The 57,671-nt window shown below is 65.3% G+C and carries 49 protein-coding genes (1 of these 49 running past the window's edge); 26 read left to right on the top strand and 23 right to left on the bottom strand.

Annotated features, from left to right (window positions below):
- Together I6F16_RS06865 and I6F16_RS06860 are read left to right on the top strand one after the other, a co-directional pair.
- Positions 1-604: the 3' portion of a phosphotransferase family protein gene (locus I6F16_RS06865; RefSeq protein ID WP_036023006.1), read on the top strand. Its footprint begins 383 nt before the window's first position; only the last 604 of its 987 coding nucleotides appear in the window; its start codon lies off the left edge, out of view; its stop codon occupies positions 602-604.
- Between the two features lie 3 nt (positions 605-607).
- Positions 608-985 (top strand): DUF6285 domain-containing protein, encoded by a 378-nt coding sequence (locus I6F16_RS06860; RefSeq protein WP_225113546.1) that lies wholly within the window; start codon positions 608-610, stop codon positions 983-985.
- 250 nt (positions 986-1,235) lie between these two features.
- On the opposite strand, the gene I6F16_RS06855 is transcribed toward I6F16_RS06860, so the two are convergent.
- Positions 1,236-2,015 carry an enoyl-CoA hydratase-related protein gene (locus I6F16_RS06855; RefSeq protein ID WP_225113545.1) on the bottom strand — a complete coding sequence of 260 codons (780 nt, stop codon included), beginning with the start codon at positions 2,013-2,015 and terminating at the stop codon, positions 1,236-1,238.
- 211 nt (positions 2,016-2,226) lie between these two features.
- On the opposite strand from I6F16_RS06855, the gene I6F16_RS06850 reads away from it, so the two are divergent.
- Positions 2,227-3,501, top strand: coding sequence for an acyl-CoA dehydrogenase family protein (locus I6F16_RS06850; RefSeq protein WP_225113544.1), 1,275 nt, complete (start codon positions 2,227-2,229; stop codon positions 3,499-3,501).
- Positions 3,502-3,643: 142 nt separating this feature from the next.
- Here I6F16_RS06850 and I6F16_RS06845 read toward each other — a convergent pair whose 3' ends face one another.
- Positions 3,644-5,221 carry a fatty acid--CoA ligase gene (locus tag I6F16_RS06845; protein ID WP_225113543.1) on the bottom strand — a complete coding sequence of 526 codons (1,578 nt, stop codon included), beginning with the start codon at positions 5,219-5,221 and terminating at the stop codon, positions 3,644-3,646.
- A 297-nt stretch (positions 5,222-5,518) separates the two neighbouring features.
- On the bottom strand, positions 5,519-6,391 hold the full coding sequence (locus tag I6F16_RS06840; protein WP_109144463.1) for an SDR family oxidoreductase: 873 nt from the start codon (positions 6,389-6,391) through the stop codon (positions 5,519-5,521).
- A 116-nt stretch (positions 6,392-6,507) separates the two neighbouring features.
- Here I6F16_RS06840 and I6F16_RS06835 point away from each other — a divergent pair, with 116 nt between their 5' ends.
- From I6F16_RS06835 to I6F16_RS06825, 3 genes are all read left to right on the top strand, one after another.
- A complete protein-coding gene (locus I6F16_RS06835) occupies positions 6,508-7,317 on the top strand; it encodes a crotonase/enoyl-CoA hydratase family protein (protein WP_225113542.1) in 810 nt (269 codons plus the stop codon).
- Positions 7,318-7,457: 140 nt separating this feature from the next.
- Positions 7,458-9,002: an acyl-CoA synthetase gene (locus tag I6F16_RS06830; RefSeq protein WP_225113541.1), complete on the top strand. Its 1,545-nt coding sequence runs from the start codon at positions 7,458-7,460 to the stop codon at positions 9,000-9,002.
- Positions 9,003-9,173: 171 nt separating this feature from the next.
- On the top strand, positions 9,174-9,578 hold the full coding sequence (locus tag I6F16_RS06825) for a YccF domain-containing protein (RefSeq protein WP_225113540.1): 405 nt from the start codon (positions 9,174-9,176) through the stop codon (positions 9,576-9,578).
- A gap of 71 nt (positions 9,579-9,649) precedes the next feature.
- On the opposite strand, the gene I6F16_RS06820 is transcribed toward I6F16_RS06825, so the two are convergent.
- The 3 genes from I6F16_RS06820 to I6F16_RS06810 form a co-directional block, all read right to left on the bottom strand.
- Complete coding sequence (locus tag I6F16_RS06820) at positions 9,650-11,044, bottom strand: TRAP transporter large permease subunit (RefSeq protein ID WP_225127319.1); 1,395 nt, start codon at positions 11,042-11,044, stop codon at positions 9,650-9,652.
- Positions 11,045-11,070: 26 nt separating this feature from the next.
- On the bottom strand, positions 11,071-11,634 hold the full coding sequence (locus tag I6F16_RS06815) for a TRAP transporter small permease subunit (protein ID WP_085968941.1): 564 nt from the start codon (positions 11,632-11,634) through the stop codon (positions 11,071-11,073).
- Between the two features lie 94 nt (positions 11,635-11,728).
- Positions 11,729-12,835, bottom strand: a complete 1,107-nt coding sequence (locus I6F16_RS06810; protein ID WP_036006206.1) for a TRAP transporter substrate-binding protein — start codon at positions 12,833-12,835, stop codon at positions 11,729-11,731.
- Between the two features lie 15 nt (positions 12,836-12,850).
- On the opposite strand from I6F16_RS06810, the gene I6F16_RS06805 reads away from it, so the two are divergent.
- Both I6F16_RS06805 and ppc read left to right on the top strand, forming a co-directional pair.
- Positions 12,851-13,189, top strand: coding sequence for a hypothetical protein (locus tag I6F16_RS06805; RefSeq protein ID WP_225113539.1), 339 nt, complete (start codon positions 12,851-12,853; stop codon positions 13,187-13,189).
- A gap of 870 nt (positions 13,190-14,059) precedes the next feature.
- Positions 14,060-16,858, top strand: coding sequence for a phosphoenolpyruvate carboxylase (gene ppc / locus I6F16_RS06800; RefSeq protein WP_225113538.1), 2,799 nt, complete (start codon positions 14,060-14,062; stop codon positions 16,856-16,858).
- Positions 16,859-16,928: 70 nt separating this feature from the next.
- On the opposite strand, the gene I6F16_RS06795 is transcribed toward ppc, so the two are convergent.
- The 3 genes from I6F16_RS06795 to I6F16_RS06785 all read right to left on the bottom strand — a co-directional run bounded on the left by I6F16_RS06795 (position 16,929) and on the right by I6F16_RS06785 (position 19,588).
- Complete coding sequence (locus tag I6F16_RS06795) at positions 16,929-17,843, bottom strand: SDR family NAD(P)-dependent oxidoreductase (protein WP_036023023.1); 915 nt, start codon at positions 17,841-17,843, stop codon at positions 16,929-16,931.
- Between the two features lie 187 nt (positions 17,844-18,030).
- Complete coding sequence (locus I6F16_RS06790) at positions 18,031-19,170, bottom strand: thiolase (RefSeq protein WP_225113537.1); 1,140 nt, start codon at positions 19,168-19,170, stop codon at positions 18,031-18,033.
- A 4-nt stretch (positions 19,171-19,174) separates the two neighbouring features.
- Entirely contained in the window at positions 19,175-19,588 is a 414-nt protein-coding gene (locus I6F16_RS06785; RefSeq protein WP_027558650.1) for a Zn-ribbon domain-containing OB-fold protein, read from the bottom strand.
- A 176-nt stretch (positions 19,589-19,764) separates the two neighbouring features.
- Here I6F16_RS06785 and I6F16_RS06780 point away from each other — a divergent pair, with 176 nt between their 5' ends.
- The 5 genes from I6F16_RS06780 (at position 19,765) to I6F16_RS06760 (ending at position 24,892) form a co-directional block, all read left to right on the top strand.
- Positions 19,765-21,114, top strand: coding sequence for an amidase (locus tag I6F16_RS06780; RefSeq protein ID WP_225113536.1), 1,350 nt, complete (start codon positions 19,765-19,767; stop codon positions 21,112-21,114).
- Complete coding sequence (locus I6F16_RS06775; protein ID WP_225113535.1) at positions 21,107-21,793, top strand: DUF2848 domain-containing protein; 687 nt, start codon at positions 21,107-21,109, stop codon at positions 21,791-21,793. Before I6F16_RS06780 ends, I6F16_RS06775 begins: the two co-directional genes overlap by 8 nt.
- A gap of 394 nt (positions 21,794-22,187) precedes the next feature.
- A complete protein-coding gene (locus tag I6F16_RS06770; protein ID WP_225113534.1) occupies positions 22,188-22,934 on the top strand; it encodes a 2OG-Fe(II) oxygenase in 747 nt (248 codons plus the stop codon).
- Between the two features lie 9 nt (positions 22,935-22,943).
- Complete coding sequence (alkB, locus tag I6F16_RS06765; RefSeq protein WP_109144453.1) at positions 22,944-23,597, top strand: DNA oxidative demethylase AlkB; 654 nt, start codon at positions 22,944-22,946, stop codon at positions 23,595-23,597.
- 53 nt (positions 23,598-23,650) lie between these two features.
- Positions 23,651-24,892: an MFS transporter gene (locus I6F16_RS06760; protein ID WP_225113533.1), complete on the top strand. Its 1,242-nt coding sequence runs from the start codon at positions 23,651-23,653 to the stop codon at positions 24,890-24,892.
- On the opposite strand, the gene I6F16_RS06755 is transcribed toward I6F16_RS06760, so the two are convergent.
- The 6 genes from I6F16_RS06755 to hpaH form a co-directional block, all read right to left on the bottom strand.
- Positions 24,870-26,495 (bottom strand): thiamine pyrophosphate-dependent enzyme, encoded by a 1,626-nt coding sequence (locus tag I6F16_RS06755; protein ID WP_225113532.1) that lies wholly within the window; start codon positions 26,493-26,495, stop codon positions 24,870-24,872. The two genes, I6F16_RS06760 and I6F16_RS06755, sit on opposite strands and share 23 nt — an antisense overlap.
- A 25-nt stretch (positions 26,496-26,520) precedes the next feature.
- Complete coding sequence (locus I6F16_RS06750) at positions 26,521-27,390, bottom strand: fumarylacetoacetate hydrolase family protein (RefSeq protein ID WP_225113531.1); 870 nt, start codon at positions 27,388-27,390, stop codon at positions 26,521-26,523.
- Positions 27,390-28,373 (bottom strand): 3,4-dihydroxyphenylacetate 2,3-dioxygenase, encoded by a 984-nt coding sequence (gene hpaD, locus I6F16_RS06745; RefSeq protein WP_225113530.1) that lies wholly within the window; start codon positions 28,371-28,373, stop codon positions 27,390-27,392. The genes I6F16_RS06750 and hpaD overlap by 1 nt, the downstream gene beginning before the upstream one ends.
- A gap of 134 nt (positions 28,374-28,507) precedes the next feature.
- Entirely contained in the window at positions 28,508-30,046 is a 1,539-nt protein-coding gene (gene hpaE, locus I6F16_RS06740) for a 5-carboxymethyl-2-hydroxymuconate semialdehyde dehydrogenase (protein ID WP_225113529.1), read from the bottom strand.
- The gene (locus I6F16_RS06735) at positions 30,039-30,437 is read right to left on the bottom strand and encodes a 5-carboxymethyl-2-hydroxymuconate Delta-isomerase (protein WP_036023039.1); all 399 of its coding nucleotides are present in this window, start codon (positions 30,435-30,437) and stop codon (positions 30,039-30,041) included. Before I6F16_RS06735 ends, hpaE begins: the two co-directional genes overlap by 8 nt.
- A gap of 20 nt (positions 30,438-30,457) precedes the next feature.
- The gene (hpaH, locus tag I6F16_RS06730) at positions 30,458-31,264 is read right to left on the bottom strand and encodes a 2-oxo-hept-4-ene-1,7-dioate hydratase (protein ID WP_225113528.1); all 807 of its coding nucleotides are present in this window, start codon (positions 31,262-31,264) and stop codon (positions 30,458-30,460) included.
- Positions 31,265-31,375: 111 nt separating this feature from the next.
- Between hpaH and hpaR the strand changes: the two genes are divergently transcribed.
- The 8 genes from hpaR to I6F16_RS06690 all read left to right on the top strand — a co-directional run bounded on the left by hpaR (position 31,376) and on the right by I6F16_RS06690 (position 43,421).
- On the top strand, positions 31,376-31,894 hold the full coding sequence (gene hpaR, locus I6F16_RS06725; protein ID WP_036006169.1) for a homoprotocatechuate degradation operon regulator HpaR: 519 nt from the start codon (positions 31,376-31,378) through the stop codon (positions 31,892-31,894).
- Positions 31,895-32,009: 115 nt separating this feature from the next.
- Positions 32,010-32,786, top strand: coding sequence for an aldolase/citrate lyase family protein (locus I6F16_RS06720; RefSeq protein ID WP_225173511.1), 777 nt, complete (start codon positions 32,010-32,012; stop codon positions 32,784-32,786).
- A gap of 97 nt (positions 32,787-32,883) precedes the next feature.
- Positions 32,884-34,407 (top strand): altronate dehydratase family protein, encoded by a 1,524-nt coding sequence (locus tag I6F16_RS06715; protein ID WP_225113527.1) that lies wholly within the window; start codon positions 32,884-32,886, stop codon positions 34,405-34,407.
- Positions 34,408-34,644: 237 nt separating this feature from the next.
- Positions 34,645-35,163, top strand: coding sequence for a PAS domain-containing protein (locus tag I6F16_RS06710; RefSeq protein ID WP_036006163.1), 519 nt, complete (start codon positions 34,645-34,647; stop codon positions 35,161-35,163).
- A complete protein-coding gene (locus I6F16_RS06705; RefSeq protein WP_225173510.1) occupies positions 35,141-36,445 on the top strand; it encodes a methyl-accepting chemotaxis protein in 1,305 nt (434 codons plus the stop codon). Before I6F16_RS06710 ends, I6F16_RS06705 begins: the two co-directional genes overlap by 23 nt.
- 290 nt (positions 36,446-36,735) lie before the next feature.
- Positions 36,736-40,005 (top strand): transglutaminase family protein, encoded by a 3,270-nt coding sequence (locus tag I6F16_RS06700; protein WP_225113525.1) that lies wholly within the window; start codon positions 36,736-36,738, stop codon positions 40,003-40,005.
- A gap of 27 nt (positions 40,006-40,032) precedes the next feature.
- Entirely contained in the window at positions 40,033-42,546 is a 2,514-nt protein-coding gene (locus I6F16_RS06695) for a circularly permuted type 2 ATP-grasp protein (RefSeq protein ID WP_225113524.1), read from the top strand.
- Entirely contained in the window at positions 42,543-43,421 is an 879-nt protein-coding gene (locus I6F16_RS06690) for a transglutaminase family protein (protein WP_225113523.1), read from the top strand. Before I6F16_RS06695 ends, I6F16_RS06690 begins: the two co-directional genes overlap by 4 nt.
- Before the next feature lie 74 nt (positions 43,422-43,495).
- Here the strand turns inward: I6F16_RS06690 and I6F16_RS06685 are convergent, their stop codons facing one another.
- The 3 genes from I6F16_RS06685 to I6F16_RS06675 are packed head-to-tail and all read right to left on the bottom strand — an operon-like array spanning position 43,496 to position 47,105.
- The gene (locus I6F16_RS06685; protein WP_225113522.1) at positions 43,496-45,607 is read right to left on the bottom strand and encodes a xanthine dehydrogenase family protein molybdopterin-binding subunit; all 2,112 of its coding nucleotides are present in this window, start codon (positions 45,605-45,607) and stop codon (positions 43,496-43,498) included.
- Entirely contained in the window at positions 45,604-46,581 is a 978-nt protein-coding gene (locus I6F16_RS06680; RefSeq protein ID WP_036006148.1) for a xanthine dehydrogenase family protein subunit M, read from the bottom strand. Before I6F16_RS06680 ends, I6F16_RS06685 begins: the two co-directional genes overlap by 4 nt.
- Before the next feature lie 2 nt (positions 46,582-46,583).
- Positions 46,584-47,105 (bottom strand): (2Fe-2S)-binding protein, encoded by a 522-nt coding sequence (locus tag I6F16_RS06675; RefSeq protein WP_085968940.1) that lies wholly within the window; start codon positions 47,103-47,105, stop codon positions 46,584-46,586.
- Positions 47,106-47,884: 779 nt separating this feature from the next.
- Between I6F16_RS06675 and I6F16_RS38150 the strand changes: the two genes are divergently transcribed.
- The gene (locus tag I6F16_RS38150) at positions 47,885-48,472 is read left to right on the top strand and encodes an AraC family transcriptional regulator (RefSeq protein WP_051056896.1); all 588 of its coding nucleotides are present in this window, start codon (positions 47,885-47,887) and stop codon (positions 48,470-48,472) included.
- 142 nt (positions 48,473-48,614) lie between these two features.
- On the opposite strand, the gene I6F16_RS06665 is transcribed toward I6F16_RS38150, so the two are convergent.
- The 5 genes from I6F16_RS06665 to I6F16_RS06645 form a co-directional block, all read right to left on the bottom strand.
- Positions 48,615-49,439 carry a phosphodiesterase gene (locus tag I6F16_RS06665; protein WP_225127289.1) on the bottom strand — a complete coding sequence of 275 codons (825 nt, stop codon included), beginning with the start codon at positions 49,437-49,439 and terminating at the stop codon, positions 48,615-48,617.
- A gap of 68 nt (positions 49,440-49,507) precedes the next feature.
- Positions 49,508-50,788, bottom strand: coding sequence for an ABC transporter substrate-binding protein (locus tag I6F16_RS06660; protein WP_225173509.1), 1,281 nt, complete (start codon positions 50,786-50,788; stop codon positions 49,508-49,510).
- Positions 50,789-50,816: 28 nt separating this feature from the next.
- The gene (locus I6F16_RS06655) at positions 50,817-51,653 is read right to left on the bottom strand and encodes a carbohydrate ABC transporter permease (RefSeq protein ID WP_225173508.1); all 837 of its coding nucleotides are present in this window, start codon (positions 51,651-51,653) and stop codon (positions 50,817-50,819) included.
- Positions 51,650-52,597 carry a sugar ABC transporter permease gene (locus I6F16_RS06650; protein ID WP_225173507.1) on the bottom strand — a complete coding sequence of 316 codons (948 nt, stop codon included), beginning with the start codon at positions 52,595-52,597 and terminating at the stop codon, positions 51,650-51,652. Before I6F16_RS06650 ends, I6F16_RS06655 begins: the two co-directional genes overlap by 4 nt.
- On the bottom strand, positions 52,590-53,741 hold the full coding sequence (locus tag I6F16_RS06645) for an ABC transporter ATP-binding protein (protein WP_225173506.1): 1,152 nt from the start codon (positions 53,739-53,741) through the stop codon (positions 52,590-52,592). The genes I6F16_RS06650 and I6F16_RS06645 overlap by 8 nt, the downstream gene beginning before the upstream one ends.
- A gap of 152 nt (positions 53,742-53,893) precedes the next feature.
- Between I6F16_RS06645 and I6F16_RS06640 the strand changes: the two genes are divergently transcribed.
- From I6F16_RS06640 to folE, 4 genes are all read left to right on the top strand, one after another.
- Positions 53,894-54,793, top strand: coding sequence for a LysR family transcriptional regulator (locus I6F16_RS06640; RefSeq protein WP_225152737.1), 900 nt, complete (start codon positions 53,894-53,896; stop codon positions 54,791-54,793).
- Between the two features lie 210 nt (positions 54,794-55,003).
- On the top strand, positions 55,004-55,831 hold the full coding sequence (locus tag I6F16_RS06635; RefSeq protein ID WP_036006127.1) for an HD domain-containing protein: 828 nt from the start codon (positions 55,004-55,006) through the stop codon (positions 55,829-55,831).
- A gap of 134 nt (positions 55,832-55,965) precedes the next feature.
- Positions 55,966-56,859: an alpha/beta hydrolase gene (locus tag I6F16_RS06630; protein ID WP_036006132.1), complete on the top strand. Its 894-nt coding sequence runs from the start codon at positions 55,966-55,968 to the stop codon at positions 56,857-56,859.
- A 171-nt stretch (positions 56,860-57,030) separates the two neighbouring features.
- A complete protein-coding gene (gene folE / locus I6F16_RS06625; protein ID WP_036006126.1) occupies positions 57,031-57,657 on the top strand; it encodes a GTP cyclohydrolase I FolE in 627 nt (208 codons plus the stop codon).
- Positions 57,658-57,671 lie beyond the last annotated feature (14 nt).

The following is a 57,671-nucleotide window of genomic DNA, read 5'->3' as shown; positions in this document are numbered from 1 at the left end:
GGCGCGGCAGATCGGCGGCATTCTCGCAGGTCTGCATCGGCTGCCGCAGGACAAATTGCCTGCGTTGCGCAGCAGGGGCGCGACCCAGGAGATCGCCGAGTTCGAGCGCGACTATCGCAGCCTGAACTGGCCCAAGCCCGTGTTCGAGCTGGCGCTGCGCTGGCTCCGCGACCACGATCCGGGTCCCTCAGTCGAGACCACGCTGGTGCACGGCGATTTCCGCAACGGCAATCTCATCATCGGCGCGGATGGCGTTCGCGCCGTGCTCGACTGGGAACTCGCCCATCTCGGCGATCCCATGGAGGACCTCGGCTGGGTCTGCGTGAACTCCTGGCGCTTCGGCGAGATCGACAAGCCCGTCGGCGGCTTTGGCTCGCGCGAGGAATTGTTCGCCGGTTACGAGGCTTCAGGCCGCAAGGTCGACCCTGAGCGCGTCAAGTTCTGGGAAGTGATGGGCACGCTGCGCTGGGGCATCATGTGCGGCGGCATGATGCAGCGCTTTCGCGAGGGGCCCGACCATTCCATGGAGCGCGCCATGATCGGCCGCCGCGCCAGCGAGACCGAGATCGATCTGTTGCGGCTTCTGGCGCCGCGCGGGAGCTGACACATGCAGGACGAGCCGACCCCGATCGAGCTGACCAAGGCAGTCGCCGATTTCCTCCGCAGCGACATCACGCCGCTGATCTCTGGCCACCAAGCCTTCAAGCTGCGCGTCGCCATCAACATCCTCGACCTCGTCACGCGGCAGCTGACGCGGGAGGAGGGAAGCGATGCGAAGGAGGTGGAGCGCCTGCGCGCGCTGTTCGGCATCGACGGCTCGGTCATGGAGCTCAACCGTGTTCTCGCACATCGCATCGCGAGCGGGGAGATGGATCTCGCGACCCCAGGCCTCGCCGAGCACCTGTGGGCAACCACGATGGACAAGCTGGCGGTCGATCAGCCGAATTATGCCTCGTACAAGCGCGAACTAGGACGAAGCGGGTAGGTCTCTCCCCGTCATTGCGAGGAGCCCTTGCGACGAAGCAATCCAGACTGTCTCTGCTGGGCAGCCTGGATTGCTTCGCTACGCTCGCAATGACAGTGTTGAGAGAGGGGGCGCTCCTCTCTCCGCTCATTCCGGGGCGTCGCGAAGCGACGAACCCGGAATCCATTCATCCGCACGTTCTGTCGCTCAATGGATTCCGGGCTCGCGCCTGTCGGCGCGCTCCGGAATGACGAGTGGGGAGACCCGTTTCCTACTTTCCCACCCATTTCGGCGGCCGCTTCTCGGAAAACGCCTTCGGGCCCTCGATATAATCCTGCGAGGCGACCATCGCCTGCACGGCCGGATAGTCCCGTTGCTCCGCGATCGCCTGCTCCAGCGACACGCCAAGCCCCTTCTGAATCGCCTGCTTCGAGGCCCGGATCGACATCGGCGAATTCTTGGCGATCATCTCGGCCCAGCGCAGCGCGGCCGCGAGCGCCTCGCCCTGCGGCACCACCTCGTTGACGAAACCGAGCTCGAGCCCTTCCTTGGCGCTGACATGGCGCGCGGTGAGGATCATGCCCATGGCGCGCTTCAACCCGATCTGGCGCGGCAGCCGGTGCAGGCCGCCGGCGAGCGCGGCAAGGCCGACGCGCGGCTCGGGCAGGGCGAAGGTCGCGTTCTCCGCGGCGATGATGAGGTCGCAGGCGAGCGCGATCTCGAAGCCGCCGCCCATGGCGACGCCGTTCACGGCGGCGATGATCGGCTTGTCGCAGTCGAAGCGTGAGGTGAGGCCGGCGAAGCCGCCGTTGTCCCAGCCGCGTTTTCCCCCCGCTGCCTGCCACTTCAGATCGTTGCCGGCGCAGAACGCCTTATCGCCGCTGCCCGTGACGATCGCGATCCACTGCTCGGGATCGGCGGAGAAATCGTCAAACACCTTCTGAAGCTCGAAATGCGCATCGGTGTGCAGCGCGTTGTAGACCTCGGGCCGCGACAGCGTCACGATCGTGATCGGCCCCTTACGTTCCACCTTTGAGAATTTCAGCTCCATCGCGCGCTCCCGGATTTTCTTTCGAAGGAATATTGGCGCCATACTACCGTGCGGGTGCGCCAGAGCACCATCGAATTGCGCGGGCGCGCCTTGCGCTCCTCACATCTCGGCTTGCTTGACTTGCACGCGCTCTTCTCACCTTAATCGCACCAAGCAAGAATGCGCCCAGCGCCTTAACGCAAAACGATAAAATCAATCCGGGAGAGAACCTGTGGATTTCTCATTGCCTGCCGATCTCGTCGCCTATCTCGGAGAGCTCGACCGTTTCATCGAACGCGAGATCAAGCCGCTGGAACAGGCCGACGACAACATCCGCTTCTTCGACCATCGCCGCGAATGGGCGCGCACCGATTTCGAGAATGGCGGCCTGCCGCGCCACGAATGGGAGGCGCTGTTGCGCAAGGCCAAGGACCTCGCGGATGCCGCCGGGCATTTGCGCTTTCCTGTGCCGAAGCAATATGGCGGCAAGGACGGCTCCAACCTCTGGATGGCCGTGATCCGCGAGCATTTTGCCGCAAAGGGTCTCGGCCTGCACAACGACCTCCAGAACGAGCATTCGATCGTCGGCAACTTCCCCGTCGTCACCATGCTCGACCGCTACGGCCGCGACGACCAGAAGGCGATGATCGACGGCTCGATCAGGGGCAAGTACCGCATCACCTTTGGCCTGACCGAGCCGCATCACGGATCGGATGCCACCCACATGGAGACGCGCGCGGTGGCAGCCACGCGCGACAACGTCAAGGGCTGGATCATCAACGGCGAGAAGATGTGGACGACAGGCATGCACGTCGCCACGCACTGCGCGCTGTTCGCGCGCACCAGCGGCAACGATGGCGATGCCCGCGGCATCACCTGCTTCTTGGTGCCGGCCAAGAGCCCCGGCGTCAGGGTCGAGGAGTACATGTGGACCTTCAACATGCCGACCGACCATCCGCGCGTCAGCTTCACCGACGTCTTCGTGCCGGAGGATGCGCTGTTCGGCGAGGTCGGCCGCGGCCTGTCGCTGGCGCAATGCTTCGTCCACCAGAACCGTATCCGGCAAGCGGCAAGCTCGCTCGGCGCCGCGGTCTACTGCATCAACGAGAGTGTGAAATACGCGCGTGAGCGCAAACCGTTCGGCAAGGCGCTGGCCGAGAACCAGGCGATCCAGTTCCCGCTGGTCGAGCTCGCCACGCAAGCGGAGATGCTGCGCCTCCTGATCCGTAAGACCGCCTGGGAAATGGACCAGCTCGACGAGGAGCAAATCGAGCGCACCCTGTCCGACCGGGTCTCGATGTGCAACTACTGGGCAAACCGCCTCTGCTGCGAATCCGCCGACCGCGCCATGCAGGTCCATGGCGGCATGGGCTATTCACGCCACAAGCCGTTCGAGCACATCTATCGCCACCATCGCCGTTATCGGATCACCGAAGGCAGCGAGGAGATCCAGATGCGGAAAGTGGCGGGATTCTTGTTCGGCTATATGGGGCCGGGGAAGCATTAGAGGCTCGCACTGCTATCGTAGGGTGGGTTAGCGCTGCGATTGCGCGAAGCGCGATCGCAGGGCGTAACCCACCAGCGCCATCCGCGTGGATTGCAAAGAGGTGGGTTACGCCTACGGCTAACCCACCCTACGGCACCGCGGATCAATTCACCCGCCGATCCTTCCCCGCCCAATACGGCTCGCGCAGCTGCCGCCGCAGGATCTTGCCAGACGGATTCCGCGGCAGCGCAGGCAGGAATTCCACGCTCTTCGGCGTCTTGTAGCCGGCGATGCGCGTCCGGGTGAAGTTGATGATCTCGGTGGCAGTCGCCTGCTTGCCCGGCTTCATCACCACGATCGCCTTCACGGCTTCGCCCCATTTGTCGTCAGGCACGCCGATCACGGCGGCTTCCGCGACATCGGGGTGGTCGCACAGAGCGCTCTCGACCTCGGCCGGATAGATGTTCTCGCCGCCGGAGATGATCATGTCCTTGATGCGGTCATGGATGTAGAGATAGCCGTCCTCGTCCATGTAGCCGGCATCGCCGGTGCGCAGCCAGCCGTCGCTGCGCAGCGTGGATGCGGTCGCCTCCGGCAGGTTCCAGTAGCCGGCCATGTTGGAGCCCGAGCGCGTTGCGATTTCGCCGACCTGCCGCGGCGGCAGCGGCTTGCCGTCCGGATCCAGGATCGCGATCTCGACGCCCGGCAGCGCCTTGCCGGCCGAGCGCATCCGCTCCAGCCCCTCGACGTGATCCTCCGGCGGCAGCGCGACGATGGTGCCGGTGGTCTCGGTCATGCCGTAGAGCTGCACGAAGCCGCATTTGAAGACCTCGATGCATTCCTTCAGCAGCGCTGCGGGAATCGGCGAGGCGCCGTACAGCATGTATTTCAGCCGCGAGAAGTCGACCGTCCTGGCGCGTGGCTGCCGCACCACGAACTGCATCGCCGCCGGCACCATGAACAGTTTTGTGATGCCCGACTGCTCGAAGAAATCCAAAACCTTGGTCGGGTCGAACTCGCGCGCGATCACGCCGCGGGCGCCGTGATAGAGCCCCATGACGCCCCACCCCGAACCGCCGATGTGAAAGATCGGCATCGCCACCAGCGAGACATCGTCGGTCGACCACCGGTTCCACTCCGGCTTGTCCTCGGCATTGCCGGATTGCACCAGGTTGAGGAAGTTGGCATGCGACAACATCGCGCCCTTCGGCTTGCCCGTCGTGCCCGACGTGTAGAGCTGGATCGCGATGTCCGTGGTGTCGATCGGCACCTTCGGATCATCGCCGCTCTGCGCATCGCGCCATGCCGTAAAATCCGGCCATTCCGGCGCGCCGCCCTCGGTGGTGATGACGGTGCGCACGCTTGGTATCTGCTCCCGGATCTGGCGCACTTGAGTGATGAACTCCGGCCCGACGAACAGCACCGGCGCCCTGCAATCCGAGACGATGAAGGCGACCTCGGGCCCTGCCAGCCGCCAGTTCACCGGCGCCATCACGACGCCAGCCTTCATCGCACCCATCAGGAGCTCGAAATAGATGTCGCTGTTCTTGCCGAGATAGGCGATGCGGTCGCCCTTCTTCACGCCCATCGCGAGGAGCGCGTTCGCGACCTTGTTGGACTTGGCGTCGAACTCGGCGAAGCTGGTGGTGCGGCCCTCGAATTCATAGGCGATGGCGCTGCCGCGGCTCTTTGCACGCTCGCGCACCATGTCGGCGAGGTTCGCCAGTTTCTGTGTGGACATGTTTCTCCCGCAGGCGTTTGTTTTTATGCCCGGGAGTGTGGCGTCATCCGCCGGTGAAGACAAGATGGGCTCCGCTGTCGTCCCGGACAAGCGCGCGCCTCAAGCGCGCGCAGATCCGGACCCATAGCCACAGGAAGTTGTTTGGCGAAGACACGCAGTTACCTGTCTCGCGCCACGACTGCTCCCTGTGGTTATGGGTCCCCGCCCCCGTGCGCTTTGCGCACTAGGCGGGGACGACGACTGGGGGCGTGGTGAAAACGTCAGCCCCTTACATGTCCGCGCATTTGCAATGCGCCGTCATCCCCGCTTCGCGCGGTCCTTCTCGTTCTGCGCCATGATGCTCTCGCGCGCGGTCTTCCAGTCGTCGTCGCTCCAGTCGCGGAGCTGGTAGAAGTTGCCGCCCATGGCGAGCGCCTGGGCGCCGTCCATGGCGATGGTCTCGCCGTTGATCCAGTCGCAGCCGCCGGAGATCAGGAACACGGCCACGTTCTGCAGTTCCTCCATGGTGCCGACCCGGCCCATCGGGTTCATCGCCTTGGTGCGCGCGCCGGCTTCGTCACCGGGCTTGATGCGCTTGCTCATGCCCTCGGTCGGGATCTCGCCCGGGGCGATGGTGTTGAGGCGGATGCCGTGTCGTCCCCATTCGGTGGCAAGCGACATCGTCATGGCGTGGATCGCCGACTTGCTCATCGCCGAGGGCACCACGTAAGGCGAGCCGTTGCGCACCCAGGTTGTGGTGATCGAGACGACGTTGCCGGGCTGCTTCAAGGCGATCCAGCGCTTGCCGACCGCATGTGTCACGTAGAACGTGCCGTGCATGACGATGTTGGCGACCGCATCGAAGCCGCGCGGCGAGAGCTCCTCGGTCCGCGAGATGAAATTGCCGGCCGCATTGTTAATGAGATCGGTGAGGGGGCCATCGCGGAAGATGCTCTCGATCATCTCCTCGACCGCAAGCGCGTTGCGGATGTCGACGCCATGGCTGGTGACGCGGCCGCCGTAGAGATCCATCAGCTCGGTTGCGGTCTCGTCGCACACGATCTTGCGCCGACCGCAAATGTGCACCTCGGCGCCGAGTTGGAGAAAGCGCGCCGCCATCGATTTGCCGAGACCGGTGCCGCCGCCGGTCACGAGAATGCGCCGGCCGGCCAGAAGATTTTCCTTGAACATGGCTGTTTCCTCTGCCGCGATTGTCAGTTAATTGGTCGATTGACTAAATCCGGCCGCCGGCGTCCTGTAAAGCGGCACTGAACAAGAACAGGCAAGAACTAGGGGAGAATTCGTCCATGGACGACCGCGTCTCGATCTCGATCTCGGAAGGCGTCGCCGATGTGCGCCTGGTGCGCGCCGACAAAATGAACGCGCTGGATCAGCCCATGTTCGAGGCCCTCGTCGCCGCAACCGACCGGCTGTCGAAGGAGAAGGGCGTGCGCGCCGTCGTGCTCTCGGGCGAAGGCCGCGCCTTCTGCGCCGGGCTGGACATGGGGCGTTTTGCCGCCATGAAGGAGAAGGGTGGCAACGGAATTCCGGGTGGCGAAAATCGCGATCTCACGGTGCGCACATATGGCAAGGCCAACTTCGCGCAACAGGCGGTGTGGGGCTGGCGCCAGCTACCGATGCCTGTGATCGCGGCCGTGCACGGCGTCGCCTTCGGTGGCGGCTTCCAGCTCTCGCTCGGCGCCGACATGCGCTTTCTCAGCTCGGATGCGCGCATGTCGATCATGGAGATCAAATGGGGCCTCGTCCCCGACATGGCGGGCACGCCGATCCTGGCCTCGCTGGTACGCGACGACATCCTGCGCGATCTCACCTACACCGGGCGCATCTTCTCCGCGCAGGAGGCGATGACCTACGGCCTCGCCACGCGCATCTGCGACGATCCGCGCGCTGCGGCGCTTGATGTCGCGCGCGAGATCGCAGGGAAAAGCCCCGATGCGATCCGCGCGGCCAAGCGGATGCTGAACAATCTCTCGGTCGATCCGGGCCCGGCGCTGCTCGCCGAATCCGTCGAGCAGCAGAAGCTCATCGGCAGCCCCAACCAGACCGAGGCCGTGCGCGCCAACCTGGAGAAGCGCGCGCCGAATTTTGCGGATTAGCTTTGGGTCATTCCGGGATGCGCCGTAGGCGCAGGCCCGGAATCCATCGAGCCGCATCGTTCGCTGTGAAATGGATTCCGGGTTCGATGCTGCGCATCGACCCGGAATGACGGCACAAACAACAACAAAGAAAAACAACAATGAGCCAAACGCCCCCCTTCCTCGGCATCGTCTCCGGCGAGCGCCGCCGCTCTCACGCCGAGGTCACTGAGCGCGCCGACCGCATCGCCTCCGGCCTCGCCAAGATCGGCGTCCGCCAAGGCGATTGCGTCTGCATGCTGATGCGCAACGACATCGCCTTCCTGGAAGCCGCCTACGCAGCGATGCGGCTGGGTGCCTATGGCGTGCCGATCAACTGGCACTTCAAACCGGAGGAGATCACCTACATCCTGAAGGATTCCGGCGCCGCCGTGCTGATCGCTCATGCCGACATGCTGCACGGTTTGCGCGATGCGATTCCTGAGGGAGTCACCGTGCTCAGCGTGCCGACGCCGCCGGAAATCCGCTCCAACTACAAGATCGATCCCGATCATCTGAAGACGCCGGACTTCGCGATCGACTTCGAAGCCTGGCTCGCGCAACACCCGCCCTATGACGGCCCGATCGTGCCGCAGCCCATGAACATGATCTACACGTCGGGCACGACAGGCCATCCCAAGGGCGTCCGCCGCAACGCGCCGACGCCGGAACAGCAGGCTGCCGGTGAGCGCATGCGTGCGATGATCTATGGGCTCAAGCCCGGCGCCCGCGCATTGCTGCCGGGGCCGCTCTATCATTCCGCGCCGAACTCGTTCGGCATCCGCGCCGGCAAGCTCGGCGGGGTGCTGGTGCTGATGCCGCGCTTCGAGGCGGAGGAATTCCTGCAAGCGATCGAGCGCTACAAGATCGACACCATCTTCATGGTGCCGACCATGTTCATCCGCCTGATGAAGCTGCCCGAGGAGGTGCGCAGGACGTACGACGTCTCCTCGCTCCGCCACGTCATCCACGCCGCCGCGCCGTGCCCGGCCGACGTCAAGCGCGCCATGATCGAATGGTGGGGGCCGGTGATCTACGAGTTCTACGGCTCGACCGAATCCAGCGCCGTGACCTTCGCGACGTCGGAGGACGCGCTGAAGAAGCCCGGCACCGTCGGCAGGATCTCGCCCGGCGCCGAGCTGCGCTTCATCGGCGACGACGGACGCGTGCTCGGCGTCGGCGAGATCGGCGAGATCTATTCGCGCATGGCCGAGATGGCCGATTTCACCTATCACAACAAGCCGGAGAAGCGCGCCGAGATCGACCGCGACGGCTTCATCACCTCCGGCGACGTCGGCTATATCGATGAAGACGGCTACGTCTTCATCTGCGACCGCAAGCGCGACATGGTGATATCAGGCGGCGTCAACATCTACCCGGCCGAGATCGAATCCGTGCTGCATGCGGTGCCCGGCGTGCATGATTGCGCCGTGTTCGGCATCCCCGACGCCGAGTTCGGCGAGGCGCTGATGGCGGTGGTGGAGCCGCAACCCGGGGTCACGCTCGCTGCTTCCGATGTCCGCGCCGCGCTGAAGGCGCATCTGGCCGACTACAAGGTGCCCAAGCACATCGAGATCCGCACCGGCCTGCCGCGCGAAGATTCCGGAAAAATCTTCAAGCGCCGCCTGCGCGATCCCTATTGGGAGCAGGCGGGGCGGAAGATCTAGCTACTTCGTAGCCCGGATGGAGCGAAGCGTAATCCGGGATCTCTCGCCGTGGAAAGATCATCCCGGATTACGCTTCGCTCCATCCGGGCTACGCCCCGCGCGCTGGAAGCGTCCTAGCACGGACAAATTCCGAGCCTATATGGATGGGATCATCCACCTCCGGATCGTCCCATGGCCCCCGTTTCCATCCTGCTCAACATCCTCTGGATCCTCATCGGCGGCGCCTGGATGGCGTTCGGCTGGCTGATCGCGGCCGTTGTCATGGCGATCACCATCATCGGCCTGCCCTGGGCGCGGGCGGCGTTCAACATCGCCGTCTACACGCTGCTGCCGTTCGGCTCCCGGGCGGTCAACCGCTACGATGTCACCGGTGTCGAGGATATCGGCACCGGCCCGCTCGGGGTAGTCGGCAACATCATCTGGTTCGTGCTCGCTGGCTGGTGGCTGGCGCTCGGTCACCTCCTGACGGCGCTCGTTCTCGCCGTCACCATCATCGGTATCCCGTTCGCCTGGGCCCATCTGAAGCTCGCCGGTATCGCGCTCTGGCCGATCGGCAAGGTGATAGTGCCGGCTTAGGACGTTGCCTCAACATCGGCGCTCGGCGGCAGAGCGGAGCCGTGTGGCGCCGTCGCGGACTCAATCGCGGGCTACTTCTTTTTTGGTGTCAACCAGTCCTCGTCTTCCAGGGACGGTGCTTGTTTCTGCTGTTCCAGGATTTTTCTGTACTCCTCCGGGATCACCTGGCTGCGAGATGCTTCATGCAGCGTGTGCGGGAACCAGGTCGCAATGCCGGGGAAGGCAATCATCAGGCCAACGCAGATCACCTGCAGCACCATGAACTGGAACATGCCAGCGTAGATCGTTCCGAGACTCCAGCCCTTGACCACCTGCTTAAGATAGTACGCTGACATGGCGACGGGCGGCGACAGGAAAGCGGTCTGCAGCACCACCGCAACCAACGCTCCGAACCATATGAGGTCGATGCCCATGCCTTTCACGACAGGATAGAAGATTGGCAGAAACACCAGGATGATGGCCGGCCATTCAAACGGCCACCCCAGCAGGAAAATGAGAAGGAGCACGACAATCAGCATGAGGCTCGGCGGCAACTGCAGGCCGAGCATCGTCTCGGTGATCCAGTTCGCTGAGCCAAGGCGGGCGAACACCGCACCGAAAATGTTCGACGTGACCGCCAGCAGGAGGACCATGCTCGACGTCGCCATCGTCGAGATCAGCGCCCGTTGCAGTCCGCTGAGCGAGAACCTGCGATATGCGATGGCCAGGATCAGCGCGCCGACGCTGCCGATGCCGGCGGCCTCCGTCGGCGTCGCAAGCCCCCCGATGATCGAGCCGAGCGTCGCCGTGATGAGCCCGAGCAGCGGCAGCGTGCCGACGGCCACCTCGCGTGCAATGTATCCAGCGGAGTAGATCCGCTCATCCTTTGGCACTGGCGGCCCGAGCTTGGGATTGATGAAGGAGCGGCCCATCAGATAGATGATGTAGACGCCGGCCAGCAGAAAGCCCGGTCCGAAGGCTGCAGCATAGAGATCGGCGACCGAAACCCCGAGCACCGGCCCCATCACGATCAGCATGACCGACGGGGGAATGAGAATACCGAGCGTGCCGCCCGCCGTGATGGTGCCCGCTGAAAGCTTGGCATCATAGCCCGCCTTCGTCATGATCGGCGATGCCATGATGCCAAGAACGGTGACGGCTGCGCCGACGATGCCTGTCGCCATCGCGAACACGGTCGAGGTCAGGATGACGACGAGGAAGAGTGCGCCGCGCACCGGCGCAAGCAGCATGCGGAACGCGGTAAAAAGGCGCTCCATGAGTCCCGCCTGCTCGGTGATGAAGCCCATGAAGATGAACAGCGGTACGGCGGCGAGAAGTTCTTCCTTCATCATGCCGATGGTCTGGAAGTAACCAAGCTCGAAGACCGTCCCGCCCATGCCCCAGTAGCCGAACGAGAAGGCGAGAAACAGCAACGTGAACGAGATCGGCACACCGATGAAGATCGCGCCCAGCAGCACCAGCAGCATGATGAGGCCGATGAGCGCTTCTGCGGTCATATCTCGACTTTCTCCTTATGCTCCAGCTCGACGCCGGTGCGCGCCATGTAGATGCTCTTGATCAACTCGGACACGCCCTGGACCAGCAGCAGGAGGCAGGCGAGCGGCACGACGAATTTGAACGGCCACAGCACGGGCCGCCAGGGAGTCTGGTCCGAAGTCTCGTTGATCAGCCAGGCGTAGTGGAATTCGTTCCAGCTGATCAGGAACAGCATGATCAGGCTCGGGAAGAAGAAGACGACATAGGAGATCGTATCGATCCAGCCCTTCCTACGGATCGAGAACTTCTCCCAGAAGAAGTCGGTACGGATATGAGCACCCTTGTGCAGCGCGTAAGCGGCGCCAAGCATGAAGAGCGAGCCGTAGAGCATGTAGGTTGCGTCGTAGGCCCATATGGTCGGCGCGTTGAACAGGTAACGCGCCCCAACCTCATAGGCGACGGCGAGAACCAGCGGCACCGAGAGCCACGAGATGATCGTGCCGGTCCGGTCGGTGAAGCCGTCGATCATCCTGATGATAGCCAGAAGCGCCGGTGGCTGCCCGCCTGTTATCTCAGCCATGCCTCGCCCCTTTCGCCGATCATTCGTGCGGCGCAAAGCAGGCCGCCTGCGTGCGAATTGAGGGCGGTCAAATCGGCCGCCCTCGGAGGAAGTCCTATTTCTCGGTTGGGAAGTAGTAGTTCGCCATGAAGGAGTATGGCGGGAAGTAAGACCTCTTGTACGGGACCACAGCGCTGGCATACGCCTTCTGCGAGTCGTGCACCTTCTTGAAGAACGGGTTCCTGGCGCCCTCGGCGGCCGCGATCTCGTCCCACTTCTTGATGAAGGCCAGCAGGATCTCCGTCGGCGTGCGGAGAATCTGTACGCCGTGCTTCTGCTGCATCTCAATCAGCGCATCGGCGTTCTGGCGCTGCCACTTGGTCCACCAGACGAGGAATGTCTCGTTGGCCGCCGACTTGATGATCTCCTGATGTTGCGGGCTGAGCTCCTTCCACACATCGCCGTTGATGACGAGCTCGCCGACCGTCACGTTCTCATGCAAGCCGGGTGAATAGTGATACTTCCAGACGTTGTGGAAGCCGAGCTGCATGTCCTCGATGCCGCCGACCCATTCGGCGCAATCGATCACGCCGCGTTGCGCGGAGGGAATGATTTCTCCGCCCGGCATGTTGACCACCGTGAAGCCGAGCGCCTGCCACACTTCGCCGGCCATGCCGGTCTGGCGGCATTTCATGCCCTTCATGTCCTCGACCGTCTGGATCGGCTTCTTGAACCAGCCGAACGCCTGCGGCCCTGCAGGCAGGATTGGAAACACGACGAGGTTGAGCTTGAGCTCCTTCTGATAAAACTCGTTGTAAAGCTCGAGGCCGCCGCCGTGATAGAGCCAACCCATCACGTCCATGAAGTCCATGCCGAAGGTGCCGCCGGGACCGCCGGTGAACAGGATCGCGGTCTTGTTCTTGCCGGTCCAGTAGCCGGCCCACGCATGCGCTCCGTCGAGCACCTTCTTGTTGGTTGCGTCCAGCACCTCGAACGCCGGCACGACCTGGCCGGCGGGCATCGCCTCGATCTTCAGCGCGCCGGCTGACAGCTTGTTCACTCGATCGACGAAATAGGTGAAGTTGTCATAGAGCGTGAGCGACGCCGGCCATGTGGCCTGCATCTTCAACACCTTCGTCTGCGCCATGACTGTTGTGGTGGATACGACAAACGCCGAAGCGATCAGGGCAACGGCGACCAGTCCCAGAAACATGCGTTTCATGAGCCATCTCCTCCCTTGGACAACGTGACCGCGGCGAACTATTCTCTTCGTTGTTCTTGGTCGCCAAGTCTTCAAACCACGTCTGTCATCATTCTGCCACCATCGCCGCAAGTTGTCATCTTGCTTTCTGGCGGTAGCAAGCGCTGGAATTGGACATGGTCGAGACGTCAGCTCTTGGCCACGAACCTCATTCGTTTGTTGCGCTGGCTGTCGGTGGCAAACCAGACGCCGGGGGCGCCTTTGGCTGCGGCGGGACGCGGCCAGGCGATGCGGCGCACACCATGCCTCGCGTTGCCCGACGGGCAAAACACGCCAATGCAGGTCAAATGGCGGGAGTGCAAATATTCTGATTGACCGAATTCGCTGTTTCGGGTAAACCGCAGCACATCCCGGCTCGTTAAAGGGACGTTTCGCGATCGTCACGATACGTAGGCCAGGATGCGATGGACGCGGCAGCGCCGGCGCGTGACGGGATGGCAGGGCGGGCAAACCCGTGAGCCATCGCGATCCGCGGCACGACACGGTGTGGTCACAACGTTGCTTTTCGGCATTGGGGGCGAGCACGCGCGAGCTTCCGACAGTCCGGGAGAGACGTCCGCGGACGGCAAAAGCGTGTGGTCCTGACGCCCGGGGTCTGTGCGTCAAGGCTTGCGGTGGTGAAGCGGCCCGACCGGGTGCGCGCATCAGTGATCCGCAAGGCGACGGGGGCAATAGTGCATCGCTCCCCGGGGAGAGCGCGCCATAAGCCGTAAAACCATTGCGCAGGGAAGGCCGGGATGTTCCGGCATCACCTGTGGTCACCCCGCGTGCGTCTTGTCGCGTGCGGACCTTGGGTGCCGGCTGGCGCCCGGCCTTCCCTGCGCCCTTGCTTCTCGATGAGGGCGAAACGGAAAGCAAAACTTCGGGCGCCTGCGCCGCGAGACCGCGAAGGCATGCTTATTATACGACTAGCTATTTTCTCGTGCCCCGGACGCAGCGCAGTGCGCCGCGCCTTCGCGGCGTGGTGCGCTGCAGAGCCGGGGCCCATTGCGGCGATGTGCTCTGAGGCTCCTGGGTCCCGGCTCGGCGCAGCAACGCTCGAAGGCGTTGCTGCTTGTCCGGGACACGAGGTCGTCGCACTCCGATCCACGGTGCGTCGCCCCAACTTCATCTTGCACTGCGGTAGAAAAGTATCGCACACTCCGCCGGACCGGGCCGCCAAGGGCGCGAGCAGGGGAGCGAGCCATGTCCCTCCAGACCGTACCATCCGACAGCACTGAGCAGCGCCCCAACCGCCCTGAGGATTTCCAGGCGATGGAGGCCGATGCCCGGCTGCGGGACGATATCCGCCTGCTCGGGCGCATTCTGGGCGACACCGTGCGCGACCAGGAGGGCGCCGACGTGTTCGACCTGGTCGAGCGCATCAGGCAGACCTCGATCAGGTTCCACCGCGACGAGGACCGGCTCGCCCGCCGCGAGCTCGAGCAGATCCTCGACAGCATGTCGACCTCCGAGACGGTGCGGATCGTCCGCGCCTTCAGCTATTTCTCGCACCTTGCCAACATCGCCGAGGACCAGAACAACATCCGTCAGATGCGCGCGCGCGCGGCGGCCAAGAATGGCGGCTCCGGCGTGCTGGCGGAGACACTGGCGCACGCCAAGGCGGCGGGCATTGGTCCCGACCAGCTCCGCAACTTCTTCAAGACCGCGCTGGTCAGCCCGGTGTTGACCGCGCATCCGACCGAGGTCCGCCGCAAGAGCACCATGGACCGCGAGATGGAGATCGCAGCCCTGCTCGATCGCCGCGAGCGGGTTGCACTGACCGCGGAGGAGGCGGCTGCCAGCGACGAGCAGCTCCGCCGCGAGGTGCTGACGCTGTGGCAGACCAACCTCTTGCGCCGGACCAAGCTCACCGTGCTGGATGAGGTCGCCAACGGCCTGTCGTTCTACGACTACACCTTCCTGCGCGAGGTGCCGCGGCTCATCAACGCGCTGGAGGATCGGCTGGAGGAGAGCGGCGAGCAGGCGGCCGGCGACCTTGCCTCGTTCCTGCGCATGGGCAGCTGGATCGGCGGCGACCGCGACGGCAATCCCTTCGTCACCGCCGACGTGATGCGCGGCACGCTGCGGCTGCAGTCGAGCCGGGTGATGCAGTTCTATCTCAACGAGCTGCACGTGCTCGGCGCGGAGCTGTCGATCGCAGCCCATCTCGCCGACGTCTCCGAGGAGCTGCGCACGCTTGCGGAGCGTTCGCCGGACACCTCGCCGCACCGGAGCGGCGAGCCCTATCGCCTGGCAGTCTCAGGCATCTATGCCCGCCTCACCGCGACGGCCGAAAAGCTCGAAGTCGAGATCACGCGCCGGCCTGTCGGCAAAGCGGCGCCTTACGAGAGCGTCAGGGAGCTGCTAGCCGATCTCGACGTGCTGCATCGCTCGCTGATCTCCAACAACGCCCGCGTCATCGCGCGCGGCCGGCTGCGGCTCTTGCGCCGCGCGGTGGATTGCTTCGGCTTTCACCTGGCCCGGCTCGACATTCGCCAGAACTCGGCCGTCCACGAGCGCACCATCGCCGAGTTGATCGACGCCGCCAATCCCGGCATGTCCTATCTCGCGCTTGGCGAGGACGCTCGCATCTCGCTGCTGACCAACGAATTGCGCTCGACGCGCGCGCTGGTCTCGCCCTTCGTCAAATACAGCGACGAGACGATGGGCGAGCTCAACGTGTTCCATGCCGCCGCGGAAGCGCATGCGAAATTCGGCTCGGACGCCATTCCTCAATGCATCATCTCGATGTGCAAGGGCATGTCGGACATGCTCGAGGTCGCCGTGCTCCTGAAGGAGGTCGGCCTCGTCCATCCCTCCGGCCGCAGCGCCATCAACATCGTGCCGCTGTTCGAGACCATCGAGGATTTGCAGGCTTCGAGCAGCATCATGGACCGCATGCTGTCGTTGCACGATTACCGCCGGCTCGTCGACAGCCGCGGCAGCGTGCAGGAGGTCATGCTTGGGTACTCCGACAGCAACAAGGACGGCGGCTTCGTCACCTCGGGCTGGGAGCTCTACAAGGCCGAGATCGGCCTCGTCGAAGTGTTTGAGCGGCACCACGTGCGCTTACGCCTGTTCCACGGCCGCGGCGGCTCGGTGGGGCGCGGCGGCGGGCCGAGCTATGACGCCATCATCGCGCAGCCCGGCGGCGCGGTGAACGGCCAGATCCGCATCACCGAGCAGGGCGAGATCATCTCGTCGAAATATTCCAACACCGAGGTCGGCCGCAACAATCTGGAAATCCTCGCCGCGGCGACGCTGGAGGCAAGTCTGCTGCATCCGCGCCAGAGCGCGCCGCGCCGCGAATATCTGACCGCGATGGACGAACTCTCGAACCTCGCCTTCAAGGCCTATCGCGGCCTCGTCTACGAGACCGAAGGCTTCGTCGAGTACTTCTGGTCGTCCACCGTCATCAACGAGATCGCCACGCTCAACATCGGCAGCCGTCCGGCCTCGCGCAAGAAGACCCGCGCGATCGAGGACCTCCGCGCGATTCCCTGGGTGTTCTCCTGGGCGCAATGCCGACTGATGCTGCCGGGCTGGTACGGCTTCGGCAGCGCGGTCGAACAGTGGATCGCGGAGCATCCAGAGCAGGGCATGCCGTTCCTGAAAGAGCTCTACCAGGAATGGCCGTTCTTCCGCATGCTGCTGTCGAACATGGACATGGTGCTGGCCAAGAGCTCGATCGCGATCGCCTCGCGCTATGCCGAGCTGGTGCCGGACGAGGCCTTGCGCGAAAAAATCTTTGGCCGCATCCGCCGCGAATGGCATTCCTGCATCGAGACGCTGCTCGACATCATGGGTCAGGACCGTCTGCTCCAGGGCAACCCGCTGCTGGAGCGCTCCGTGCGCCACCGCTTCCCCTATCTCGATCCGCTCAACCACGTGCAGGTCGAGCTCTTGAGAGAGCACCGCGCGCAGAACCCCGACGAGCAGGTGCTGCGCGGGATCCAGCTGACCATCAACGGCATCTCGGCGGGGTTGAGGAATACGGGGTAGGGCGAATTGCGAATTGCGAGTAGCGAATAGAAACCCTATTCGCCATTCGCCACCCCCTATTCGCGCAATCTCACACCGGATCCCAGGTGAAGATGTCGGCCGAACGATCGAGCTTGTAGAACGAGCCCTTCAGCGCCGGCATGCCGTGTTCCGCGATCGACTGCGGAGTCCAGCCTTCGTTCCGCTGCACCGAGCGGATCGGACGGTTCTGGCTGAACAGGAAGATCTCGTTCATGCGCACGCCAAAGATCTGGCCGGTGACGTCCTTGGCGGAATCGCCGAGCAGATAGCCGCAGAGCGGGGCGATCTTCTCCGGGCCCATCTGCTTGATCTTCTCGACACGCGCCTTCTCGGCGTCGGTCTCGGTCGGGATGGTGCCGATCATGCGGGTCCAGGCGAACGGCGAGACGCAGTTGGAGCGGACGTTGAAGCGGCCCATGTCGAGCGCGATCGACTTCGACAGCCCGACGATGCCGAGCTTGGCCGCCGCGTAATTGGCTTGTCCGAAATTGCCGATCAGGCCGGAGGTCGAGGTGAAGTGCACGAACGAGCCCGACTCCTGCTCGCGGAAGATGCGCGCCGCGGCGTGGCTGACGTAGAACGAGCCCATCAGATGCACCTTGATGACGGCTTCGAACGCTTCCACGCTCATCTTGTGGAAGATCATGTCGCGCAGGATGCCGGCATTGTTGACGACGCCGTCGAGCCGGCCGAAATGATCGGTCGCGGTCTTCACGATCTTGCTGGCGGGGATCGCTTCCGCGACGCTCTCGAAATTGGCGACCGCCGTGCCGCCGCGCTTCTTGATCTCCTCGACCACCTCCTCGGCGGGCGCCGCGTTCGCGCCGGCGCCGTCGGCGGCTCCGCCGGGATCGTTGACGACGACCTTGGCGCCCTCGGCGGCGCACAGAAGTGCAATCTCGCGCCCGATGCCACGGCCTGCGCCGGTGACGATGATGACCTTGTCTTGCAGTGATTTGCTCATGTGGGTTCTCCGCTATGCGTTCCGGCGTTTGTTACCTCGCCCCGCTTGCGGGGAGAGGTCGGATCGCATCGAAGATGCGATCCGGGTGAGGGGGTACAGGTCTCGCGGCCATCTCATCCGTGGAGAGAGGCCCCTCACCCCAACCCTCTCCCCGTAAGAACGGGGAGAGGGAGAGGCGAGCGGCGCATTACCTCTCGTTCGTAAACACGATCGTGCCACTCGCCGCGAACATGCCGCCGACGCCGTGGCACACCGAAATCTTCGCGTTCGGCACCTGCGCCGGCGCGATCCCGCGCATCTGACGCACACTCTCCTGCAGCGCGTACATGCCGTACATGCCCGAATGCATGTAGGACAGGCCGCCGCCATTGGTGTTGAGCGGCAGTTTCCCGCCGGGACGCGTGTTGCTGTCGGCGATGAACTGGCCGGTTTCCTCGTAAGGCATGAAGCCGAGGTCGCCGAGTCCGAACAACGGCAGATGCGCGAAGGCGTCGTAGATCATGAGATGGTCGACATCCCCGTGCGCGATGCCGGCTTCCTTGAACGCCAGCGGCCCGGCGGTCTTGAACGCACGCGAGGAGTTGAACGTCTCCATCTGGCTGACCATCGGCGTCTCGACGCTCTCGCCGGTGCCCATGATGTAGACCGGCTTGCGCGGAAAATCCCTGGCGCGGTCGGCCGAGGTCAGGATCAGCGCGCCGCCGCCGTCGGTGACGAGGCAGCACTGCAGAAGCCGGAAAGGATAGGCGATCATGCGCGAGTTGAGGACATCGGCGACCGTGATCGGCTCCTTCATCATCGCGCGCGGATTCTTCGCCGCCCATTCCCGCTGCACCACCGCAACCGAAGCCAGCTGCTCGTGGGTGATGCCGTAGGTCTTCATGAAGCGCAGCACGGGAATAGGGAACATGCTTGGCGGGCCGTAGACGCCGTAGGGCGCCTCGAACTGGCCGTTGAGGCTGTCGGCCGGCGTCGAGCGCGGCAGTTTGCCGATCATCGACTTGCCGCTCTCGGCATGGGTGATCAGCACGGTCTTGCACAGACCCGCCTCGATCGCCGCCGCGGCGTGGCGGACATGCAGCATGAAGGAGCAGCCGCCGACCGAGGTGCCGTCCACCCAGGTCGGCTTGATGCCGAGATAGTGGCAGACCTGCTGCGGCGTTTCGACGGCGGTGGCAAAGCCGTCGATGTCGGACAGCTTCAGCCCGGCGTCGGCAATGGCGTTGAGCGCGGCATCCGCGTGCAGCTGGAGCTGCGAGGCGGTCGGGATGACACCGAGCTCGGTGGTCTCGGCTGCGCCGACGACGGCAACCTGGTTCTTGCGCATGACCTTACCCCTTCGCCGGGCGGAAGACGGGGAGGGTGATCTTGTCGTCGAGCTCCTGGAACGCGACCTCGAGCTTCATGTCGAGTTCGAGCGCCTCGGGTGTCTGCGGGCAGTCGATGATGTTGCTCATCATCCGCGGGCCCTCGTCGAGCTCGACCACCGCGATGGCGTAAGGCGGCGTGAAGCCCGGCGCGGCCGGACGATGGTTGATCACGTAGCTGTAGAGAAAGCCCTTGCCGCTGGCCTTGAAGATGCTGACCTTGCGCGAGGCGCAGGAGGGGCAGAACGGGCGCGGCGGGAAGTAGACATGGGCGCAGGCATCGCAGCGCTGCAGGCGCAATTCGCCGGCCTTGGTGCCGTCCCAGAAATGCTGGGTCTCCGGCGTCGGTTTCGGTCGCGCGCGCTGCGGTTCGGCCATGTGGGCGGCTCCTCCCAAAGACAGGCCTCGCGCCCGCCGGTTTCGAACTTGATGCGACAATCGACCATGGCGCGTCAACGGTCCAGCAATGCGCATGCATGCCATCATGCGCACAATGCTTGTGTCGAGCTGAGCCAGCGCTATAGATTGCGCGCGAAATATTCCGTGAGACAGACATGCCTGATTTTCCGACACTGGCGCAGCTTGCCGAAGACCTCGAAAGCGGCCGCATCATCTCCCGCAAATTGGTCGAGGCCTGCCTCGCCAGGATCGCCGACCCCGCGGGCGAGGGCCAGCGCGCCTTCATCCATGTCGACAAGGACGCCGCGCTCGCCGCCGCCGATGCGATGGATGCCTTGCGCAAGGCCAAGGCGGCGCCGTCGCGCTATGCGGGCATCCCGGTCTCGATCAAGGATCTGTTCGACATCAAGGGCCAGGTGACGCGCGCCGGCTCGCGCGCGCTGGATGACTCAGCCCCTGCCGAGCACGATGCCGCGACGGTGGCGCGGCTGCGCAAGGCCGGCTTCGTCGTGATTGGCCGCACCAACATGACCGAGTTCGCCTATTCCGGCATCGGCATCAATCCGCATTTTGGCACGCCGAAGGGGGTCTGGAACCGGTCCGAAGGCCACGTGCCGGGCGGCTCGTCCGCCGGCGCAGCGGTGTCCGTGCTCGACGGCATGGCGCATGGCGCGCTCGGCACCGACACTGGCGGCTCCTGCCGGATTCCGGCCGCCTTCAACGGCATCGTCGGCTACAAGCCGACGCAGCGGCGCGTGCCGCTCGACGGCTCGGTGCCGCTGTCGTTCTCGCTCGACAGCATCGGGCCGCTGGCGCGATCGGTCAGCTGCTGTGCCATACTCGATGCCGTGCTCGCGGGCGAGCCGATCGTCGCCTTGAGGCCGCGGCCGATCCAGGGCATGCGCCTCGCGGTGCCCATCACGATCGCGCTCGATGACCTCGACGCCGAGGTGGCCAAGACCTTCGAGCGCGCGCTGAAGACGCTGTCCGATCACGGTGCCATCGTCGAGCGTATCGAGATGGCGGAGTTCCACGACGTCGGCCCGATGAATGCCAAGGGCGGCTTCGCGGCCTCCGAGAGCTATGCCTGGCACCGCTATCTCATCACGGCCAAGGGCGACGTCTACGATCCCAGGGTCGCTGTGCGCATCATGCGCGGCGAGGCGCAGAGCGCGGCCGACTACATCGATCTGCTCAACGAGCGCCGCTCGCTGATCGCGCGCGTCAATGCGCGCATCGCGCCCTATGACGCGCTGGTGCTGCCGACCACGCCCAACACACCGCCGAAGATCGCCGACCTCGCCGACGATCAGGCGTTCACCCGCGAGAACATCCGCGCCTTGCGCAATTGCAGCCTGATCAACCTGATCGACGGTTGCGCCATCTCGCTGCCCTGTCATCGCGAGGGCGACGTTCCCGTCGGCCTGATGCTGGCGGGCGCAGGCGGCTCGGACCGCCGCATCTTCGAGCTTGCTGCCGGCATGGAGGCCGTCATTCGTGTTTGATCTCACGTTCACCGTCGATGCCCAGGACACCACCACGCCGCTGACGCTGCCGATCGACCAGCTGGTCATCGCCGGCTGGACCGGCCGCGACACGGTCGCGCGCGACAAGCACATCGCCGAGCTGGAGGAGATGGGCATCGCCCGCCCAGCCTCGACGCCGATCTACTATCGCGCCTCGGCGCGCCGGCTGACCCAGGAGGACAGCATCGAATGCACCGGTGGCGATTCCTCCGGCGAGGTCGAATTCGTGCTGATCGGCTGGCAGGGCCGCATCTTCGTCGGCTGCGGCTCCGATCACACCGACCGCAAGGTCGAGGCCTACAACGTCACGGTGTCCAAGCAGATGTGCGACAAGCCGATCGCCTCGACGCTGTGGGAGCTCGAGGACGTCATCGGCCATTGGGACAAGATGCTCCTGCGCTCCTACGCCACCATCAAGGGCGAGCGCGTGCTCTACCAAGAGGGCACGCTGGACGCGATGCTGCCGGTCGCCGACCTCATCGCGCGCGGCTTTGACGGTGGCAAGTTCCCAGACGGCTGCGCCATGTTCGGCGGCACCTTCGCCGCCAAGGGCGGCATCCGCCCGGCCGACCGCTTCGACTTCGAGCTGGAAGACCCCGTGCTGAAGCGAACGATCAGGCACGGCTACGACGTGGCGACGTTGCCGGTGAGGGGGTAACTCGCGCCACAAGCGACGGCCTCGTAGGGTGGGCAAAGCGAAGCGTGCCCACGTATTGCGAAGACGTGGGCACGGCGCAAGAGCGCCTTTGCCCACCCTACGAAACTGTCGGTGAGGGGCTGATCTCTCTCCGCGTCATTGCGAGCGAAGCGAAGCAATCCAGGCTCTCTCCGCGGAGCCAGTCTGGATTGCTTCGTCGCGAGGGCTCCTCGCAATGACGGGAGAGATACGGAAATCGGGTGGCCGTGGCGGTCGCCGTCTGCCACACCCCGTCATTCCGGGGCGCGCCCACTTGGGCGCGAGCCCGGAATCCATACTCCCGATCGTGGTTATGGATTCCGGGCTCGCGACTTCGTCGCGCCCCGGAATGACGGATGTGAATGGGATGATTGCTATGGCCATCGCGAAACGCGTTTCCGCACCAGACTCCGTTCCCAACCTCGCCGACCATGTCGACGCCCTCGACTGGCCGCAGATCACCGCCGAGCTCGACACCCAGGGCTGCGCCGTCCTGAACAACCTGCTGACGCCTGACCAATGCCGCGCCATCGCCGCGCTCTACCCGGACGATGCGCACTTCCGCAGCCGCATCGTGATGGGCCGCCACGGCTTCGGCCGCGGCGAGTACAAGTACTTCGCCTATCCGCTGCCCGATCTGATCGCGCAGCTCCGCCCGGCGCTCTACGCGCATCTTCAAGCCGTCGCCAACCGCTGGAACGAGGCGATGGGCATCGACATCCGCTATCCCACCGCGCACGCGGCGTTCCTGAAGCGCTGCCACGACGCCGGGCAGACGCGGCCGACGCCCCTGCTGCTGCAATATGAGGCCGGTGATTACAATTGCCTGCACCAGGACCTCTATGGCGAGCACGTGTTCCCGCTCCAGGTTGCGATCCTGCTGTCCGAGCCCGGACGCGATTTCACCGGCGGCGAGTTCGTGCTGACCGAGCAGCGCCCGCGCATGCAGTCCCGCGCCGAGGTGGTGCCGCTGGCACAGGGCGATGCGGTCGCCTTCGCTGTGCATCATCGTCCGGTGCAGGGGACACGCGGCACGTACCGCGTTAATCTCCGCCACGGCGTCAGCCGGATCAGGTCCGGCCGGCGCCACACGCTGGGTGTGATTTTTCACGATGCCAAATGAGCGGAGCCGTTGACGGCTGATTTGTTCGATAGCGTCGCAGAAGCCCAACCGTCGCGCGAAAACATCGCCGATGGGGCCGTGCTGCTGCGCGGCTTCGTCAAGCCGATCGAGAGCGGGCTGATCGACGCCGTGCGCGCCGTCGTCGCGCAATCGCCGTTCCGGCGGATGACGACGCCGGGCGGCCATCTAATGTCGGTGGCGATGACCAATTGCGGCGAGCGCGGCTGGATCACCGATCACACCGGCTATCGCTACGACCCGATCGATCCGCGCACCGGTGCGCCATGGCCGGCGATGCCGCCGCTGTTGGCCGATCTCGCCCGCCGCGCCGCGGAGCAGGGCGGCTTTGAAGGCTTTGCCCCCGATGCCTGCCTCGTCAACCGCTACGAGCCGGGCACGCGGCTGTCGCTGCATCAGGACAAGGACGAGCTGGACTATTCCGCGCCGATCGTCTCGGTCTCGCTCGGCCTGCCCGCGACCTTCCTGTTCGGCGGCCTTGCGCGCGCCGACAAGCCGCGCCGCTTCCGCCTCGTCCATGGCGACGTCGTGGTCTGGGGCGGGGCCAGCAGGCTCGTCTATCACGGCGTCGCACCGCTCGCCGACGGCGAGCATCCGCTGCTCGGCCGGAAGCGGATCAATCTGACCTTCCGCAGGACGCGCTAACGCGTTTCCTCGCCGCCTTCGCTCGTCTAAGCTTCGGGCGGGGAGGCGGCGACATGACCACCACACAGAGCTCGGCCGGCACGGGCACGGCGAACCGCACGGGGCTTTATCTCGCAGGCCTGCAATTGGTGTTCACGCTCGGCTGGACGACCTATGTCGTCTACCTGCCAAAGCTAGCGGCCGAGGTCGGCATCGCGTCGTCCGCCGTGATCCTGATCCTGATGCTGGATCAGGCGATCTTCACCATTGCCGACACCGCGATGGGAGTAGCCGCCGACAGGCTCGCGCCCCATGTCGGCAGGCTCGGCCTGTTCGTCGCCGTCGTGGCCGCGGTCTCCTGCGGCGCCTTCGTCGCGCTGCCGTTCGTTGCCGGAGCCGGTGCGGCGGCGCAGGGCTGGTTCATTGCGCTGATCGTGATCTGGTCGATCACGTCCTCCGCGTTGCGGGCGCCGCCACTGACCTTGCTCGGCAAATACCGCGCCCAGCCGCAGGTGCCGTTCCTCGCAGCGCTCGCCATGCTCGGCTACGGCGTCGCCGGCGCGCTCTCGCCCTATCTCGGCGTGGTGCTGCGCGAGCACGATGCGCGGTTGCCGTTCGTGATCTCCAGCGTGGTGCTGCTCCTGACCGCGCTCGGGCTGTCCAGGATCGAGCACGACGTGGCGCACGACACCGTGCCGCCCACACCGGACGAAGCGGCAGCACCGCTCGGTCTCGTCCCGATCACCTTCATCGTCGCGATGGTCGCGCTCGCACTCGGCTACCAGCTGCACTTTGCCATGAACAGCGCGCCGTTCTATCTGCGCTTTGCAGCTCCCGGCGACCTGCAATGGCTGATGCCGGTGTTCTGGATCGGCTTCAACATCGCGATGTTTCCGGCAAGCCTCGTCGTCAAGCATCGTGGCGGCCTCGTCGTGATGGGTGCCGCGGGCTTGTTCGGTGCGGTGGCGATTGCGGCGGCCGAGTTCGCCGGCAATCTCAACATGCTGATCGCCGCGCAATTTCTCGCCGGAGCCGCGTGGGGTTGCATGCTGATGAGCGCGGTCTCGGCTGCGCTCGCGATCGGCTCGACCGGCGCTGAAGGCAAGGTCACGGGCCTCGTCTTCTCCGCGCTCGCCCTCGGCACCTTCGCGCGGATGGCGGCGGTTGCCGGCGGCCTGCAGAAGATGCCGGAATACGCGCCGCTGCTGCACTGGGCGCCGGTCGCCTGCTGGTCGGTCGCAGGCGCCGGTCTGCTGGTGATTGCAGCCGCGCGGCTACAGGGAGCGTCCGGCCTCAAGGCTTCGGCGGGTGAATGAAAGCCCACGGGCTGACTTCGGAATCCCTGGGCACCTCGACTGAAATCAGCACCGGCCCGCCGTGGCCGAGCGCCTTCTCCATCGCCGCCTTGAACTGCTCCGGCGCGGTGACGCGCGCCGCGGCGACGCCAAAGGATTCCGCGAGCTTGACGAAATCCGGATTGATGAGGTCGGACGCCACCACGCGGCCATCGAAATGCTGGCGCTGGTCGCGGCGGACATTGCCGTAGGCGTTGTTGTTGAACACCAGCGTCACCACGCCGATGTTGAACTGCACGGCGGTGGCAAGCTCCTGCACGCCGAACATGAAGCCGCCGTCCCCGGTGATGGCCACCACCGGCTTGTCGGGATTGGCGACCTTGGCGCCGAGCGCGGTCGGGAAACCCGAGCCGAGCGTGCCCTGGTAGCCCGAGGTGATGAAGGTGCGCGGCTGGTACACCGGAAAGCCGTACCAGGAGGCGAAGCCGACCTGCGATAGTTCGTCGGTGACGATCGCGTTCGCCGGCAGTACCTCGCGCAGGATGTTGAGATAGGCCATCTGCGGCTGGACCCGCTGGATCTCGGCTTGCGCGGCCGCGGTGGCCTCGCGGATCGTGCCGCGCCGTCCGGAGGTCTTGCTGTAGCCGGCCTTGCCCACGGCGGCAGCGAGATCGCGGGTCGCGGCCCTGGCGTCGGCGACGATCGCAGTGTCGGACGAGAACCGCCGCATCTCGACCGGATCGATGTCGATGCGGATGCACTTCAGGCCAGCGGGCCGATACGGCCAGCGCGACATGGTCGGCAGCTCCAGCCGCGTGCCGATGCCGATCATGAGATCGGTGTTCGGCCACAGCCTGTAGGCCGCGGCCATGGTGAGCCCGAGCTCGTGCGCATTGGAGACGATGCCGCGGCCGCTACGGAAGGCGACCACGGGCGCATCGATCATCTCGGCGAGTTCGAGGATCTCCTCACCCGCTTCGATCGCGCCGCTGCCGACGAAGATCATCGGCGCCTTGCTGGTCCTGATGAGCGCGGCGGCCTGCTTGATCATATCAGGATCGGGCTGCGGCGCCGGCAGCGGCTCCAGCACCTGCGCAGGCACTGTTGCCGCGCGCTGCGTGAAGACGTCCCAGGGCATCTCGACCGAGGCGGGGCCGCGCCGTCCCGACATCATCTCCTGGAACGCGCGTGCCACGATCGTCGGCGCATTGCCGGGATATTCGATGCGCTCGGCCCATTTCACATAGGTGCGCAAGGTTGCGAGCTGGTCCGGCATCTCATGCAGATGGCCGCGACCCTTGCCCAGGAACGAAGTCGGCACCTGGCCGGTGACGCACAGCACCGGCTCGTTGCAGCCGAACGCGGTGAGCAGCGCCGCGCTGGCATTGAGCACGCCCGGGCCGGGTACCACGCTGAACACGCCGGGCCGGCCGCTGGAGCGCGCATAGCCGAATGCCATGTAGCCGCAGGCCTGCTCGTGCCGCGCGCCGATCACCTTGAGCTGGGCCTGGTGGAAGGCGTCGAACAGGCCGTAGACCTGCGCTCCGGGCAGGCCGAACACGGTGTCGACGCCGTGGGCGACAAGCCCGCTTACGATCGCTTCGCCGCCGGTGAGGCTGGTCATTTGGCTATTCCATTTCGCTTGTTGTTCAGGCTTCGTCGACCACGCCGTTGCGCAAGCGTCCGATCCCCTCGGCCTCGACCTCGACGATGTCGCCGGGCTTCAGATATCGCGGCGGATCGAACCGCGCACCCGCGCCGGTCGGCGTGCCCGTGACGATGATATCGCCGGGGACGAGGGTTGCGAAGGTCGAGATATAGTTCAGGAGATAGCGGAACGAAAACATCAGCCGGCTGGTGCGATCATCCTGTCTGAGCTCGCCGTTGACATGCGTGGTGAGCCTGATGTCGGCGACCTGCGATTCCCGCGTGTAGGGCACGAGCCACGGGCCGAGGCTGCCGCTGGAATCGAAGTTCTTGCCTTGCGTCACGTTGAACTTGGCGTGGCGCAGCCAGTCGCGCACCGAGCCCTCGTTGCACAGTGTCAGCGCCGCGATGTGATCGAGCGCTGTGCTTTCGGGGATATGCCGGCCTGGCTTGCCGATCACCAGCACGATCTCGCCTTCATAGTCGAGCTGCGCGGAGGCGCGCGGGCGCACCAGCGGCGTGTCGTGGCCGACGAAGGAGCGGGGCGAGCGCATGAACATGCTCGGATATTTCGGCGCCTCCTGGCCGTCCTTGTACTCGACATTGCGGTCGGGATAGTTGACGCCGATGCAGATGATCTTCTCCGGCGCCGGGACCGGCGGCAGCCAGGTGATCTCAGTGAGCGCGTGATCCGGTTTGCGGCCAGCGGCCTCTTCGGCAAAGCTGATCAGCTTGCCCGCAGCGATCACCTCGCGCAGCGTGGGATAGTCTCTGGCGTGACGCGCGGAGAGATCGACGATGCCGCCCTCCAGGACGGCGCCATAGCTGACATCACCCTTGACGGAATAGGTGGCGAGACGAGGCAGCTTCATCAATCCGCCACCAGCACATCGGCCACGAATTTCGGCTCGCGCACGGCCTGCCCCGTGAACGGCGAGCCCTGCTCGAACCAGGAGCGCGGGGCAGGGGCGCCCCACAGCGTCTGACGGCGCGGATCGCGCAGCGACCAGCGCAGCGGCTCGTGGTCGTGGTCCCCGGTGAAATAATCGCTGGTGTAGAGCTCGAGGCGGTGTCCGTCGGGATCGCGCACATAGAGGAAGAACGCGTTCGAGATACCGTGGCGTCCCGGACCGCGTTCGATGTTCTTCACGAAGCCCTGCGAAGCCATGACGTCGCAGAGATGGATGATGTTCATCGCCGTCGGCGTCCAATAGGCGAAATGGTGCAGCCGCGGACCCTTGCCGTTGGTGATGGCGAAATCGTGGACATTGCCCTTGCGATGCATCCAGGCCGCGGCGATGCGCCCGTCCGGCCCGTCCTCCTCGGCATATTCGGTGAGGCGAAAGCCGAGCCGGGCGTAGAATTCCATGGTGTCCTGCACTTCGGCGGCGAAGACGTTGAAATGGTCGAGCCGCTGCGGGTGGCAGCCCCGATAGAGGTCGTAGCGGCGCAGGAGATGCGGCCGCCGCTCCATCGCCGCGTAGAGCTCGATTCTAAAGCCAAAGGGATCGGTGAATTGCAGCGTGCGGCCCTGGAACGACTGGTCGACGAAGGCGTAGGCGAGGCCGTTCTCGGACAGGAACGCGGCGGCCTTGTCGAGATCTTTGTCGTTGCCGACCTTGAAGCCGAGCCGGGCGCAAGCCGGCGCGGCGGCTTTCCGTAGCACCAGGGAGTGATGCTGGTGCTCCTCGGCCGCGCGCAGGTACACGACCTCGTCGTCCGCGTCCTCGACATGCAGGCCGACCATGCTTTCGTAGAACTCGCGGCTCAGCTTCAAATCGGTGACGTCGAGCACGACGTGGCTCGAGCGGATGATGTTGAACGGCGGCTCGAAGACGTGTTGCGGTACCGGCATGTGCGTTTCCCCTCTCTCGGCTTCGTCATTCCGGGGCGTGCGAAGCACGAACCCGGAATCCATTCATCCACCAACTCTGCTGCTCGATGGATTCCGGGTTCGGCTCTTCGAGCCGCCCCGGAATGACACCGCCGCTAAATTCCCAGCTTCTGAATCTTGTGCGTGCCCCGCGCCAGCGAGACGTGCTTGGTTTCCATGTAGAAGTCGAACGAATAATCGCCGCCGTCGCGCCCGATGCCTGAAGCCTTCATGCCGCCGAACGGCGTCGGCAGGTGGCGGACATTCTCCGAGTTCAGCCAGATCATGCCGGCCTCCAGCGCATCGGCAACGCGCAGCGCGCGTCCCATGTCATTGGTCCAGACATAGCCGGTCAGACCGTAACGGATGTCGTTGGCGATCTCGACCGCGTCCGCCTCGTCGCGGAACGGCAGCACGGTGAGGAACGGCCCGAACACCTCCTCCTGCGCCACCCGCATCTTGCCGTGCGCCCCGGTCACCAGTGTCGGCTCGACATAATGCCCGCCGCCGGGCCCGTCATAGGCCTTGCCGCCGACCGCGATCGTCGCGCCGTCCTGGCGCGCCACGTCGAAATACGAGCAGACCTTTGCCAAGTGCCGCTCGTGGATCAGCGGGCCGATCTCGGTGGCGGGATCGAGGGGATGGCCGACCTTGAGCGCCTTCACCCGCGCCGTCAGCTTCTCCACGAATTCTTTCGCGATGCTCTGCTGGATCAGCAGGCGGCTGGAAGAGGTGCAGCGCTCGCCGTTGAGCGAGTAGATCATGAACACGACGGCATCGAGCGCGCGGTCGAGATCGGCATCGTCGAACACGATCACCGGATTCTTGCCGCCGAGTTCGAAATGCACGCGTTTCAGCGTGGGCGCGCCCTGCATCATGATGGCCGAGCCGGTCGCGCTCTCGCCGACGAAGCCGATTGCCTTGATGGCGGGATGCTCGGTCAGCGCCTTGCCCGCTTCCTCGCCGAAACCGTGCACGGTGTTGAGCACGCCGTCGGGGACGCCGGCTTCCTTGACGAGCCTGGCGAGAATGGAGGCCGTCACCGGCGACCATTCGGCCGGCTTGTGCACGACCGTGCAGCCGGCCGCAAGCGCCGGGGCGATTTTCCAGGTCGAGAGCATGAATGGCGTATTCCATGGCGTGATCACGCCGACCGGGCCGATCGGCACCCGCGTCGAGACGTTCCAATGCTCGTCGCTCGGCGTGTTGAGGCCGTCGCGAGCTTCTGCGCATTTGTCGGCGAAGAAGCGGAAATTCTCGGCGGCGCGGATCGCGGCCTTGGCCATGAAGCGATAGGCCTGCCCGGTATCGATGCATTCGAGTACCGCGATGTCCTCCGCATTGTCCTCGATCGCGTCGGCCACCCGATGCAGCAGCTTCTTCCGCATGGCCGGACCCATGTCGCGCCAGGACTTGAAGGCGAGCGCAGCCGCAGTCGCCGCCGCGTCGATATCCTCGGCCTTGCCCCGCGCGACACTGGCGAGCACGGCACCATCGACCGGCGACCTGGTCTCGAACGTCTCGCCGGAGATCGAGGCGACGGTCTTTCCGTCGGTCATGTGACCGATGCCGTCCGCGCGCAGAGTCTTCAAAAGCGGCGCGAGGCGGTCACGGTTGGCCTGGAACAGATCGGCTTTCGGCGTGGGCTTATCCATGAGCGGCCTCCGCTTTCAGGGCGTCGTGAATGTTGTTGCGCTTCCAGCTGGTGTCCTTGTCGTTGATCTGCATGTCGAACGACAGGGCGAACTTGCTGGCGGCGAAGACGGGATCGAGATGTCTTGAGAGCGCCTGGAAGACGTGCTCGCCGGCCTTCTGGCGGGTAGGCAGGTCGCGGCCCTCGCCGATGCGCAGCACCATGTCGAGAAAGCCGTAATCCTGCTTTGCATCCGCAATCGCATAGTGCTCGCAGCGGATGGCACGAACGCGGATGCCGCCGAGCGGGAAGATACCGGTCTCGCTAGCTGCCTTGCGCACGACCTCGCACACCGCGGCGATGTCGAGGCGGCCGTCGAGATTGGCCGAATATTCGATGGTGAAATGCGGCATCGCGGTTTCACTCCCTGTCTTCAGGCGAAGTAGCAGCTGACCGAGCCATAGGCGCCATAATCAGCCTGGATTGTGTCGCCCTTGCGGGTCTCGATCGGACGGATGAACGAGCCGGCGAGCACGACCTGGCCCGGCTCCAGCGCCAGCCCAAGCGGGGCGATCTTGTTGGCGAGCCAGGCGACGGCGGTGGCGGGATGGTTGAGCACGCCGGCGGCAAGGCCGGTCTCTTCCAGCTGGCCGTTCTTGAAGCACAGCACTCCGATCCAGCGCAGGTCAGCATCCAGCGGGCGGATCGGCCGCCCCCCGAGCACGATGCCGGCATTCGCCGCATTGTCGGCGATGGTGTCGAAGATCTTTCGCGTCGCCTTGGTCTTGGGATCGACGCGCTCGATCCGTGTATCCAAAATCTCCAGCGCCGGCACCACGAAGTCGGTGGCGTTGAGCACGTCGAATAGCGTGCAGTCGGGCCCAGAAAGGCGCTTGCTCATGACGAAGGCGAGCTCGGCCTCGACGCGCGTCGCGATGAAGCGCTCGGTCGGCACCAAACCTCCATCGGCGAAGAACATGTCGTCGAGCAGCACGCCGGAATCCGGCTCGTCGATGCCAAGCGCACTCTGCATCGCCTTCGAGGTCAGGCCGATCTTGTGGCCTTTGACCACGCGCCCCTCGGCGATCTTGGCGTCGACCCAGGCCTTCTGAATCGCGTACGCATCCGAGATGCTGATGTCCGGGAAATCTTGCGAGAGCTGGCGGATCTGCGTGCGGGTCTTCTCCGCCTGGTGCAGACGCCTCGCGCAAGCTTGGATATCGTCGTTGGAAAGCGCCATTTGTGATCTTACAAATCGTGGTGCCGCGAGATACTTAACATGTTAAGTGAATGCGTCAAACACAAATTCGGCTTGCTGCACTGCAAACGTTTTGCGGCTTGAAAGGGCGTCATGACCAAGAAATCCGCCGATCCCGCCAATGGTCACCCGCCGGCTGCGCGCCAGGTGCCGATGCGCGATTTCTCTCGCTCGCTGCCGATGTCGCTGCTGCGGGCCCGGGAAGCGGTGATGCGGCAGTTTCGTCCCTCGCTGCGCGAGCACGGCCTGACCGAGCAGCAATGGCGCATCCTGCGGGCGCTGGCGGCGATCGAGGCGGTCGAGGTCACGGAACTCGCGCGCACCGCGTTCCTGCTCGGGCCGAGCCTGTCGCGCATCCTGCGAGACCTCGAGGCGCGCAACCTGATCGAGCGCAAGACGGCGAAAGCCGACCAGCGCCGCAGCATGGTCTCGATCTCGAAGGAGGGGCTCAAGCTGATGGCGTCGGTCGCGCCGACGTCGGAAGCGATCTATGCCGAAATCACGCGGCGCTTCGGCGCACGCAAGCTCGCCGAATTGCAGGAGATGCTCGGCGAGCTCGAACGGAGCCTTGCGGGGCTCGGAGGCACAGATGATACCCTCGCGGAGGGATGAACCCTGATATGCGTGCGTGCGCGGCGAGAGCCATGGACATTCACGCTTTTTTTCGCTCAAAGTGCGGCCCAACCGATCCGCGGCGAAGTGAGAGCAACAGGGAAGGAAAGGCAACGTGGCCAATAAAGTCAAAGAGATCTGGAAGTCGGGCAAGGCGGTCGTCAACGCGTGGCTTGCCATTCCCTCCGGCTTCTCGGCCGAGATGATCGCGCAATGCGGCTTCGACAGCGTCACGGTCGACATGCAGCATGGCGTGCAGGACTATCTCTCGATGGTGCAGTGCTTCCAGGCCATGGACAAGCATCCGGTCACCCCGATGGTCCGCGTGCCCTGGAACGAGCCCGGCATCATCGGCAAGGTGCTCGACGGCGGCGCCTATGGCGTGATCTGCCCGATGGTCAACACGCCGCAGGAAGCCAGGAACCTGGTCTCCTATTCGAAATATCCGCCCAAGGGCGTGCGCTCCAACGGTCCGATCCGCGCCGGCATGTACGGCACCGCCGGCTCCTATCAGAAGACGGCCAACGACGAGATCGTGCTGCTGCCGATGATGGAGACGCGGACCGCGGTCGAGAACATGGAAGCGATCCTCGACGTCGAAGGCATCGACGGCGTCTATATCGGCCCGTCCGATCTCGGCTTCTCCTATGGCCTCGAGCCCAAGCTCGACCGCAGCGAGCCCGAGATTCTCGCGATCTACGAGAAGATCATCAAGGAGTGCGGCAAGCGCGGCCTCAACCCGGGCATCCATTGCAGCGGCGCCGAAGGCGCGGCGCGCGCGACCAACATGGGCTTCAAGCTGGTGACGCTGTCCAATGAAGTCGGCCTGATGACGACCTACGCCAAGATGCAGGTGAACGCCACCCGCAAGGAATCGGGCGGCAAGGCCTGAGAAACTCGCGAATGGCGAATGGGGAGTAGCGAATAGGGCTACTCCCTTTTCCATTCGCCACTCGCCATTCGCTATTCGCCTCCAAAGGAGACCCGCCATGACCATCAGCCCCGTCATCCGCCTGCATCCCGATGATGGTGTGGTGATCGCGCGCGCGAGCCTGCCGCCGGGAACATTGGTGGCCGACGGCGTGACTACGGTCGACCGCATCCCCTCCGGCCACAAGGTCGCGATCAAGCCGATCGCGGTGGGCGAGCCGGTCAAGCGCTACGGCCAGATCATCGGCTTTGCCACGCAAGCGATTGCGCCGGGCCAGCACGTGCACGTGCAGAATTGCGGAATGGGTGATTTCGCCAAGGACTATGCCTATTGCGCTGACGTCAAGCCGACGCCGAACTTCGACCTGCCGGCGACCTTCGAAGGCATCCGCCGTCCGGACGGCCGCGTCGCCACGCGCAATTATATCGGCATCCTCACCTCGGTGAATTGCAGCGCGCATGTCGCCAGCCTCGTCGCCGACGTCTTCAAGAAGAATCCGTTCACCGGCGACAATCCGCTCGCTGACTTCCCCAACGTCGACGGCGTGGTTGCGCTGACCCACAAGACCGGCTGCGGCATGACACAAAACGAGCCGCTGGCGTTGCTCCGCCGCACACTCGGCGGCTATGCGCGGCACGTCAATTTCTCGCACGTCATCGTGCTCGGTCTCGGCTGCGAGGTGAACCAGATCGGCGGCCTGATGGAAGAGCAGAAGCTCGCCGGACGCCTGCGCGCGATGGACATCCAGGAGGTCGGCGGCACCCGCAAGACCGTCGAAGCCGGCATCGCCTTCGTGCGCGAGGCGCTGACTGACGCCAACAAGGTCCAGCGCGAGACGGTGCCGGCGAGCGAGCTCACCGTGGCGCTGCAATGTGGCGGCTCGGACGGCTATTCCGGCGTATCGGCCAATCCTGCGCTCGGCGCAGCCAGCGACCTCATCGTGCGTCACGGCGGCACCGTGATCCTGTCGGAGACGCCGGAGACCTACGGCGCCGAGCATCTCTTGACGCGCCGCGCCGTCAGCCGCGAGGTCGGCGAGAAGCTGGTCGACCTGATGCGCTGGTGGGATGAGTACACCGCGCGCGAAGGCGCCGAGATGAACGCCAATCCGAGCCCCGGCAACAAGGCCGGCGGCCTTACCACCATTCTGGAGAAGTCGCTCGGCGCGATGGCGAAGGCCGGCACCACCAATCTCGTCGAGGTGCTGCGCTACGCCGAGCCCGTCACCAAGAAGGGGTTCGTGTTCATGGACACGCCCGGCTACGACCCCGTGGCCGCGACCGGGCAGGTCGCAGGAGGTGCCAACCTCGTCTGCTTCACCACGGGCCGCGGCAGTGTGTTCGGCTGCAAGCCGGCGCCGTCGATCAAGCTCGCCACCAACACGCCCATGTACAGGCGCATGGAAGAGGACATGGACGTCAATTGCGGCACCATCCTCGAAGGCGAGGAGAGCGTCGAACAATGCGGCCAGCGCATCTTCGATCTCATCCTCAAGACCGCCTCGGGCCAGCCGACCAAGAGCGAGAGCTTCGATTTCGGCGGCGCCGAGTTCGCGCCCTGGGTGCTCGGCGCGACGATGTAGTCGCGCGAGCATCGCCGCGCAACCCAATCAAGCGCCGCCGGTATCCGATGATCGCAACCGGAATTGGGACGCGTGTGGCGATCCGAAATGCAACGGCCGTTCGCTAAGTAATGATACGGAGGTGGGCGCCTCCCGTGAGAAGTTCCCGGCTTACATCTGGTTAACACTGTTGCCGTAGACAGGAGGCGATGCGGCTTCACAGCGTGGTGGGGCCGGCGTGATTTGAGGATCCAGCCGATGCAAGCGATACGTCCCACTGGGGTGGAAAATCTCCTCGGTGAGGAGGAGCTGATCGTATCGAAGACCGATCTCAAAGGCCGCATCACCTACGCCAACGACGTCTTCATCCGCATGGCGAAGTACTCGTGGAAGGAGCTGATGGGCGCGCCCCACAGCCTGATCCGCCATCCCGACATGCCGCGCGCTGTCTTCAAGCTGCTCTGGGACACGCTGCAGTCCAAGCAGGAGATCTTCGCCTACGTCGTCAACCTGGCGAAGGACGGCAGTCACTATTGGGTATTCGCCCACGTCACGCCGACATTCGACGAGCGCGGCAACATCGTCGGCTATCACTCCAACCGTCGCAAGCCGGATCCCGCGCAGATCGAGCGCATCAAGCCGATCTACAAGACGCTGTGCACTGAGGAGGCGCGGCATGCCAACGCCAAGGAGGGCATGCAGGCGAGCTTCGAGGCGATGGTCGGGCTGCTCAAGCAACAGGGTGTCGGTTACGATGAATTTGTGCTCTCTCTCTAAGGCGCAGGGAGCAACCGCGCTCGCGTGTGGTCTTGCCGTCCTTGCGTTCGTTCTCTCGCTTCTCGGCATGACCGGGATCGCGAGTGCCGCTTCTCTCGGCGCGACGATCGCGCTCTCCGGCTATGCGGTCTGGTGCCAGCACCGCACCGCGATTGCCGTCGACGAGGTCGCCGCTGTGTGCCGCAAGGCGGCGGGCGGCGATCTCGAGGCGCGCATCCTCAGTGAGCGGCAGGCCGGGCGCATCGGCGCCATCCAGAGATCAGTCAACGACATGCTCGACATTACCGATGCGTTCCAGCGGGAAGCTTCGGCATCGATGGAGTATGCCAGCCGCGGCAAGTATTTCCGCAAGATCCTGGCGCGCGGATTGCCCGGCTCGTTCCGCCGCTCGGCGACCGTCATCAATGCCGGCACCGACAGTCTCGGCCGCCGCGTCGTCGAGATCGCGGACCTCGCCAGGCGGTTCGGCACGCATCTCGATCAGGTTGCGGGCACGCTGATGGGCGCCGCGACCGATCTCGAATCCGATGCCGGCCAGATGGCGGCGGCGGCGGAGAAGACCAGCCTGCAAACCTCCGGCGTGCTCTCCGCGTCCGACCAGGCCTCGCGCAACGTCGCCACTGTCGCCAGCGCCGCCGAGCAGCTCGCATCGTCGATCGCCGAGATCAACCGCCAGGTGGCCGGCTCGACCGCGAGCACGGGCCGGGCGGTGAACGAAGCCAATCGCGCCGGCAGCGAGATCCGGAGCCTTGCGGACGCCGCGATGCAGATCGGCGACGTCGTCAAGCTTATCAGCGAGATCGCCTCGCAGACCAACCTGCTCGCGCTCAACGCCACCATCGAGGCGGCGCGGGCAGGGGACGCCGGCCGCGGTTTCGCGGTGGTGGCCTCCGAGGTCAAGAGCCTCGCCAACCAGACCGCCAAGGCGACCGAAGAGATCAGCGCCAAGGTCGGCGAGATGCAGCAATCGACCACCAATTCGGTCGCGGCCGTCGAGGCGATCTCGCAGACCATCGCCGAGATCAACGGCATCACTGCCTCGATTGCCGCCTCGATCGAGCAGCAGGGCGCGGCGACGCGCGAGATCGCCCGCAACGTTCACGAAGCCTCCGCCGGCACCTCGCAGGTCTCCTCCAACGTGACGGGCATCAGCGAGGCCGCCGCCGACACCGGCCGCGTCGCTGCACGCGTCAACCACGCCTCCGAACGCGTCCACGGCGAAGTCGAGACGCTCCGCCGCGAAGTGACCCAATTCCTGCAAAGGCTGACCTCGGCGGCGTAGGGCTTTCAAACCCTCTCCCCTTGTGGGACAGGGTGGCTTCGCTGAAAGCGAAGCCGGGTGAGGGGTCTCTATCCTCACGAGCGGTTTTGCGGGTTGAGAGAGACCCCTCATCCGGCGCTTCGCGCCACCTTTTCACAAGGGGAGAAGGGAAGAGCCTCGCCGGCGCGGCCCAATAACAACCACCATCACCCGCCCCGCACCTTACCTAGGCACCCCGTGCCCGTTGTTAGTGCTTGATCGCGTTGACCTCAGGTGTTCTGCTCAAAAAAGCTGCTGGAGCACCGCATCCCGTGTCGATCTACGTCGCGCTACACCACGTCACGCACTACAAATACGACCGCCCGATCGACCTTGGCCCGCAGACGATACGGCTTCGGCCGGCGCCGCATACGCGCACGCCGATCCTGAGCTATTCGCTCAAGGTCACGCCCTCCAATCATTTCGTGAACTGGCAGCAGGACCCGCAGGGCAACTGGCTGGCGCGCTACGTCTTTCCGGAGAAGACCACCGAGCTGAAATTCGAGGTCGACTTCACGGCGCAGATGACGGTGGTCAACCCGTTCGACTTCTTCGTCGAGCCCTATGCCGACAGCTTCCCGTTCGACTATCCCAAGGATCTGAAGACGGAGCTCGCGCCGTATCTCGAGACCATCAAGCCCGATCGCCTGTTCGCCAAGTTCCTCGATTCGATCCCGCACGAAGCCCCGAACACGGTCAATTTCCTGGTCGACCTCAATCGCGAGATCCAGAAGAAGGTCCGCTACATCATCCGCATGGAGCCGGGCGTGCAGACGCCGGAGGAGACGCTTGTCTCCGGCGCAGGCTCATGCCGCGACTCCGCCTGGCTCTTGATCCAGACCTTGCGCCATCTCGGGCTCGCCGCCCGCTTCGTCTCGGGCTATCTGGTCCAGATCCGTCCCGACATCGATCCGATCGAGGGGCCACCGGAAGTCGAGAACGATTTTACCGATCTGCACGCCTGGGCCGAGGTCTATCTGCCGGGTGCAGGCTGGATCGGGTTCGACGCGACCTCGGGTATGCTCGCAGGCGAGGGGCACATCCCGCTCGCAGCCACGCCGCACTACCGTTCGGCGGCGCCGATCTCTGGTGGGGCCGGCTTTGCCGAGGTCGAGTTTTCCTTCGACATGAGCGTGAGGCGCATCCGCGAGGCGCCGCGCATCACAAAGCCGTTCTCCGACGAATCCTGGGCGCGCCTCGACGATCTCGGCGAGCAGGTCGATGGCGATCTCGCCAGCGCGGACGTGCGCCTCACCATGGGCGGCGAGCCGACCTTCGTCTCGGTCGACGATCTCGAGGCCGGCGAGTGGAACACGGAGGCCGTCGGTCCGACCAAGCGCACGCTCGGCGACGATCTGATCCGCCGCCTGCGCACGCGCTTCGCGCCGGGCGGGCTGCTGCATTACGGCCAGGGCAAATGGTATCCGGGCGAGAGCCTGCCGCGCTGGGCCTTCGGCCTCTATTGGCGCAAGGACGGCGTGCCGATCTGGAAGAACGCCGACCTCATCGCCAGGATCGAGAATCCCAGGAGACCGGAGGTCAAGGATGCCGAGGCCTTCATGGAAGGCACGGCGGCGCGGCTCGGCGTCGACCTCAGCTACATCATGCCGGCCTATGAGGATCCCGCCTATTGGCTGCAGAAGGAAGCGGAGCTTCCGGTCAACGTCGATCCCACCGATTCCAAGCTGTCCGATCCCGAAGCGCGCGCACGCATGGCGCGGGTGTTCGACCAGGGCCTGAATACGCCGCGCGGCTTCGTGCTGCCGATCCAGCGCTGGAATGCGCCGCCGCGCTGGCGCAGCGAACGCTGGCCGCTGCGGCGCAATCATCTGTTCCTGACGCCGGGCGATTCACCGCTCGGCCTGCGCCTGCCGATCGGCTCGCTCGGTCACGTCCCGCCCAACCAATATCCCTACATCGTCGAGCAGGACCCGATGGAGCCGCGGGGCAGGCTGCCGGTGTTCACCCGCATGGCGCGTCCGCCATCGCCGCCGCGTACGGCCCCCGAGCATCTCAACACCGCTATACCCGTGCGCACGGCGATGGCCGTGGAGATCCGCGACGGCCTGATCTGCGCCTTCATGCCGCCGGTCGAGCGCATCGAGGATTATCTCGAGCTGATCTCGGCGCTGGAAGACACCGCCGAGGAGATGCAGCTTCCGGTCCATATCGAGGGTTACCCGCCGCCGTTCGACCCGCGCATCGAGGTGATCAAGGTGACGCCCGACCCCGGTGTCATCGAGATCAACATCCAGCCGGCCAAGAGCTGGCGCGATGCGGTCGAGATCACCACCGGCCTCTACGAGGATGCGGCCAAGGTCCGCCTCGGCGCCAACCGTTTCTTGGTCGACGGCCGTCACACCGGCACCGGGGGCGGCAATCACGTCGTGGTCGGCGGCTCCTCACCGCAGGACTCGCCGTTCCTGCGCCGGCCCGATCTTCTGAAGAGCCTGGTGCTGTATTGGCAGCGCCATCCGGCGCTGTCCTATTTCTTCTCCGGTCTTTTTATCGGCCCGACCAGCCAGGCGCCGCGCATCGACGAGGCGCGCCACGACAGCATCTACGAGCTCGAGATCGCGCTCTCGCACGTGCCGCCGCCCAGCTACCAGACGCCGCTCTGGCTGGTGGACCGGCTGTTCCGGCATCTATTGGTCGACATCACCGGCAACACCCACCGCGCCGAGATCTGCATCGACAAGCTCTATTCGCCGGAAGGACCCACGGGCCGGCTCGGCCTCGTCGAATTCCGCGCGCTCGAAATGCCGCCGGATCCACGCATGTCGCTGGCGCAGCAGCTCCTGATCCGTGCGCTGATCGCAAAGTTCTGGCGTGAGCCGCTGAGCGGCAAGTTCGTGCGCTGGGGCACCGCGCTGCACGACCGCTTCATGCTGCCGCATTTCATCTGGGAAGATTTTCTCGATGTGCTCGGCGAGCTCAAGCAATCGGGCTATCCGTTCGAGCCGGAATGGTATCTGGCCCAGCTCGAATTCCGCTTTCCCGCTTTCGGCCGCATCCACCATGGCGGCGTGACGCTGGAGCTGCGGCAGGCGCTGGAGCCCTGGCACGTGCTCGGTGAGGAGGGCTCGGCCGGCGGCACCGTGCGCTATGTCGATAGCTCGGTCGAGCGGCTCCAGGTCAAGGCCGAAGGCTTCGTCGAGGGCCGCCACGTCGTCACCTGCAACGGCCGCCGCCTGCCGATGACCCCGACCGGCCGCTCCGGCGAGGCCGTGGCCGCCGTCCGCTTCAAGGCCTGGCAGCCGGCCTCCGGCCTGCACCCGACCATCCCCGTGCACGCGCCGCTGACCTTTGACCTGATCGATACCTGGAACGGCCGCTCGCTCGGCGGCTGCGTCTACCACGTCGCCCATCCTGGCGGGCGCAACTACGACACCAAGCCGGTCAATACCTACGAGGCCGAGGCCCGGCGGCTGGCGCGCTTCCAGGACCACGGCCACACCCCGGGTCCGATGCAGCCGCCGCCCGAGGAACGCACAAATGAATTTCCGCTGACCCTCGACTTGCGGACCCCGCTCCTGCAATGAGTATGATGGTGGGGGAGGGAAAGGCCCATGGGCGAGGGCGCAGCCGAAGACAACGACCAGGCGGGCAGGGCAAATGCCCAGCAGCGGATTGCGCAGTGGGTCCGCGACTATAGCCGCCTGCCCGGCATCCCCGACGAGTTCCTTGGGCCCGACGGTGCGCCGCGCGCGGTCTGGAGCCGCTTCTTCGACGCCTTCGGCGCGCTGGCGCCCGACGAGATCGAGCGCCGCTTCGGCATGGCCGATCGCCATCTCCGCGAGGCCGGCGTCACCTACCGCGCGCCCGGCGATAGCGCCGACCGGCCCTGGTCGATCAGCCATCTGCCGCTTTTGATCGACGAGGCCGACTGGCAGCAGCTTTGCGCCGGCATCACCCAGCGTGCCGAGCTGCTCGAGCGCGTGCTGCGCGACATCTATGGCGAGGGGCGCCTCGTGGCCGAAGGCGCGCTTCCGGCCGCGGCGATCGCCGGCAGTCCCGAATATCTCCGTCCCGTCTGCGGCGTGCCGCCGCCCGGCGGGCGTTACCTCTCGATCTATGCCGCCGATGTCGGCCGCGGGCCCGACGGCCGCTGGTGGGTGCTCGGCGACCGCACCCAGGCGCCATCGGGTGCGGGCTACGCGCTGGAGAACCGCCTGGTGCTGTCGCGCGCCTTCTCTGATCTCTACAAGTCGATGAACGTGCCGCGCGTCGCGCCGTTCTTCGAGGCGTTCCGTGACTCCCTGCGCGCGCGCGCCGATCGCGACGAGCCCAGGATCGGCGTGCTCACCCCCGGCAGCTTCAGCGAGACCTATTTCGAGCACGCGACGCTGGCGCGCTATCTCGGCTTCCTGCTGGTCGAGGGCGACGACCTCGCCGTCAGCGACAACCGTGTCCACATCCGCACCGTCGCCGGCCTGAAGCGGCTGGATGTGCTCTTGCGCCGGGTCGATTCCAACTCGCTCGACCCGCTCGAGCTCGATGCCTCCTCCCGGCTCGGTGTGCCCGGCCTGATCGACGTGCTGCGCAAGGACGGCGTCGTCGTCGCCAACATGCCGGGCTCGGGCGTTTTGGAGGCGCGGGCGCTGCTCGGCTTCCTGCCGGCGCTGAGCCGCCGCCTGCTCGGCGAAGACCTGAAGATGCCGCACATCGCGACCTGGTGGTGCGGCCAGCGCGTGGCGCGCGACGAGGTGCTGGCGCGGCTCGACGAGGTCGCGATCGAAGGCGCCTATCGGCGCGGCGTTCCCGGTTTCGACAGCAATGGTCCGGTGCTCGCGAGCGGGCTCGACGCGAGCGGACGGCAGCGTCTGATCGATGCGATCAGCGCGCGCGGCATGGACTATGTCGGCCAGGAGGTGGTGCGGCTCTCGACCATGCCGGTGTGGGAGCACGGGCAGCTCACGCCGCGACCCTTCGTGCTGCGCGTGTTCGCCGCCGCCACGCCGGACGGCTGGGCCATCATGCCCGGCGGCTTCTGCCGCATCGCCGAGCAGCCGGACGCGCGCGCGGTGTCGATGGGCGACGGCGCGCGCGCCGCCGACGTCTGGGTCGTCTCCGACAAGCAGGTCGCGACCGCGACGCTCCTGCCGGCGACCGACAAGGTGCGCATCCGCCGCATCGCTGGCGTGCTGCCCAGCCGCGCCGCCGACAATCTGTTCTGGCTCGGCCGCTATCTCGAGCGCGCCGAGGCGACGCTGCGGCTGGTGCGCGCCTTGGGCTCGCCGAGCGGGCCGAACAAGGGCACGGCGGCCTCGGTGCAATCGGCCGAACGCATCCAGCGCCTCCTTGTCGCCTGGGGCGCGGTCTCGCAATCCTCGCGCACGGCCGCGGGGCGTATCGTCGCCGAAGCGCTGCAGGGCGCGGAGCGTTTCGGCTCGGCCCTGTCGCTGGTGAGGGCGGCGCAGCGCACGGCGACCTCCTTGCGCGAGCGGCTGTCGCCCGATGCCTGGCAGGTGATCACCGAGATGGCCGAGCGCCTCGCCATCGAGGTGGAGGACGACGACAGCGTGCTGAGCGCCGCCGAGCTGACCTTGCAGGAGCTGGCGAGCTTCGCAGGCCTCGCGCAGGAGAACATGAACCGCGCCGCCGGCTGGCGCTTTCTCGACATCGGCCGCCGCATCGAGCGCGCCATCAACACCACGCGCTTCACCCGTCAGTTCGCCTATGACGAGGCCGGCGACGAGGATCTCGACATCCTGCTGACGCTGGTGGATTGCCAGATCACCTACCGCTCGCGTTATCTGCTGGCGCCCATTCTGGCCCCGGTGCGCGACCTCGCGGTGCTCGACGGCTACAATCCGCGTTCGGTGGCGTTTCAGGTGACGACGCTGAACGAGCACATTGCGGCGCTGCCGAGCCTGAGGGAGCACGGCCTGATCGAGAAGCCACAGCGTCTGGCGGTAGCGATGCAGGCGATGCTCGCGACCGCGGAAGCCGAGAAGCTCGAGGTCAAGACGCTGTTCGCCCTGGAGCAGGATCTGCTCAGCCTCGGCGAGGCGATCGGGCAGCATTACTTCCCGCACGGTCCTAATGCCAGCCGGCCGGAAAAGCTGACGGGGCTGGCGTGATCTACGACATCCGTCACGTCACCACCTACGAGTACGAGAATTCCGTCAGCTTCGCCCGCTGCACGCTGCGGCTGGAGCCCGCAAGCGGCAGCGGCCAAGAGTTGATCTCGCACGACGTCGAGATCCATCCGCGCCCGGCCGAGCGCAACCTGCGGCGCGACTTCTTCGGCACGCTGACCGAGAGCGTGACGATCGAAGCCGCGCATCGCAATCTGCGCATCGACTCGCGCTCGCGGGTTTCGATCTCGCGCCGACCGCCGGCGCGCGATGCGGTCAGCCCGCCCTGGGAGAGCGTCCGCGACATCGCGTTCGAAGCCACCAGCCTCGGGCCGTCCTCGCCGGTCGGTTATGTCTTTGCCAGCCCCCTGGTGCCGGTGCTGCGCCCGGTCAGCGCCTATGCCGGGGTGAGCTTTCCGCCCGGCGTGGGCATCCTCACCGGCGCCGTCGACCTGATGCGACGCATCCGCGGCGAATTCCGCTACGATCCGAAGGCGACCGTGATCTCGACGCCGCTCGACGAAGTCTTCGACAAGCGTCACGGCGTCTGCCAGGACTTTGCGCATGTCATGATTGCCGGGCTGCGCGGGCTCGGCCTGCCGGCGGCCTATGTCAGCGGCTATCTGCGCACCATTCCGCCGCCGGGCCAGCCGCGGCTGCAAGGGGCCGACGCCACCCATGCCTGGGTGTCTCTCTGGTGCGGGGCCGAGCTTGGCTGGGTCGATCTCGATCCGACCAACGATCTCCTCATCGGCAACGATCACATCGTGCTCGCAATGGGACGCGATTTTTCCGACGTCTCGCCGGTCGACGGCATCATCGTCGGCTCGCCCAAGCAGAAGCTCGGCGTCGCCGTCGACGTGCTGCTGGTGGAGTAGGGTGGGTACGTCAGCCTCTTCGATGCAGCACAACCACATGCCCAGGAGTGGCGTATGCCACCCTCTTTACAGCGCTAAGCGGTCAGCACGTCTTCGATCCGGATCGGCAGGGTGCGGACGCGCTTGCCGGTCGCATGAAAGACGGCGTTTGCGATCGCGGGGGCGATACCGACCAGGGCGATTTCGCCGAGACCCTTGACCCCGAGTTCATTGACGTGCGGATCAGCCTCCTCGACGAAGTGCGCTTCGATCTGGGGAATGTCCAGGTTGACGGGCATCAGGTAGTCGGCCATGTGAGCGTTGACCGGCCGGCCGTCGCGCGCGTCGAGAACGGTGCGCTCCATCAGCGCCATACCGATGCCGCCGACCATGCCGCCGGTGCATTGGCTGTGGGCGAGACGCGGGTTGACGACGCGGCCGATGCCATAGGCGCCGACCGCGCGGCGAACGCGGATCGTGCCGACGTCGGGATCGACGGCGACCTCGACGAAGACGGCGCCGAACGAGTGCATCGAGAACCTGGCGGCAGCCTCGGGATCCCGTTGAGACGACGCCGTGGCTTCGATCGGCCGATCGTTCCGGCTCTTCGCGGCCTGTTCTCGCACGGCGATGCAGGCAGCGCGGATCGCGGAGCCCACCGAGGCCATGGTCCAAGAGCCGCCGTGGGATGGGGCAGGCGGATAATCGGAGCGACCAAGGCTGAAGCGCACCTTTTCGACAGGGAGCCCGAGAGTCTCGGCGGCGACCTGCGTCATCGACGTATAGGTGCCCGGACCCATGTCGCTGGCCGCGATCTCGACCTCGGCTGTCCCGTCCCGAAGCAGCCGCGCCCGCGCGGTGGCCGGCGCGTGAAAGGCCGGATAGCTTGCCGAGGCTACTCCCATCCCGATCAGCAGGCGGCCGTCGCGCATCGAGCGCGGTTCGGGCGTACGGCGCGACCAGCCGAACCGTTCGGCCCCGAGATCGTAGCATTTCATCAGCGATCGGCTGGAGAAGGGCTTGTTTTCTCCCTCGTCGATCTCCGGCTCGTTCCGGCGCCGCAGATCGATCGGATCCAGGCGGAGCTTATAAGCCAACTCGTCCATGGCGCATTCGAGCGCGAAAACGCCGCTGGCCTCGCCAGGGCCACGCATGTGGTTTGGCGTTCCGGTATCGAGCGGGACCAGACGGTAGCGCGTCCGCACGTTGGGCGAGGAGTAGAGAAACGTCGTGACCGAGGTCAGAGCTTCCATGAATTCTTCGTAGCGACTGGTCTCGCCCGTGCCTTCGTGCACCACGCTGATGAGCGTTCCGTCCGCCGTGGCGCCGAGAGCGATCCTCTGCACCGTGCGCGGCCGATGTCCGGTGGTGAAGAACATCTGCTTACGCGTCAGGACGAGCTTCACCGGGCGCCCCACGTGCCGGGCGGCCATGGCCGCGAGCGTCACATGGGGCCAGGTTCTGAGCGAGGTCCCGAAGGCCCCGCCGATGAACGGGCAGATGACCGTCACTTTTTCGGGCGACAGACCGAAGATCGCCGCGATCTCGGCCTGCTCGTTGACGACGAACTGGCTCTTGCTCCAAAGCGTCAGGCGGTCGCCGTTCCAGCTGGCGATCGTCGCATGCGGCTCCATCGGATTGTGGTTCTCGCGCGCGATGTCATAGGTCTCATCGACCTTCACCGGCGCGTCGGCCAGGGCCTTATCCGCACTTCCGCGCGCCTTGTCGGCGGGCAGCCGGGCGTCCGGCTGTTTGCCAGCCTCGGGCACGATGGGACGGGCTTCGGGACCTGCGGAATCGATGATTGGCCGCTCGGCCTTGTAGGTGAGGCGCAGCGCCGCGGCGGCGCGCTCCGCCTGCGCAATGGTTGCGGCAACGACGAGCGCCACCGGCTGTCCGTGGAAGCGCACATGGTCGTCCTGCAGCACATGCAGCCGCTCGCCCGTCGCCGGATCGATGTAGTTCTTGTGCGGGCGGTACGCCAGGCGTGGCGCGTTGAGATGCGAGAGGACGGCGAGAACGCCCGGCATCTTCTCGACCGCCGCGCTGTCCACGCCGGTCACTCGTCCAAGCCCTATTGTGGCGCTGACGATCACGGCATAGGCCTGGCCGGGCTGATTAAAATCGGCCGCGTACCGCGCGGAGCCCGTGACCTTGGCACGGCCATCCACGCGGGGCAGCGGTTGTCCGATGACGCTGATGGTCATGCAATTCCTCCCGTCATTTCGAAGGCGCGGACGATCGTCCGCGGCAGGAGTTCGAGTTTGTAATGATTGCCGGACAGCGGGCGGGCCCCTTCCAACGCCGATCGGGCGGCCGCCTCAAACACCTGCCGGCCCGGTACCTTGCCGATCAGCGCGGCTTCCACCGCGCGCATGCGCCAAGGTCGGGTGCCGACCCCGCCAACCGCGAGCCGCGCGCCGCGGATCACGCCGTCCACGACGTCGAGCGCCGCTGCCGCGGAGACCAGCGCAAATTCGTAGGACGCGCGGTCGCGCACCTTGAGATAGCGCGCCCGGCGGCTATCAGGCCCCCCGGGGACCCGCACTTCAACGATGAGCTCGCCCGGCAGCAGCGTGTGTTCGAGATGGGGAGTGTCGCCGGGCAAGCGAAACAGCTCCTCGACCGGGAAAGTGCGCTCGCCCTTCGGCCCCCTGACCCGCATAGTGGCATCGAGCGCGACCAGCGCGACCGCAACGTCCGAGGGGTGCGTCGCCACGCAGTGATCGCTGGTGCCGAGAATGGCGTGACCGGCATTCAGGCCGTCGCGTGCGGCGCAACCCGAGCCAGGGCTGCGCTTGTTGCAGGATGCGTCGAGCATCCGAAAGTAGGGGCAGCGCACGCGCTGGAGCAGGTTGCCGCCGATCGAGGCCATGTTGCGCAGTTGCGGCGAGGCGCCCTCGATCAGGCTCTCGGAGATCAGCGGGTAAAGACGCTGAACATCGGAATGGGCGGCGATGTCGGCCATCCGCGCGAGCGCGCCGATGACGAGGTCGGACCGGTCGACGCGAATACCGGACAGCGGAAGCGCGTTGATGTCGACGAGCTGCTGTGGCTGCTCCACCTCGTCGCGCATGAGATCGACCAATGTCGTGCCGCCGGCGATGAGGCGGCCTCCGGAGGATGCGGCGGCGACGGCGGCCTCGATGGAGGTCACCTTCTCGATCGTGAACGGGAGCATGGTCAGACCCTCTTGGCGGCGTCGGCAACGGCGGCGACGATCCCGGGATACGCCCCGCAGCGACAGATATTGCCGCTCATCCAGAACCGAATGTCCTCCGGCGAGCCCGCATGGCCTTCGGCGATGCAGCCGACGGCCGACATGATCTGCCCGGGGGTACAGAAGCCGCACTGCAAGCCGTCGTGCTCGACGAATGCGCTCTGGAGCGGATGAAGCTCACCATTCTTCTCGAGACCCTCGATCGTCTCGACAATGGCCCCGTCATGCATCGCAGCCAGCGTCAGACACGACACGACCCGCCTGCCGTTGAGAAGGATGGTGCAAGCGCCGCAGGCGCCCTGATTGCAGCCCTTCTTCGTACCGGTGAGACCGAGATCTTCGCGCAGAAGGTCGAGCAGGGATTGCCGCGTATCCAAGTCGAGCTCCTGTCTCGTTCCGTTCACGTTCAGACGAACCCGTGCCGTAGATGCAGCGGGCTTGCTTTCGGATGCGGGTTGCGCGGTAACCTGGGGCACCACCGCCATGGAAGCCGCTCCGCCGACAGTCAGCAGGAGCGAACGGCGCGATACTCCGCCCCGCGTGCTTTCGGTCTCAGCAGCGCCGGCGGCGAACGGTTCTTGGTTTGTCATGGTGGTCGGGATCCCCTCGGATGATCCGGCCCAGTAGGCCATGATCCCGACGGACGCACCGTTCCGATATTGCGGCGACTATCGCAATCTTGCGACGAAGTGGCGCCCGCGCCTGTGGACTCTGCTTCTCGCCCATCGCGGCCAAGGCAGCCCAGCTGTGAGTGGTAGACCGGGCGCAATGAGATCAAGCCCAACCCACGTGCCACTTGCCATCGGAGTTGTCTCGATACCGCGAAGTCAATCATGCGCACTATTTGTGCAATCAGCCAGACATTGCGACATTTCGACCGCAGCTTCCATTCCCGCCATGTCGTGAAACATGGTATGTCGATGAAGCGCCTGTCGCGGGTGCGGCCAAATATGACATAACCAAAGCGATGCCTGATCGAAATCCTTTTCAGACGATGGTCCGGCTGCTATCGGAAGCCCCGCCGCCTTTGGCACCCATCCAGTTAAACTGCGGCACACAACTTACTCATCGTTTTGTTCGCGGCACGCGTTATGGCTATGCCCCAGGCATGCCCGGACACCTTGTCGGCACCTACTATGGAGAGCCTCAGCACAGTGCGTGGACGGTTGAGCGACGGCGGCTCTCTGCCCCGCTGCGGCCGAATTCTATCACTGTGATTCCCGACCGGCATGATGGAGATTGGGAAGTTGAAGGACCGCTCCACGTGTCCCATGTCTATCTCACCAACGAACGACTGGAGCATTGCCGAACACTCATCGGTGGGCGAGGCAAGGTAGAGCTGGCGCCACGCGTCGGCAGCGAAGACGCTGTGACCTCACAGCTTCTTGCAATCCTCAGCGACCCCGACGTCATTGTCGATCCTTCGGCAAAGTTGCTGGTCGATCGCGCGGTTGACCTACTCTGCATCCAGCTATTGCGTTCGCACAGCATAGTGCAGCTGCCGCAGAGCCTCGCTTATACTCGCGGCGGGCTCGCGCGCTGGCAGCTCAGGCGTGTGACCGAATACATGCTGGCGCATCTCGATAAGCCGATCGGCCTTGACGAACTAGCGTCCCTGGTCGGCCGCAGCCGCTATCATTTTTGCTCGGCGTTCCGTCTCTCGACAGGATTGACGCCGCATGTCTGGCTAACTCGGCAACGCATGTTGCTTGCACAACGCCTGCTGAATGATCCAAATCTATCGATCAGTGAAGTTGCGCTCGCAGTCGGATATTCAACGCCGTCGGCCTTCGCCCAGACTTTCCGCAGAATTGTCGGCACGACGCCGCGAAATTTCCGCCGATCCTTGTAGCCTCACATCGGATGTCAGCTTCTGGCCCATCTCCGACCCGGGCGAGGACGCCAGCGCGCTGCTATCGAGGTGGAGCGGACTCTCCAAGTAGTGCAGCGCGGGCTTATGAATACGCGCCCCTGGAAAGGGTCGGCGCTCGCCGTCACCGCACCATGGTCTCGCGATCCCAGGCCTTGTAGTCGGGCGAACCTTGGATGCGGATCGGACCGTCGTAGCCGTATTCCACCATGTGCACGGTCACATAGTCCTCCCCGAAAAATGCGACGCCGTAGGATTGCGGCAGGTCGCAGGCGCTCAGCAGCTGCGTCTCGGAGAACAGCGGGAAGCTCGCATGGTTGGTGCCCCGCAGCGACGAGACGGGGACGCCTGCAATCGAGCCTGCGAGAGGCAAGTGGCAATGCCCGAAGAAGACGTGGCGGATCTTCGCACGATGACGGCTGACGAGATGGCGGAAAGGAGCTTCGTCGATCAGGCCGATCTGGTCGAACGGGACGAGATGCACCGGCATGGGATTATGGTGCATGAACAGCAGAAACGGCCCGTCATGCTCGGTAAGCCGGGCCTCGAGCCAGCCGAGACGATCGTCGCAATAGCGGCCGGCGTGCGTTTCCGGATGGGCGGTGTCGAGGAACAGGCAGCGGCCGGCAGCCGTATCGTGGATGCCCTGGACGAAGCCGTTGTCGTCGGCGAGGTCGGGGAACACGCTCAGGAAGGCGGCGCGCCGATCATGGTTGCCGATGCACAGGCGCACCGGCAGCGGATATGCGTCGAGGCGCTGCTTGAGCCATTGATAATCGGCGAGATCGCCCCAATCCGAGAGGTCGCCGGTGATCACCATCAACTCGGCGTCGTGATGGTCGTGCAGCGCATGCGCCAGCGCCCGCTCGAAATTGACGCGCGGATCGCGGCCGCCGATGGTCGCGCCGGGCGCCGTCAAGTGAATGTCGCTCAGATGCAGTAGTTTCATCGCCAGCTCCGGTCATCGAGGCGGCACGGGACGCCGAGGGCGTCCCGTGCCGGGGGATGTGAGGATGGTCAGCGCGCCGCGCCTGTGGTCTTCGGCAGCAGCTTCTGCACGTCAGCCGTCATGTCGGCGAGGACGGCCTCCGGCTCCTTGGCGCGCGCGCCCGAGATGATCGAATTGAGATGATCCTTGATCACGTCGGTGATCTTCAGGCCGTTGTCGCCGGGGAAGGCGTACCATTTGGTGAGCAGCGCGAGCTGGCTGACCGCGGTGTAGTTGTTGGGGTTCTTGACGTAGAAGTCCTTCAGATAGACCTCGTTGGCGACCTTGTTCGGCGGCATGTAGCCGGTCGTCTCCGCCATGATCGCGGCGCCCTTGGCGCCGGTCCAGAATTTCACCGCTTCCCAGGCGGCATCGCGCTTGGCCTTGTCCTTGGCGAGGATCAGCACGACGTTGCCGCCGGCCGGCAGCCTGCCCTTGGTGGAGGCGACGTCCGGGAACGGAATCGTCTTCAGCGCGAACTTGCCGCCGGTCATCTGCGTGACCTTGTTGAGGTCCGAGGTCGAGGTGACGTGGAAGCCGGTCTTGCCGGCCGCGAACGCCGCGCGCATCGACGGCTGGTCGAGATTGGGCATGCCGGCCTCGTTGACGAGCCGCGCGATCGTATTGATGGCGAACTTGCCTTCCGCTCCGTCGAACGCGACCTTGGTCTCGTCGGCATTGAGCATGGTGCCGCCGCGCGCGAACACCGGCGCCTGCCACAGCCAGTTGCCGGTGATGTCCCAGGCATAGGTGACGCCGTTGGTGTCGTTGCCGAGCGCCTTGATCTTCTTGGCCAGCGCGATCAGCTCGTCCCAGCTCTTCGGCAGATTGTTCACGTCGCCGCCGGCCTGCTTGACCAGGTCGAGGTTGACGTAGACGATCGGCAGCGAGATCGCGAAGGGCAGGGCGTAGACCTTGCCGCTGGCGGTGCCGATGTCGAACATCGCCTGGTGGAAGCCCTGCTTGTCGAAATCCTTCTCCGCGGCGATGTAGCCGTCGAGCTCGGCCGGGATGTTCTTGTCGACCAGGACGCGGATGCGGTTCAAGCCCTGGAACGAGACGTCAGGCATCTGATTGGTCACGGCCTCGCGCAGCACCTTCTGGGTGCCGTCCTCGTAGGATTCGTAAGGCGCCCGCATCGTGACCTTGATCTCCGGGCGCACCTTGGCGAATTCCTCGGCGATGCGCTTGTGCGTCTCGGTGAACAGCTCCGGATAGGGATATTGCATCACGATCTCGGTCTTTGTCTGCGCGAGCGCAGATCCGGCCGCAAGCGACAGAGCCGCCGCGGCGATGATGGTCTTCAGCATGATAGACTCCTTGTTTGAGGTGACGTGGCTACTTGATCCCGGTCAGGGTGATGCCCTCGATGAAACGGCGCTGGGCAAAGAGGAAAGCGATGACGAGCGGCGCGATGATCACCATCGCCGCCGCCATCAGCGGGCCGTAGCTGGTGCCGGCCTCGCTGTTGCGGAAATGGGCGACCGCGAGCGGCGGCGTGCGCAAATGCTCGCTGTTGAGCACGATCAGCGGCCAGAAATAGTCGTTCCAATGCGCGACCACGGAGAAGATGCCGAAGGCGGTCACTGCGGGAATCGCGGCCGGCAGCATCACCCGCCAGACGATGCCGAATTCGGAGATGCCGTCCATGCGCGCGGCGTCGACGAGATCGTCGGGCACGGTCTTGAAGAACTGGCGCATCAGGAAGATGCCGAACACCGAGATCGTGAAGGGCAGCACCAGCGCGGCATAGCTGTCGAGCAGGCCGATCTTGTGCAGCAGCAGGAAGACCGGGATCGCGGTCGCCTGCGGCGGGATCAGGATCCCGAACAGCACCAGCGCGAACAGCGTCTCGCGGCCGAGGAAGCGAAGTTTTGCCAGCGCGTAGGCCGCCGGCAGCGCCACCATCACCTGCAGCACGAAGATCGAGACCGTGACGATGATTCCGTTGAGCAGGAAGCGCAGCAGATTGGCCTTGGCGAAGGCCTCGCGCAGGTTTTCCATCAGCGCGAACCGGTAGGGGATCAGGTGCAATTCGCTGGAGAAGATCTCGGTCTGCGGCTTGGACGCGGTCGAGATCATCCAGATGAAGGGGGCCAGCATGAGCGCGGCGCCCGCGATCAGCAGCACGTGACGGAGGATCGCCCGGAACGGGATGGGATGCGCGTTGCTCATGTGTAGTGCACGCCGCGATCGGCGAGCCTCGATTTGATCAGCGTGAGCAGGAGGACGAAGACCAGGAAGACCACGGTGATGGCCGCGGCGTAGCCCGAGCGGAAGAACTCGAAGCCTTCCGTGTACATGCTGTGGATCAGCACCTCCGTGGACTTCGACGGGCCGCCCTTGGTCAAGACATGCACGGTGTCGAACACCTGGAACGAGCGGATGCCCGAGATCACGACGACGAAGGTCGTGACCGGCCCCAGCATCGGCCAGGTCACGAGGCGGAAGCGTGCCCAGCCGCTCGAGACACCGTCGATCTCGGCCGCCTCGTAGAGCTGCTTGGGAATGGAGACGAGGCCGGCGAGAAACAGCACCATGTTGAAGCCGACGGCCTGCCAGATGCCGATCGCGCACAGCGCATAGAGGGCGGTGCTGCGGTCCTGGAGCCATGCGAAGGCCGGCAGGCCCGCGCCGCGGAGAAGCCCGTTCACCAGGCCGAATTGCGGATGCAGCATGAATTCCCACACCACCGCCATCGCGATCAGGGTCGCCATGACTGGCAGGAAATAGATCGTCCGGTAGAGGCTGCGCAGGCTGGTGCCGCTCTGGATCAAAAGCGCGATCGCAAGGCCGGCGATCACGGCGCCGGGCACCACGATCACGACGTAAGTCAGCGTGTTGCGCAGCGCGGTCCAGAACACCTTGTCGGCGAACAGGTCCTGGTAGTTGGCGAGCCCGATCCAGGAGAAATGCGGCGCGCCGAGCTGATAGTCGGTGAAGGAGAGGGCGATCACGCCGGCGAGCGGACCGAGCAGCATGACCAGCATGAGCGCGGCGGCCGGCGTCACCAGCGCGTAGGCGGCATGGCTCCGCCTGCTGCCATGGGCCGGCAGCGTGCGCCTCGTCGTGCCCGCGGGAGCAACAGTCGCCCCGATGGTGATGGAGCCGTCAGACATGGGCGGGCTCACGGATGCGCTCGGCCTGCTCCATTCTGAGCTCGATCCGTTTCCCGGCCGGATCGAACATCCGCACCGCGTCTGGTGCGAAGCCGAAGGCGACGGAGCTTGCCATCGCCGGTAAATGCTTGACGTCCGCGAGCCGCGCGATCTGGCGCGACCCGGTGCCTTCGACCGCGAGATGCACGAAGGCCTCGGCGCCGAGATTCTCCAGATGGACGACGGTTCCGGAGAACGGCCCGGTGCCGAGCTCGACCCGCTCCGGGCGGACCCCGATGCGGCAATCGCCGGCCGCCGCATTGCACGTAAGTTTCAAGGCGGTCCCCAGCACATCGACGCCGCCGTCCTTGCGGATCCGGCCGGGGAGGACGTTGATCTTGGGGCTGCCGATGAATTCGGCAACGCGGATGTCGCCGGGCTCGTTGTAGATCTCGGCCGGCGTGCCGGCCTGGATCAGCTCACCGCCCATCATGACGGCGATCCGGCTCGACATCGTCATCGCCTCGGCCTGGTCGTGCGTGACGTAGACGAACGTTGCCTTGAGGCGGCGATGCAGCTCGGCGAGCTCTGCGCGCATGTGGACGCGCAGCTTGGCGTCGAGATTGGAGAGCGGTTCGTCGAACAGGAAGGCGACCGGCTCTCGCACCATGGCGCGTCCGACCGCGACGCGTTGCCGCTGTCCGCCGGACAATTGTCCGGGCTTGCGCCGCAGCAATGGGGTGATGTCGAGCTGCTCGGCGATGCCTTCGATGTCGGCGCGAATGTGCCGTTCCTTGGCGCGCCGGCCCGGCAGCAGCGCACCCAGTAGCGGCAGTCGCTCGATCGCGGAGAGGCGCCGCATCCGCAGCGGCACCGCGATGTTGTCGAAGGCGCTCAAATGCGGATAAAGCGCATAGGATTGGAACACCATCGCGAGGTTGCGCGCGCTCGGGCGAATGCCGTCCACGGCGCGGCCGTCGATGTGGACCTCGCCGGAATTTTGCGGCTCGAGCCCGGCAATGATGCGAAGCAGGGTCGACTTGCCGCAGCCGGACGGGCCGACCAGCGAGATGAACTCGCCGTCGGCGATGCGGAAATCGATGCCTTTCAGGACGTCGGTGCCGTCAAAGGACTTGCGGATTGCGGATAGTTCGATTTGCGCCATGCGCGCTGATCCCCTGCTGGTCCGTTTGCGGCGCACGAGGAGTAGGAAGCGCGTCTGACATTCACATAACGGTCAATGGCCCGGCTTATGGTCGTCCCAAGTTTTGCTTTCAGGTCCGGAAGACGGGGAAGAACGATCTTGGGTTGCTTGTTGTGGCGTTGACGTCGTCGCGTGTCCGGGCGGTCAATGCGGTGTTCGAGACCGGCAGCTTTGCCGCTGCGGCAAGGCGGCTCGGGGTGTCGCAGCCGGCCGTTGCGCAGCTGGTGCGGGATCTGGAGGCCGAGTTCGGGGTGGCGCTGTTCGACCGACACGGCCAGACCCTGATCGCGACGTCGCTGTGCCGGCGGCTCTATGCCGCAACGAGCCGCATGCAGGCGGTCGAGGCGGATGCGCTCGCCATCCTGCAGCAGCGCGACGAGCTCACGGGGGGTGAGCTTCGCATCGGGCTCGGCAACGCCATGCCCGGCATGGCGTTGATCGCGGCGTTCCGCAATCTCTATCCGAAGATCCAGATCAACATCGAGATCGGCAGCTGGTCGGCGATCATGGCCGCGGTGGTCGACCAGCGCGTCGACGTCGCCGTACTGCCGGAGGTGCCGCAGGACAACCGCTTCCGGCGCGAGCCCTGCGTGCAGCAACGCGTCGTTGCGATCTGCCATCCCGTTCACGACCTCAGCCGCCAGTCGCGCGTGTCCATCGCCGGCCTCATGCAATATCCGCTGGTGTTCCGGACCCGGGATTCCGCGACCCAGCGCGCCGTCGACCGGGCGTTTCGCGCCCTCAACCTGCGCGCCAGTCCGGCGATCATCGTCAATACGCGCGAGGGGATGCTGGAGGCGGTGGCCAACCGGCTTGGCGTCGGCTTCGTCTGGGAGCACGGCTCGAGCCGCATCGACCGGATCGCGAAGGTGGCGATCGCGGAAATCGAGGCGGAGACGCCCGAATACATCTTCTCGCTGGCGGGCAAGCGCGGCAAGCTGGTCGAGCTGTTCTACCTGGCCCGAAGCCTTTCGCGCCCGGCCGACGGCGCCGATATCCTGGCCGCGCCCTGAGCGGCGGCCGCCTTCCCGCCGCTTTGGGTTGTGCTGAACTGTGACGGCAACCGTGATGTTGCGCAGCGGGACGGTAAGGTATTTGCGTATTTTCCGTCCCCGAAGTTTGGTTACCCGGCCCAAGATGGGCTATGCTCCCCGCTGCGTCGACGACAAGAATGAGACGTCGGGAGATGGCATGGGATACCAGCGGCGGACGGGGCTGCGTCCATGATAACCTTACCCAGATTGGCAGCTGAATCGCTGGAGCAGTTCCTCGGCAACTTCATGCGCCGCCGGTACGATGAGACTTCCGCAAGCATCGTTGCCAGCGCAACCCGTACCGCGATGGAATGCATCGGCAACAGCGATGCGCTCTACCACAATATCGAGCATACGATGCTGGTGACCCTGGCCGCCCAGGCGATCCTCCGCGGCCGAAGCCTTCATACCCATCTTTCGGCGGAAGATTACGTTCATGTCTTGATCGCCTGCCTCGCCCACGACATCGGCTATGTCCGCGGGCTGTTCGAGGAGGACGACGCCGACGGTTTCGTCATCGATGCGGCCGAAACCAAGATCTCGTTGCCGCGCGGCGCGTCGGACGCGAGCCTGATGATGTACCACGTCGACCGTTCGAAGCTGTATGTGACGCGGCGGCTCCGCCATATCCCGGGAGTCGATCCGGAGCGCGTTGCCCGCGCCATCGAGGGGACGCGCTTTCCCGCCCGTGAAGGCCAGGAATACGACGACGAAGCCTCGATCCTGCGTGCGGCCGACTTCATCGGCCAGCTCGGCGATCCCAACTATCTGCGCAAGGCCAACGCGCTCTATTACGAGTTCGAGGAGGTCGGCATCAACCGCCAGCTCGGCTACGACTCGCCCGCCGACATCGTGAACCGCTACCCGCAATTCTATTGGAACAGCGTTGCTCCGCACATCCAGACCGAGATCGGCTATCTCAACAAGACCGAGATCGGCCGGCAATGGATCGCCAACCTCTACAGCAACGTGTTCCGCGCCGAACGTGACATCTCGCTGTCCGGTCCGCAGAAATAGGCGCCTTGTAGCCTCGTAGCCCGGACGGAGCGTAAGCGAAATCCGGGATTCGCGGATACAGGCGTCCCCGCATTGCGCTTCGCTCCATGCGGGTTACAAGAGCTCTGCGCAACGAGATCATCCGTGAGCAAATCATGCAACAAAAAACCATCACCACTGATATCCTCGACATCGCTTATCGCGAATACGGTGCGCCGGACGGCTGGCCCTGCGTCATGGGGCATGGCTTTCCCTATGACGCGAACGCCTATGCCGAGACCGCGCCGATCCTCGCCGAGGCCGGCGCACGCGTGCTGGTGCCCTGGCTGCGCGGGTACGGGCCGACGCGGTTTCGCTTCGCTGAGACGCTGCGCTCCGGCGAGCAGGCGGCGTTAGGTGCCGATCTCCTGGCCTTCATGGATGCGCTCGGTATCAGGCGCGCCGTCGTCGGCGGCTACGATTGGGGCGGGCGTGCCGCCTGTGTGGTCTCGGCGCTCTATCCGGAGCGCGTGGTCGGTCTCGTCTCCGGCAATTCCTACAATATCCAGAACATCGCCCTCGCCATGGAGCCGGCTTCGCCGCCGGAGGAGGCGGCGTTCTGGTATCAATATTTATTCCACAACGAGCGCGGCCGCCGCGCGCTGCAGCGCAACCGCCGCGGCTTTGCCCGTCAGCTCTGGACGATGTGGTCGCCGAAATGGGCCTTCGACGACGCGACGTTCGAGACAAGCGCCGTGTCCTTCGACAATCCCGATTTCGTCGATGTCGTGATCCATTCCTACCGCCATCGCTACGCGCTCGTGGCCGGCGATCCCGCCTATGCGGGGATCGAGGCAAAGCTCGCCGCGCAGCCGACGATCCGCGTCCCGACGATCGCGATCGACGGCGACAGCGACGGCGTCAATTCCGGCACCGCCCACCACGCGCGCAAGTTCGAGGGATTTTTCGAGCGGCGCGTCTTCACCGATGCCGGTCACAATTTGCCGCAGGAGCGGCCCGCCGAATGGGCGCAGGCCGTGATCGACGTGCGGAAAGCGGCTGCGTCATAGGCGGCCTCGAGGCGCCCTCGGCGCACCTCATCGTGAGGGGATTGGCGGGTCGGCACTAGGCCATCCATCCGTTCCCCAAATTTCCCCGACTTTCAGGAACCTTTTCCGATTGCGGCGGTCCAAGCTGTGGGCCCGCTTCCATATGCGGGCTCGTTGCAGGGGAGAAGCTTGATGAAGTCACAAGTGCGCAAGCTGGAACGTGTCGCCGTGGCGCAGACGCCGTCCGATCGGCCTGACAGGGCGGAGGTCGAACAGGCGATCCGGACCATGATCCGCTGGGCCGGCGATGATCCCGCGCGCGACGGTTTGCGCGAGACACCTGCTCGCGTTGCACGCGCGTTCGCAGAGTATTTTTCCGGATACGCGCAGGATCCAACCGAGATCCTGCAAAAGACCTTCGAGGAGATCGAGGGCTATGACGAGATGATCGTCCTGCGCGGCGTTCGCTTCGAGAGTCATTGCGAGCACCACATGGCGCCGATCGTCGGTCGCGCCTGGGTCGCCTATATTCCGCAGGGGCGCGTCGTCGGCATCTCCAAGCTCGCACGCGTGGTGGACGTCTACGCAAAACGGCTCCAGATCCAGGAGAAGATGACCGCACAGATCGCCAACACCATCAACGACGTGCTCAAGCCCGAAGGCGTCGGCGTCATCATCAAGGCGACGCATCACTGCATGACCACGCGCGGCGCGCACAAGCCCGGGACCGATCTCGTCACCAGCCGTATGCTGGGTGTGTTCCGCGACAATGCGCTGACGCGCCAGGAACTGCTGGGGCTCGCCAGTTCGGATGATTGACCTGCGCTCGGCGC

The organism is Bradyrhizobium sp. IC4060 (genome assembly GCF_020193715.1).
Lineage (GTDB): Bacteria > Pseudomonadota > Alphaproteobacteria > Rhizobiales > Xanthobacteraceae > Bradyrhizobium > Bradyrhizobium yuanmingense.
Note: the sequence above shows the minus strand (reverse complement) of the source record. Positions and strands in the feature narration are given on the sequence as shown.

Bases quoted from the DNA above. Each gene is read 5' to 3' on its own strand.
- I6F16_RS06860 (WP_225113546.1), top strand. From the start codon at position 608: ATGCAGGACGAGCCGACCCCGATCGAGCTGACCAAGGCAGTCGCCGAT.
- I6F16_RS06855 (WP_225113545.1), bottom strand. From the start codon at position 2,015: ATGGAGCTGAAATTCTCAAAGGTGGAACGTAAGGGGCCGATCACGATC.
- I6F16_RS06845 (WP_225113543.1), bottom strand. From the start codon at position 5,221: ATGTCCACACAGAAACTGGCGAACCTCGCCGACATGGTGCGCGAGCGT.
- I6F16_RS06840 (WP_109144463.1), bottom strand. From the start codon at position 6,391: ATGTTCAAGGAAAATCTTCTGGCCGGCCGGCGCATTCTCGTGACCGGC.
- I6F16_RS06835 (WP_225113542.1), top strand. From the start codon at position 6,508: ATGGACGACCGCGTCTCGATCTCGATCTCGGAAGGCGTCGCCGATGTG.
- I6F16_RS06830 (WP_225113541.1), top strand. From the start codon at position 7,458: ATGAGCCAAACGCCCCCCTTCCTCGGCATCGTCTCCGGCGAGCGCCGC.
- I6F16_RS06825 (WP_225113540.1), top strand. From the start codon at position 9,174: ATGGCCCCCGTTTCCATCCTGCTCAACATCCTCTGGATCCTCATCGGC.
- I6F16_RS06820 (WP_225127319.1), bottom strand. From the start codon at position 11,044: ATGCTGCTGGTGCTGCTGGGCGCGATCTTCATCGGTGTGCCGATCTCG.
- I6F16_RS06815 (WP_085968941.1), bottom strand. From the start codon at position 11,634: ATGGCTGAGATAACAGGCGGGCAGCCACCGGCGCTTCTGGCTATCATC.
- I6F16_RS06810 (WP_036006206.1), bottom strand. From the start codon at position 12,835: ATGAAACGCATGTTTCTGGGACTGGTCGCCGTTGCCCTGATCGCTTCG.
- ppc (WP_225113538.1), top strand. From the start codon at position 14,060: ATGTCCCTCCAGACCGTACCATCCGACAGCACTGAGCAGCGCCCCAAC.
- I6F16_RS06795 (WP_036023023.1), bottom strand. From the start codon at position 17,843: ATGAGCAAATCACTGCAAGACAAGGTCATCATCGTCACCGGCGCAGGC.
- I6F16_RS06790 (WP_225113537.1), bottom strand. From the start codon at position 19,170: ATGCGCAAGAACCAGGTTGCCGTCGTCGGCGCAGCCGAGACCACCGAG.
- I6F16_RS06785 (WP_027558650.1), bottom strand. From the start codon at position 19,588: ATGGCCGAACCGCAGCGCGCGCGACCGAAACCGACGCCGGAGACCCAG.
- I6F16_RS06780 (WP_225113536.1), top strand. From the start codon at position 19,765: ATGCCTGATTTTCCGACACTGGCGCAGCTTGCCGAAGACCTCGAAAGC.
- I6F16_RS06770 (WP_225113534.1), top strand. From the start codon at position 22,188: ATGGCCATCGCGAAACGCGTTTCCGCACCAGACTCCGTTCCCAACCTC.
- I6F16_RS06760 (WP_225113533.1), top strand. From the start codon at position 23,651: ATGACCACCACACAGAGCTCGGCCGGCACGGGCACGGCGAACCGCACG.
- I6F16_RS06755 (WP_225113532.1), bottom strand. From the start codon at position 26,495: ATGACCAGCCTCACCGGCGGCGAAGCGATCGTAAGCGGGCTTGTCGCC.
- I6F16_RS06750 (WP_225113531.1), bottom strand. From the start codon at position 27,390: ATGAAGCTGCCTCGTCTCGCCACCTATTCCGTCAAGGGTGATGTCAGC.
- hpaD (WP_225113530.1), bottom strand. From the start codon at position 28,373: ATGCCGGTACCGCAACACGTCTTCGAGCCGCCGTTCAACATCATCCGC.
- hpaE (WP_225113529.1), bottom strand. From the start codon at position 30,046: ATGGATAAGCCCACGCCGAAAGCCGATCTGTTCCAGGCCAACCGTGAC.
- I6F16_RS06735 (WP_036023039.1), bottom strand. From the start codon at position 30,437: ATGCCGCATTTCACCATCGAATATTCGGCCAATCTCGACGGCCGCCTC.
- hpaH (WP_225113528.1), bottom strand. From the start codon at position 31,264: ATGGCGCTTTCCAACGACGATATCCAAGCTTGCGCGAGGCGTCTGCAC.
- hpaR (WP_036006169.1), top strand. From the start codon at position 31,376: ATGACCAAGAAATCCGCCGATCCCGCCAATGGTCACCCGCCGGCTGCG.
- I6F16_RS06715 (WP_225113527.1), top strand. From the start codon at position 32,884: ATGACCATCAGCCCCGTCATCCGCCTGCATCCCGATGATGGTGTGGTG.
- I6F16_RS06710 (WP_036006163.1), top strand. From the start codon at position 34,645: ATGCAAGCGATACGTCCCACTGGGGTGGAAAATCTCCTCGGTGAGGAG.
- I6F16_RS06705 (WP_225173510.1), top strand. From the start codon at position 35,141: ATGAATTTGTGCTCTCTCTCTAAGGCGCAGGGAGCAACCGCGCTCGCG.
- I6F16_RS06695 (WP_225113524.1), top strand. From the start codon at position 40,033: ATGGGCGAGGGCGCAGCCGAAGACAACGACCAGGCGGGCAGGGCAAAT.
- I6F16_RS06685 (WP_225113522.1), bottom strand. From the start codon at position 45,607: ATGACCATCAGCGTCATCGGACAACCGCTGCCCCGCGTGGATGGCCGT.
- I6F16_RS06680 (WP_036006148.1), bottom strand. From the start codon at position 46,581: ATGCTCCCGTTCACGATCGAGAAGGTGACCTCCATCGAGGCCGCCGTC.
- I6F16_RS06675 (WP_085968940.1), bottom strand. From the start codon at position 47,105: ATGGCGGTGGTGCCCCAGGTTACCGCGCAACCCGCATCCGAAAGCAAG.
- I6F16_RS06665 (WP_225127289.1), bottom strand. From the start codon at position 49,439: ATGAAACTACTGCATCTGAGCGACATTCACTTGACGGCGCCCGGCGCG.
- I6F16_RS06660 (WP_225173509.1), bottom strand. From the start codon at position 50,788: ATGCTGAAGACCATCATCGCCGCGGCGGCTCTGTCGCTTGCGGCCGGA.
- I6F16_RS06655 (WP_225173508.1), bottom strand. From the start codon at position 51,653: ATGAGCAACGCGCATCCCATCCCGTTCCGGGCGATCCTCCGTCACGTG.
- I6F16_RS06650 (WP_225173507.1), bottom strand. From the start codon at position 52,597: ATGTCTGACGGCTCCATCACCATCGGGGCGACTGTTGCTCCCGCGGGC.
- I6F16_RS06645 (WP_225173506.1), bottom strand. From the start codon at position 53,741: ATGGCGCAAATCGAACTATCCGCAATCCGCAAGTCCTTTGACGGCACC.
- I6F16_RS06635 (WP_036006127.1), top strand. From the start codon at position 55,004: ATGATAACCTTACCCAGATTGGCAGCTGAATCGCTGGAGCAGTTCCTC.
- I6F16_RS06630 (WP_036006132.1), top strand. From the start codon at position 55,966: ATGCAACAAAAAACCATCACCACTGATATCCTCGACATCGCTTATCGC.
- folE (WP_036006126.1), top strand. From the start codon at position 57,031: ATGAAGTCACAAGTGCGCAAGCTGGAACGTGTCGCCGTGGCGCAGACG.